The following is a 57671-nucleotide window of genomic DNA, read 5'->3' as shown; positions in this document are numbered from 1 at the left end:
GCAACGCCCGGCGCAAAGGCAATGCTGATGCCCACCAGCCGCGCCTGCATGGCGTCGAGACTGGTGGTTTCGGTGTCGAGGCCGATTGCTTCGGCCATATCGAGCCGCGCCAGCAATTCGGCAAAGGCGGCTTCGGTGGTGATGGCTTGATAATCGAGCGTTTGCGGGGCTTCAGGCAGCGTATTTTTTATTTCAAGCGGCCGCTCGGCTGCCAGCGCAGCTTGTTCGCCGATATCGAGCGTGGCAAACAAATCTTCGCCGTTGCCTTCGCTGATGCGGGTTTCGGCTTCTTTGAGCCAGGTGCGGAAATTCAGGCGCTTGAATTCCACCGCCAATTGGCTCCATTTTGGGCTTTGGCGGTGCAGGCTGTGCAGGCCTTCAGGCAATTCGCCGTGCAAATCGACATCGGTTTTGATGGTAACCAATTCATAAGAGAGCGGCAGGCGCGGCAGCGCGGCTTGCAGATTTTCACCCACTTTGCCTTTGATTTCATCGGCATGCGCCATCACGCCTTGCAGCGAGTCGTAACTTTCCAGCCATTTCACCGCCGTTTTGGGGCCGCATTTTTCCACGCCCGGCACGTTGTCGACTTTATCGCCCATCAGCGCCAGATAATCGATGATTTGGTCGGGGCGCACGCCGAATTTGTGTTTCACGCCTTCAATATCGAGCGTTTCATTTTTCATGGTGTTGACGAGGGTGATGCGTTCGCTCACCAATTGCGCCATGTCTTTATCGCCGGTGGAAATCACCACATTCCAGCCCGCTTCTTCACCGGCTTTGGCCAGCGTGCCAATCACATCATCGGCTTCCACATCGGGCACCACCAGCACCGGCCAGCCCATCAGCCGCACCAACTCGGGCAACATCTCGGCCTGCGGGCGCAAATCATCCGGCATGGGCGGGCGCGTGGCTTTGTAGTCAGGAAACATATCGTGGCGGAAATTTTTGCCTTTGGCATCAAACACGCAGCAGCAATGGTCGTGCTGGTTGTCTGCACGCAGGCGGCGCAGCATGTTCAATACGCCGTAAAGCGCGCCCGTGGGCGTGCCGTCGGGCGCGGTGAGCGGCGCCATGGCGTGATAAGCGCGGTAGAGATAAGATGAGCCGTCGACTAAAAGCAGGGTTTGGGAAGACATAATTCAAGGCCGTCTGAAAGATTCAAGATAGGCTGATTATAAAGGAAATAAGAAAGGCCGTCTGAAAGCTTCAGACGGCCTGATAAGGTGCACACCATCAAGGTTTACGGCTTTTCCACCGCCTCCAGCCCCAACCTTATCCAGCGCAAAGCCCGCTCGTGCCGCGCCTGCGTGGCTTCCCACAGCGTGTCTTGGTCGAGAATCGAATATTCGCCCTCGGCGGTGACGAGGTTTAAATCGCTGTCGTGATCGGCGAGCCATTGTTCGCTTTGATAATAAAGCTGCAAACCCTGCCACAGGGTTTCAGCGGCCTGCCATTGCTGCTGCGCGGCTTCCAGCTGGCGGCAAAGCGCTTGATATTGCTCATATTGCTGCTGCATTTCTTGCGGATGAAACAACATTTCCGACCTCCGGTAAAAAGTAAACAGCCCGATGATAATACAAAAGGCCGTCTGAAAACATAACGCTTTCAGACGGCCTGTGTCGTTAAATATAGTGGAATGCAGAATAAAGCGATACAAGGCAACAAGCCGCAGAGCATACAACAGTACGGCAAGGCGCAGCAACGCCGTAGCGCTTTTTTATGCATTTCACTATATCAATGCACCCAGCGCGAATGCAGTTTGCGGGTGGCAGCATCGAGCAGCCAGCCGAGCGCGCCGATGAGCACAATGGCGGCCATTAATTCGGAATAGGCAAGCCGGTCGCGGGTGTCGAGAATAAAATAGCCCAAGCCTTCGTTTACACCCAACATTTCACAGGGCACGAGCACAATCCACACCACACCGATGGCTAAGCGCAGGCCGGTGAGGATGTGGCCGAACACGGCCGGCAGCATGATTTTAAAAAGCATTTCGCGGCGGGTGGCGGCGAGCGAATGGCCGAGTTGCAGCCATTGGCGGTCGATGGCTTTCACGCCGGTGGCGGTGTTGAGCAGAATCGGCCACACGGCGGCAAAGGCGAGCAGAAAATAAATCGGCGCATCGCCTATGCCCAAAAGCATCACCACCACGGGCATCCACGAGAGCGGTGAAATCATGCGCAAAAATTGAAACGATGTGCCGGTGAGCTTTTCGGCCAGCGCCGATTGGCCGATCAGCAGCCCCAGCGGCACGCCGAAAGCCAGTGCCCACAGCAAGCCCACCGCCACGCGCTTGAGGCTGGCGATAATGTGGCCGGTGAGCTGGTTGTGAATCAGCAAATCCCACAGGCTCTGGAAAGTGGGCACAGGCGCGAGCATATTGGCCAGCGGCATGCGCTCTGCCAAGAGCTGGGTGCCGATTTGCCAGACAATCAGCAAAATCAGTAAGCCGGCGGCGCTGAGGGCGGGGGTTTTCAGGGAAGATGGCATAGGGGTTCCTTGATGTGTGCTGTTTTTTTATAAAGGCCGTCTGAAAGGGTTGGAAGAAGCTTCAGGCGGTTTGTTTTGTTTTTTGGGGTTCGAGGTAGGCAAACCGCAAGTTTGCTTAGCCACAACCGCCATCTCTTCACATCTCTACGCTACACCGCAATCATTTCTTCGCGCGTCCAGCCGTTTAAGCCGAATAATTGCTGGAATTGCCCGGCTTCAACCGCCTGCTTCACAAAGCGCGCATCCACCAAATCTTGCGCCACATGCTGCGGGCTTAATTCATCAAGAAAACGGTTCACACCGGCGATATGGGTTTCTTTGAGCATTTCCACCAGTTTTTCGGTGTAGGAAGGATAGGGATAAGGCTGAAAATCGATGCGGCGCTGGTGCCATTCGGGGTGGCGGATAATGCCGCTTTCGGTGTAGCGCGCCCAGGCTTCGGGCGCGGGGGCGAGCACGTTTTGCAGCACTTTGTCTTCATGCGGGGTGTATTTGTGCGGCCCTTGTTTGGAGAGCATCAGCGCGGTGTCGGCGCGGTGGCCGGCGGCCCAAGCCTGGCCTTCCACCAGCGCGGAAACCACGTTTTGCACCCATTCGGGGCGGCGGGCAATATCGTGCTCCTGCATCAGCGTCACGCAGCAGGCGTGGTCGCGCCACACATCGCCGGAAAAGCGCAGCACCTTACCCACGCCTTTGGCTTCGGCCACGGCGTTGAACGGCTCGGCCACGATAAAGCCGGCAATGGCACGGTTAGCGAGCGCGGCCACCATGTCGGAAGGCGCCATCACGCTCAATTTCACTTCGCCCGCTTGCGGGTTTTTCTCCACCACTTTGAGGCCGTGTTCGCGCAAAATCTTTTGCAGCACCACGTTGTGTATCGAATACCAAAACGGAATCGCCACGGTTTTGCCGCCCAAACCGGCGATGTTGGCAATATCGGGCGCAACCGTGAGCGCGGAGCCGGCCATATGGTTCCACATCACCACTTTAATCGGCGAGGCGCTGCCGTAGCGCGCCCAAATGCTCATCGGCGACAATAAGTGAATCAGGTTGACTTGGCCGCTGAGAAAGGCTTCCACCAGCGAAGCCCAACTGCGAAACAGCACCGGCTTGGCCACATTATTCACACCGTGTTTGGCAAACAGACCTTGCGCGTGCGCCACCAGCAAGGGCGTGGCATCGGTGATCGGCAGATAGCCGATTTTCAGCGGCGCATCGGGATTTTGCTCGGCGCGCTGCCCGCAGGCTTGCAGCAGCGGCAGGCTGCCGGCGGCGGTAAACAGGGCGGCGAGCTTGAGAAATTCACGGCGGCTGGGCATATTTTGAATCCTTGCGTGTGTTGGTTTTGTTTTTACAGGCCGTCTGAAACTGGAAATATTTCCTGCTCAATCAATTGCTTGAACCAGGTTGCTTTTGTGGGCAAAACCCACGCTGCGGCTTTTTGATTGATACAGGCCGTCTGAAAGGATCGTCATCGGTTTGAGTTTGTGGCTTTCAGACGGCCTAAATCACAAATTCCACCGTTTCCACCTGCCGTTTATGGCCGTGGGCATCGCGCAGCGCCTGCAGAATTTCCACGCGCTCGCTGTTCATTTCCAGCAGCGCATCGTGGCGCGGATAAGGCAGGGCAAGCTGCCATTCTCCGATTTGGCGGCCAGGCTTGTTGCCGATTAGGATGGCGCGGTCGGCCAGAATCAGCGCTTCGTCGATATCGTGTGTCACCATCACCGCGCTGGCGTTGTGGCGGCTGATTAGCGTGCGCAGCAAATCCTGCATTTCGGTGCGCGTTACTGCATCGAGTGCGGAAAAAGGCTCGTCGAGCAGCCACACTTCGGGGTTGCGCGCCAGCACGCGCGCCAGCGACACGCGCTGCGCCATACCGCCTGAAAGCTCGGCGGGAAACATCTCGGCCGCGTGCGAGAGCCCCACTTCTTCAATGGCTTCTTCCACCCGCGCCCGGCGCGCGGCGCGCCCCAATTCGGGTTGGCTTTTGAAATCAAGGCCGAAAGAAACATTGTCGCGCACATTGAGCCACGGCAGCAGCACCGCTTGTTGAAACACAAACCCTAAGCGCGGGTGCGGGCGGGTGAGTGTTTTGCCGAATAATTGCACCTCGCCCTTCAAAGGCTTGGCCAGCCCGGCCAACACGCGCAAAAGCGAAGATTTGCCCACGCCGCTGGGGCCCATCAGGCCGATTAGCTCGCCCTCGGCCACATCGAGCGAAAAATCCTGCAAGATAGTGGTGAGGCTGCCTTGGTGGGTGTAGCCCAGGGTGATGTGGCGGGCGGAGAGCAGCGGCATGATGGTTGTCCTGATGAAATGGGTGCAGTTTGGTACTGTAATCAATCTGTGCTCAAAAGAGAAAGAATTTAAATCGCTATGCTAATAATTTTCGGCTATATCGCGCTTGGCGCCGGATGGGCAAGGCTGCGCCCGTGTGTGTTGATTGTCGATAAATTGGATGATGGCCGTATTCATGCCTACATGCGTTTATCATTTATATTTATATTCAAGGCCGTCTGAAAGATAAATGTTTCAGACGGCCTGGATGTTTACCTTCAAAACAAAAAACAAACCTTGGCCGTCTGATACCAATTCAAAAAAGTAAGCTAACAAGGCGGCGAGCCGAAGACAGTACACCTATAGATGCGGCAATTAATTATTGAATATTCACATCCTCTTACCCGCAGCAGAAACCTGTTCCCTCTCCCGTGGGAGAGGGCTAGGGAGAGGGCAACAAGCCAAAGGCTTGTTTGCCGGTATCTGAAAATGTTCAATATTTATTTGCCGAATCAATAGTACGGCTAGGCGAGCCAACGAAGTTAGGTTATTTTTTTGGATTGGTATGAATGCCCGTTTGCGCTGCCGTATGGCGCATATGCCGATTCGGCTATAGAATAAAGGCCGAGCCAATCCAACAGAAAGCCCTGCCATGAGCCTGAGCAAAAAGCTGCCCCACCCGCGCCTACCGGAAGATGTGCGCCGCGAAGTGCACGCGCGCGAGTCGTATCATGTGTTGAAAATCATTTCCGAATTTGTGGAAGCGGGCGAAGAGCTGCGCGCCATTCAGCCGGCGGTGAGCATTTACGGCAGCGCCCGCACGCCGGTAGACCACCCCGATTATCTTTTTACCGAGCGGCTTTCGCGCAAATTGTCGGACGCGGGCTTTTCGGTGATTTCCGGCGGCGGCCCCGGCATTATGGAGGCGGCCAATAAGGGCGCGTTTGCCGGCGCCAGCCCGGCGGTGGGGCTGAATATTGTGTTGCCGCACGAGCAGGGCGCCAACCCTTATCAGGATTTGTCGATTAAATTCCAGCATTTTTTCCCGCGCAAAGTGATGTTTGTGAAGCACGCGGTGGCCTATGTGGTGATGCCCGGCGGCTTCGGCACGCTGGATGAATTGTTTGAAAGCCTCACCCTCGTGCAAACAGGCAAAACGCCGAGCCGGCCGATTATCTTGGTGGGACGCAGCTTTTGGCAGGGCATGATCGATTGGATCGGCGATCAGCTTTTGGAAAGAGGCATGATTTCGCCGTCGGATTTGGATTTAATGCAGATTGTGGATGATGAAGATGAAATTGTGGCGCAGATTTTCGCCCATTTCGAATGCCGCACCGATGATTTGTGCATGAACGGCGATAATCCTTGGGCGCTGGGTTTGTAAGGCCGTCTGAAAAGCGAGATATTGTCACAAAAGGCAAATGCCGTCTGAAACATTTTCAGACGGCATTTGCCTTTTTTCAAACCATCAATAAGATTTATACGGCAGAAATTTGCCCGACATCACGATATTCACGCGGTCGCCCGCCTCGTTGGGCTCGCGTTGGATGTCCATCGAAAAATCAATCGCGCTCATAATGCCGTCGCCGAATTCTTCATGAATCAGCGCTTTCATGGTGGTGCCATACACGCTGATCACTTCGTATAAGCGGTAAATCAGCGGGTCGGTGGGCACGGCGGTGGGCAGGCAGCCTTTATAGGGCACTTGTTGCAGCCATTTTTCGGCATCTTCGCCCAAATCGAAAATATCGGCAATGATTTCGGCCTGCTCGGCATCCAAGGCCATCTGCCCCAAGCAGGCGGCGGTTACCCATTCTTTGCTCAAGCCCACTTGGGCGGCCACTTCTTCCCATTTCAAGCCTTTGGCCACTTTGGCGGCGATAATCATTTCGGTCACTTGGTTGCGGTCGGTAATCATGATGAAGCTCCTTTTGATGATGCACTAGGGGAATAACGGCACACGCCGTGATAAAGTGGATCGATTGGAGTTGGCAAAGCTGCGCGGCGGCGCCGAAATGGTTTATATCGTTGATATTCTTTCTTCAAATCTTTGTTTTAAGATTGAAATTTCATGAAACATCTTTACGGCTGAAAATCATCCACTTTGGCCTGATAGCTTTTGAGCAAGGCCGCCGATTCGGCAAAACGTTGTTGCTCATGCTCATCCAGCGGCACTTCAAACACCCGCACCGCACCTTTGCGGTTGATCACTGCCGGCACACCGATATACACGCCCTCTTGCCCCAATTCGCCCTCCAACAGCGTAGACACGGTCAACACCACGTTTTGGTTGTGCAAAATGGCGTTGGAAATGCGGCTCAAGCCCATGCCGATGCCGTAGCTGGTGGCGCCTTTGGCTTCGATAATGGCATAAGCGGCATCACGCACATGGCTGTGGATATCGTTCATCAACTGCTCACCGTTTTCATGCGCGGCCAAAAGCTTTTTCAGCGGCATACCGGCAATGCTGGCCGCGCTCCAGGCGGCAATCACGCTGTCGCCGTGTTCGCCTATCATATAGGCATCTACGCTCACCGGCGCCACACGGAAAGCCTCGCCCACATAATTGCACAAGCGCGCCGTATCGAGAATGGTGCCCGAACCGATTACACGCGATTTGGGCAGGCCGGAAAATTTCCAAGTGGCATAAGCGAGCACGTCCACCGGGTTGGTGGCCACCAGAAAAATGCCGTCAAAGCCCGAGCCCATCACCGCACCGACAATGCTGTGGAATACCTTCAAATTATTATCAATCAAATCCAGCCGCGTTTCGCCCGGCCGCTGCGGCACACCGGCGCAAATGCACACAATATCGGCATCGGCGCAATCGGCATAATCGCCCAGCTTGATTTGGGTGGGCGTTTGCGCATACAAAATGCCGTCTTGCAAATCGCGCACTTCGCCAAGCGCTTTTTTGCGGTTGAGGTCAATCAACACCATCTCATCGCAATGGCCTTGATTAAACATGGAAAATGCATAGCTGATGCCCACCGCGCCGGTGCCGATAATCACCACTTTATTGCCGACTTTTTTGGTCATAATGCCGCTCCTATTGTGTTTGCAATCAAAATAAACCGCTGATTGGACAATTATATAGCAATTTTTCCATAACACACGGCAACACTGCGTTTCAGACGGCCTGTGTTAAAACCCTATCGCCGGCGCCCTTTATCTGCACGATTGAAAGCCCGGCAAAACGCTTGCATATTGATGCCATGTTTTAAAGCCGCTAGGCCAACGCAAACCAAAATGGCGAACCGGCAAGATTTATTGAAAACTGAAACAACATTGTGCAAACACAGCCGATGGTTGAATATCCTCAATTATTCAAACTTATCCACTTTTCACCCCACCGCAAAATTTAAATTGCGTTAAGGCCGTCTGAAAAGCCGGCCTGCGCGGCGCGGCTTCAGCGCCAATCTGTTAAAATCGGCACCACACATCACAAAAGGCAAATACCATGAATATTCCCGCTATCCGTGCCGCACTTGATGCGGTAGAAATTCCCCACAGCAGCCGCACCATCGGCAGCGAGCAAGCCGTTGAATCGCTCGAAGCACGCCCCGACGGCCTGCACATCAGCCTGCGCTTCGGCTTTCCCACCGCCTTTATCGGCCAAGAGCTGGCCGAACGCGTTCAGACGGCCTTGCACGATTTGAGCGGCCCGCAGCCGCTACATCTGGGTATCGCCACCCACATTGGCACACACAAAGTGCAGCCTGGCGTGGCCACCATCAAAGGCGTGAAAAACATCATCGCCGTGGCCTCGGGCAAAGGCGGCGTGGGCAAATCCACCACCACCGCCAATCTGGCCATGGCCATGGCGCGCATGGGCGCACGCGTGGGCGTGCTCGATGCCGACCTTTACGGCCCCAGCCAGCCCACCATGCTGGGCGTGGCCGACGGCAAGCCGCAACAGGCCGACGGCAAGCTCGTGCCCGTGGTGGCCGAAGGCGGCATTCAGGTGATGTCGATCGGCTTTTTGGTGGATCCCGACCAAGCCGTGGTATGGCGCGGCCCCATGCTCTCGCAGGCTTTGCAGCAGCTGCTGTTTCAAAGCGAATGGGCCGATGTGGATTATCTCTTTATCGATTTGCCGCCCGGCACCGGCGACATCCAGCTCACGCTGTCGCAAAAAATCCCCGTCACCGGCTCGGTGGTGGTCACCACCCCGCAAGACATCGCGCTGATTGATGCCAAAAAAGCAGTGGATATGTTTCAAAAAGTGAATATCCCCATTTTCGGCGTGCTCGAAAATATGTCGGTGCACATTTGCAGCCATTGTGGCCACAGCGAAGCCATCTTCGGCCATGATGGCGGCAAACATCTTGCCGACAAGCTGGGCGTGCCGCTATTGGGGCAGCTGCCCTTAAGCCTGCCCGTGCGTGAAGCCATGGATGCGGGCACGGTCAAGCAGATGCAGGAAGCCCAACCGGCCATCGCCGAAATCTACACCCATGCCGCGTGGGCGCTGGCGCTGGCCGTGGCCGATAAAGGCAAAGATTTCAGCAGCCGCTTTCCGAAAATCGTGGTGGAATAAAAGCAACGGGCTGAAGCATAAAAAAGGCCGTCTGAACAATAAGTTCAGACGGCCTTTTTACAAACGCTTATTTGGCGGCTTCCTTGGCTTTTTCAGCAGCTTCTTTGGCAGCGGCTACGGCATCTTCTGCCACATTTTTAGTGGCATCGGCCGCTTTCTCACCAGCTGCTTTAGTGGCATCAACCGCTTTTTCGCCAGCTTCTTTAGTGGCGTCAACTGCTTTCTCACCGGCTTCTTTAGTGGCATCAGCCGCTTTTGCACCGGCTTCTTTCGCGGCAACAGCAGCAGCATCCACAGCCGAAGCCGCATCCGCTTTTGCATCTTTCACATCAGAAGCCACGGCTTGGGCGGCTTCTTTGGTTTCTTGCTTGGTTTCTTGCGAGCATGCAGCCAACGCAGCCACCATAAAGGCGGCAGTCAGAATTTTTTTCATTGTCGTTCGTCCTTAATTTGATCAAGATTCAGGGTTTGTTTTCATCGCATGTAATGCAGACAAATCCCAAACGCCGCCACTGATGGCAGCAGCGGTAGGAAAATCATAGCATAGCTGCTTTGGCTCGGTTATTTTTTCATCAAAACGGTTGTATTTTGATAAGCAAATTGCCCATTTGAATAAAAATAGCTTGACGCATTTAGCACCTATTCGCTATAATTTTGAGCTTATTGGGTCGTTAGCTCAGCTGGTAGAGCAGCGGACTTTTAATCCGTTGGTCGAAGGTTCGAATCCTTCACGACCCACCAAATAAAAAAACCTGCCTGTGCAAACGGGCAGGTTTTTTGTTTTCTGTAGTACCTGAAAATAATACCCATTCAAAAAAGTAAGCTAACAAGGCGGAAGCCTGCGACAGTACACACGTACGGCAAGGCGAGACAACGAAGTTAGGTTATTTTTTTGGATTGGTATAAGACAATCAGGCGGCTCGCCACAAATAGCACAGGGAGCCAACACAAGGCCGTGAGCTTGCTTTTTAGATTGAACATAAAACGGAATTTGGCATAAGAAAGGCCGTCTGAAAGTTTCAGACGGCCTTTCTTATGCATCGTGCAATGTAGTATAAAGAGTAACAAAGCAGCAATCAATTTACTATTTGAATGAGCACGATTGTACTTTGACAATTGCTTGGATTATGCCAAGCCCTCCGATGCCTGATCTTCCTCTTCCAGCACATCGATGGTGCGCATATGCTGCCAGGCAGCCAATGCCGCGGCATAATGCGCCAGCGGCACCCGCACCTGCAATCGGCAATCGAGCTGCAAATCTTGCTGCACGATTTCAGCCTGATGTTGCTTGGCAATGCGAATGGCATCGTTTAAATAGGGATATTCACAGCGCAACCACAGGCTTTTTTCAATGTTTTTTTCCACCACATCGGCTTGCTGCAAAACCAGAGCGGTAGCGGTTTTATAAGCATGAATCAAGCCCGGCACACCCAAAAGCGTGCCACCGAAATAGCGCACCACCACCACCAACACATCAGTAAGCGCCGCCGAATCAATCTGCCCCAAAATCGGCCGGCCCGCACTGCCGGCCGGCTCGCCATCATCATTGGCGCGAAATTGCAGGCCATCGGTGCCCACGCGGTAAGCATAACACCAATGGCGCGCTTTATGATGGCTTTGTCGCAAAGGCTCAAGCAAGGCTTTTACCTCATCGGCGCGGCGTATCGGATAGGCAAAAGCAATAAAGCGGCTGCCTTTGTCTTTGAATTCAGCGCTGGATGTGCCCGCTACGGTGCGGTAGGTGTCCACGCTCATGCACAGGCTTTTCGGATAATATCCAACAAAGCATCCACATGCGCCGGCTGTGTGTCAAAGCTGCACATCAGCCGCACGGTGCCGCTCTGATCCCAATCATAAAAAGCGAATTGCGCACGCGCTTTATCGGCTACACCCTCGGGCAGGCGGGCAAACACCGCATTGGATTGCACCGGATGCAGCAGTTGCACACCCTCAATCTGCTGCAAACCTTCCGCCAGCTTCACCGCCATTCGGTTGCTGTGGCGGGCATTTTCCAACCATAAATCATGTTCCAATAAGGCAATAAATTGGGCGGAAATAAACCGCATTTTGGAAGCCAATTGCAAATTGATTTTGCGCAAATGTGCCATGCCGGCCACCGCATCCGGCGATAAAGCCACCAAACATTCGCCAAACAGCAAACCGTTTTTGGTGCCACCAAACGAAAGCAAATCCACACCGGCATCGCTGCTGATGCTGCGCAAATCGGTATCCAAATAAGCAGCCGCATTGGCGATGCGGGCACCATCCATGTGCAGCTTCATGCCCAAGCTGTGGGCATAATCGGCAATGGCGCGAATTTCTTCGGCGGTGTAGCATGTGCCGCATTCGGTGGTTTGGCTGATGCTCACCACCAACGGCTGGGCGCGATGCTCGCTGCCAAAGCCCCAAGCTTGCCGAGCAATCAATTCCGGCGTGAGCTTGCCGTCGGGCGCATCGACCAGCCACAATTTCAAACCGCCGGTTATTTGTGGTGCACCGTTTTCATCGGTGTTGAGATGGGCGCTGTTGGCGCAAATCACGGCACCCCAACGCGGCATCATTGCTTGCAAACCCAGCACATTCGCACCGGTGCCGTTAAACACCGGCCAACATTGCGCCTGCTCCCCAAAATGGCTGCGCATGAGCTGTTGCAGTTTTTCGGTATAGATATCATAGCCATAAGCCGCCACATGGCCGCCATTGGCAGCGGCGACGGCAGCCAATATCTGCGGATGCGCACCGGCATAATTATCAGAAGCAAAAGAGAGCACATCGGGGGAATGCAAAGAATTCATGATTATTCCTGTGGTTCAGACGGCCTAATCATAAAAACAGGCAGGTTTTGGCCGTCTGAATAAAAACAGCAAAAACCTTATGCCGCAAAGCATAAAGTTTTTGCCGATGATGAAAACACAAAAGCAAGCTACTTACAGCAGATTATAGGTTTCACGTGAAACATTATGCTTTCAGCGCTGCGGTGAGTTGTGGCACCACTTCAAACAAATCGCCCACCAAACCATAGTCGGCAATATTGAAAATCGGTGCATCGGGATCTTTATTGATGGCCACAATCACTTTGCTGTCTTGCATGCCGGCAGTGTGCTGAATTGCGCCGGAAATGCCCACGGCAATATAAAGCTGCGGTGCCACCACTTTGCCGGTTTGGCCGACCTGCGTGTCGTTGGCGGCATATTCGGCATCAACTGCCGCACGCGAAGCGCCAATGGCAGCACCCAGGCTATCGGCCAGCGGCTCCATAATATTTTTAAATTGCTCGGCGCTGCCCAAAGCACGGCCGCCGGATACCACCACTTTGGCTTGTGTCAGCTCGGGGCGGTCGGATTGAATCAGCTCGCGGCTGATAAAGCGGCTCAAATTTTGTGCTGGCGTGGCAGTCACTTCCACTATCTCGGCATTGCCGCCTTCGGCCGCTGCGGCTTCAAAAGCCGTGGCGCGGAAAGTGAGCACCAATTTATCTTGCTTGCTGCGCAAAGTTTTAAATGCATTGCCGGCATAAATCGGGCGCACAAAGGTTTTTTCATCCACCACTTCGGTGAGATCAGACACTTGTTGCACATCCAACAAAGCCGCCACGCGCGGCAATAGGTTTTTGCCGAAAGCCGTAGCCGTAGCGCCGATGCTTGAATAATCGGCAGCCAGCTGCACCACCAAGGGCGCCAGCTCTTCGGCCAAGCCCGCGGCATAATGCGGCGCTTCTGCCAACAATACTTTGCTCACGCCGCTGATTTTTCGGGCAGCTTCTGCCACTGCACCGGCGGCTTCACCGGCCACCAAAACATGAACATCACCCAATTTGGCTGCCGCGCTAACGGCATGCAGGGTGGCGGGGTTTAATTGCTGATTGTCGTGCTCGGCAATAATCAATACGCTCATTTTGCTCTCCGTCAGATTACTTTGGCTTCGTTTTTCAATTTAGCCACCAATTCGGCCACATCGGCCACTTTCACGCCGGCTTGGCGCGCTTTGGGCTCGGCATATTTCACCACCTCGATGCGCAATGCGGTGTCCACGCCCAAATCGGCCGGCGTGAGCTTCTCCAGCGGCTTTTTCTTGGCCGCCATGATATTGGGCAGCTTCACAAAACGCGGCTCATTCAAGCGCAAATCGGTGCTGATCACCGCCGGCAGCTTCAAAGCCACTTCTTCGATGCCGCCATCAATTTCACGCTGCACCACCACTTCATCACCGGCCAGCACCACTTTGCTGGCAAACGTGGCTTGCGGTGCGTTCAGCAAAGCGGCCAGCATTTGCGCCGTTTGATTGGCATCGTCATCAATGGCCTGTTTGCCCAGCAACAGCAATTGCGGCTGCTCTTTTTCAGCCACGGCTTTAAGCAGCTTGGCCACGGTTAAAGGCTCGAGCACGGCATCGGTTTCCACATGCACGGCGCGGTCTGCGCCCATGGCCAGTGCGGTGCGCAAAGTGTCTTCACATTTTTTCTCACCCAGCGACACCGCCACGATTTCGCTGATTTTGCCGGCTTCTTTCAAACGCACGGCTTCTTCAACCGCAATTTCGTCAAACGGGTTCATCGACATTTTGACATTACCGATATCAACATCCGAGCCATCGGCTTTTACACGGACTTTAACGTTATAGTCCACCACGCGCTTTACCGCGACCAACGCTTTCATGGGTTCTCCTTTAACCGGCATGCCGGAAATAATATGAAGCAGAAATTTTCATCAGTCACCACCAGTTGTTTGATGATGCCTGATGAAAACCGCCGCTTGGTTTCAACGCTTCAGACGGCCTGTATTATACCCGAGCCGGCCGCTATCTTCTTCATGCCTTTACTGTTTTTTAGACTTTTCGTTCTAATCGAATGCTGTTGCAAGCGCTTTAGCCGCTATGCTGTTTTGTAAAGCTTGATAAACTTCATCCACACTCGGAATGCAGCCGGCATTACCGAGATTTTTAGCCCACGCCGATTCCTGCACGCCGGTTTTCAAAGGGTCGGTATCGGTGTAGATACCCACCACAGGTTTATCGAGCGCATTGGCCAAATGCAGTAGGCCGGTGTCCACCCCGGCAATGCCCTCAGCCTTATCCAGCAGCCAAGCTGCTTGCAGCAGGCTTAATTTAGCGCACACCCGCGCAAACGGCAAACGGGCCGCAATCGTTTCAGCGCGCGCTTTTTCAGCCGCATTGCCCCACGGCAAATACACCGGCAGGCCGCTGTGATCATGCAGTTTTTGCAGCAAGGCCAACCAATTTTCAACAGGCCACAATTTGCTGTCGCGGCTGGTGGCATGCAGCGCCACATAATAATGCGCCGGCAAATCCGGCAAGCGCGCGCTTTCCGGCACCACCAAGCCGAAATGTTGCTCATCGGGTAAGGCATAGCCGAATGCTTGCGCAAATAACATGCGGTTGCGCCACACGGCATTCTTGTCTTTGGGCACGGCATAGTTATGGTGATAAGCCAGCGCTGCCCAGCGCTCGCGCGCGCTGCTGCCATCAAGACCTTTCACCGGCGCATGGGCTATTTTGGCAAACAGTGCGCTTTTCACCAAGCCTTGGCTATCGAGCACATCATCAAAATGCTGTTGCTGCAAATCTTGTTTCAGACGGCCTATTTGCCGCCAAGTGGCCGGGCTGAGCAAATCTTTACGCCATTGCCGCCAACGCATTTCATGCACTTGGCGCACAAACGGATGCAATCTGGCGATGTCGGCAAATCCGGCTTCGCACAGCCAATGCAAATTCACATCCGGACGCATGCGTGATAAATCGTCCACAGCCGGCAAGGTGTGGATTAAATCGCCCATGCTCGATAAGCGTACCAACAGCGTTTTCATCGGCTATATCGCTTTCTTACCATGATGTTTCACGTGAAACATATTTAAGAATACTCTGAATAACTTATTGATTTTTAATATATTCAGAAATTTTTGCTGCATTTTCAAGCACAATCGCGCCGTGTGCCATCATTTCGTTCCATGCCGCTTCGGTGGTGTCCGGCGCAATGCCGCGGCAAGCCGCCGCGTTTACAATCACTTGCCAAGCGCCGCCTTTAAGCAATTGCAACACCGTGGTTTTCACACAATAATCCGTGGCCAAGCCGCCCACAATCACGGTTTGCGCCTGCTTGCTGTGCAGCCATTCCAAAAGGCCGGTGGAAAGCTTTTCATCAATATCGTGAAAGCAGGCACCATAAGGGTGAAATTCCGGGTCCACCCCTTTCCACACGCAATAATCGTAGCCCGTTGCCGCGGGCAGCCCATCGAGCAGCTCAAAACCCGGTGTGCCGACAATCGCATGTGGCACCCAAGTGAGATCGGCATTGGGCATGCCGGTGGGCTGCAACATATCCACAGCTTTATCCACAATCCATTTGGCCGACGGGCTATGCGCATCTTTGCTCATCACGCGCAAATCGGCCAGCGCCGCTTGCGCATTAAGCTCGGCAACAATCGTATCACCCTCGGCTACCGGCAATTCTTGCGGGCATAAAGGCGAAAAAGTTTTCTGCGCATCCACATCTATCGACACAATCATGCCGCTTCTCCAAGCATACGAATCCGCTATTATATAGCGAAAAAGCCTTGTTATTCTAGCGTTGCTGCCTTGCATTCAACGCAAAATAAAACGATGTTTTATGCTGCTTTATCAGGCCGTCTGAAGCTTTTCTTTCAGACGGCCTCTCTCTTCGTTAACGTAATAAATATAGTTTGTGTGCAAGCCATAAAATTTGCTGATACGCTTGCCAATCGGCTTACACCGCCCGATTCATTTGTTAAAATAAGCCGCTTCACGCTTATTTTTCAGACGGCCTCTCTATGCAGCACACCCTCACCAGTATTGCCACGGTTCATTCACCCTACCAACAAAAATTCGGCGTGGCGCGGCAGCCCGGGTTGGTGCCGGCTGCCGAAGTATGCATCGAATTGGCCGCAGAATTCAACGCCGACAGCGTGCGCGGCCTTGAAAGCTTTGATTATGTGTGGATACATTTTATTTTTCACGGCGTGCTCGATGAAGGCTGGTCGCCGCTGGTGCGCCCGCCGCGTTTAGGCGGCAAGCAGAAAATGGGCGTGTTTGCCACCCGCAGCCCGCACCGCCCCAATCATTTGGGCTTGTCGCTGCTCAAACTCGAGCGCATCGAATGCGGTAAAACCGTCAAACTTTATTGCAGCGGCGCCGATTTGCTCGACGGCACGCCGGTGGTGGACATCAAACCCTACATCCCGTTTGTGGAAGCCCGGCCAGAAGCCGCGGCCGGCTTTGCCCTCAGCGCGCCCGATTTGTTGCAAGTGGCCTGGCTGCCCGGCACCGATACCGGCTTATCCGCAAACACGCGCGAGCTGATTGCGCAAAGCATCGCGCAAGATCCGCGGCCGGCTTATCAAAATATTCCTGAGCGCGTGTATGTGATGAGCGTGGCCGGTTATGAAATCAAATTTCAAATTGAGGAAAAAGCCGCCACGATAATCGCGGTTGAGCCTCAGGCCGTCTGAAAAACGCCAAACGGCTTGGCGCAGATCTTTTTTTGGCTCGATGCCTTTGCAAAAGACTTTCAATTTATCGTTTAAACCTTATCATTTAAACCGTGTGCATGGTTGAGCCACACACTCTACACGCAATTTGAAATTTCTTATTTCTGTATCCATTTTTCTTTGATTTCACTATAAATAAAAGGCCGTCTGAAAGTTTTCAGACGGCCTTTGCTGATTAATATTATTTATTTATGAAGCGTGTTATATAAAGCGTAAATCTTTGATTAATCAGATTAATTTTGCAAAATAATGCAGGGTGCGCACCAATTGGCAGGTGTATGACATTTCATTATCATACCAAGCCACGGTTTTCACCAATTGCTTGTCGCCCACGGTCATCACGCGGGTTTGGGTGGCGTCAAACAATGAGCCGAATTCCATGCCGATCACGTCTGAAGACACCAATTGCTCTTCGGTGTAGCCGTAAGATTCATTGGCCGCGGCTTTCATGGCTGCGTTGATTTCTTCTTTGGTCACGTTTTTTTCCAACACGGTCACCAGCTCGGTCAGCGAGCCGGTGGCCACGGGCACGCGCTGGGCAGAGCCGTCGAGCTTGCCGTTCAACGCGGGAATCACCAAGCCGATGGCTTTGGCCGCGCCGGTGCTATTGGGCACAATATTTTGCGCGGCGGCACGGGCACGGCGGAAATCGCCTTTGCGGTGCGGTGCGTCAAGCGTGTTTTGGTCGCCGGTGTAGGCATGAATGGTGGTCATCAGGCCTTCCACCACGCCGTATTGTTTTTGCAGCACGGCGGCCATCGGCGCCAGGCAGTTGGTGGTGCAGGAAGCGGCAGAAATCACGGTTTCGCTGCCGTCGAGAATATCTTCGTTCACACCAAACACCACGGTTTTCATGTCGCCGCCGGGGGCGGAAATCACCACTTTGCGGGCGCCGGCTTTGATGTGTTTTTCCGCTTTTTCTTTGGTGGTGAAAAAGCCGGTGCATTCGAGCACCACGTCCACACCCAATTCGCCCCAGGGCAAGGCTTCCGGATCGGCATCGGCAAACACTTTGATTTCTTTGCCGTCCACCACAATGGCGTTGTCTTTCAACTCGGCAGTGCCTTGAAAGCGGCCTTGGGTGGTGTCGTATTTAAACAGGTGCAACAGCATGTCGGCCGGAGTGAGGTCGTTTACCGCCACCACTTCAAGGCCTTCGGTTTTGATGATTTGGCGCAATGCCAAGCGGCCGATGCGGCCGAAACCATTAATCGCAACTTTAATGCTCATATTTTGCTCCTAGAAATATTCAGAAATAACGATAAATTTCAGATGGCTGCTTTTTACCATGAAATAAAATTACTACCTAACACTACTTACTGCAAACAACATAAATCTGATTTAACACAAGCTATGCCTGCCTGTTGAGCTTGCAATGCCGTCTGAAAAGTTTGCCCGACTTTAATTAAATAAGTAAATATATATAAAGATGATATTAGATGAAGCAGGGGCTGTCTTGTGGATAAACCATATTTTACAATTAAAAACAAATGGCTAATTAAGATGAAAGTTTCCGGATAAGCCTGTGTGCGGTTTACGCGCTTTTGGGGATAAAAATCCCATTTTTCCCACGGTATGTGAATAAATCGGGCTTATCCACTTTTGCCGCACACGCTTTCAGACGGCCTTCGAGCTTATCAGATTAATTGGTAAATACTATTAAAAATAATAGGCTGTTGGCGCGGTTTTATCGTATGATACGCACCAACATCAACAAAAATATTCAGAGGAAACAATATGCTGCAACGAACATTGGCCAAATCTGTGCATGTTGCCGGCGTGGGCCTGCATTCGGGCGAACGGGTGGCGCTCACGCTGCATCCGGCCGCGGAAAACAGCGGCATTTCGTTTCGGCGCACCGATTTGAGCGGTGAGAAAGGTGCTGTGATTGCGCTCACGCCTTATTTAATCAACGACACCCGCCTCTCATCCACCGTCGTAACCGAAGCCGGCGTGCGCGTGGGCACCATCGAGCATATTATGTCGGCATTGGCCGCTTATGGCGTGGATAATGCGCTGATTGAATTGAATGCGCCCGAAATCCCGATTATGGACGGCTCGAGCCTGCCGTTTATCTATCTGCTGCAAGATGCCGGCATTGTCGATCAGCAGGCGCAAAAGCGTTTTTTGAAAATTTTGAAAACGGTTGAAGTGAAAGAAGCCGGCAAATGGGTGCGTTTTACGCCTTATAACGGCTTTAAAGTCACCCTCACCATCGAATTCGACCATCCGGTGTTCAACCGCAGCAATCCCACTTTTGAAATCGATTTTGCCGGCAAATCGTATGTGGAAGAAATCGCCCGCGCCCGCACTTTCGGCTTTATGCAGGAAGTGGAGCTGATGAGAGCGCACAATCTGGGCCTCGGCGGCAACCTCAATAATGCCATTGTGATTGACGACACCGATGTGCTCAACCCCGAAGGTTTGCGCTATCCCGATGAATTTGTGCGCCATAAAATTCTCGATGCCATCGGCGATCTTTATATCGTCGGTCACCCGATTATCGGCGCATTCGAAGGCTATAAATCCGGCCACGCCATCAACAACGCCTTGCTGCGCGCGGTGTTGGCAGACGAGAGCGCTTACGAATGGGTGCAATTCGAGCACGAAGAAGATTTGCCCGCCGCTTTTCACGGCTTGCCCGATGTGGCTTGAATGTGATTGAAGCAAGATGAAAAATGCCGTCTGAAAACTTTTCAGACGGCATTTCGTTTACAAACCATCAAACTCAATCGCCCATCACTTTGCCTTCACGCCGCGGATCCGCACCGCCCTGCAAACCCTGCGGCTGAATCACAATGCCTTGCACGCCCGAATTCAAATCGCGCACCTGCACCGGATAGCCCATGCGCTCCAGCGCACCGGCTTTGGCTGCAGCCGGCGTGTTTTCTTCCAATTCGTAAGCGCTGCCGCGGTTGAGCATATTGGGCAGGTCAATCGCCTGCTGGATATCCATGCCCCAATCTAAATGCGCCACCAGCGTTTTGGCCACATAGCCGATGATGCGGCTGCCGCCGGGCGAGCCCACGGCCAGATAAGGCGCGCCGTTTTTCAACACAATGGTCGGCGCCATTGATGAGCGCGGGCGTTTGCCGCCTTCCACGCGGTTGGCCACGGCTTGTCCGTTTTGCTCGGGCTCAAACGAAAAATCGGTAAGCTCGTTGTTGAGCAGATAGCCGTTGGCCATCAGCGTGGAGCCGAAAGCGTTTTCAATCGATGTGGTCATCGACACCACATTGCCCGCCGCATCCACAATCACCAAATGGCTGGTTGAAGGCAGCTCCACCGCGCGGCCGAGAGCCATATTTTGGCTGAAACTGCCCGGCTTGATTTCGGCAGCGGCCGCTTTAGTGGCGGCAATCGCATTCGCACGCTGCTTCAAATAATCGGGCGACAGCATTTGTCGCGCCGGCACGCGCACAAAATCGGGGTCGGCCACATAATAGCCGCGATCGGCAAATGCCACGCGCGAAGCTTCACCCAGCCAGCGCCAGCTGTTGATGTCGTTCGGGTTGCCGCCGCTCAAATTGTGGTGCTGCAAAATGCCGAAAATCTGCCCCAGCGCCAAGCCGCCGGAGCTGGGCGCGCCCATGCCGCAAATTTCGTATTCGCGATAAGCCTGGCACACGGGCGCGCGCTCAATCACGCGGTAGGCTTTAAAATCGGCCATGGCCAGCCTGCCCGGATTATCGGCCGCTGCGGCCACGGTTTTCACCATCTTTTGTGCCGGCGCGCCATGATAAAAAGGCGCGCTGCCCGAGCGGGCAAGCAGGCGCACGCTGCGGGCGAATTCCGGGTTTTTCAACACCGCGCCTGCTGCCAAAGGCCGGCCTTGCGGCAGAAAATAAGCAGCCGTGGCCGGATAGCGGCGCAGATATTGCTCGTTTTGCGCAATCGATGCGGCCATGCGCGGCGACACGGCAAAACCTTGCTCGGCCAAGCGCACAGGGTAATCAAATAAGCCTGCCCACGGCAATTTGCCGTAGCGTTTGTGCACATCTTCCATCAGCTTGGGCACACCGGGCGTGCCCACCGAGCGGCCGCCCACCACCGCCTGCATAAATTCCAGCGGCTTGCCTGCTTTATCGAGAAACAGAGCCGGTGTGGCGGCTTTGGGCGCGGTTTCGCGCGCGTCAAACGTGGTGAGCTTTTTGGCCTGATTATCCCAATACACCAAAAACGCGCCGCCGCCCAAGCCCGATGATTGCGGCTCCACCAAGCTCAAGGTGGTTTGCATGGCAATCATCGCATCAATGGCGCTACCGCCTTGCTTGAGCACTTCATAGCCCGCTTCGGTGGCCAAGGGGTTGGCCGATGCGGCCATAAATTTTTTCGCATGCACCAATTGCTGCGAGGTTAAACCGCTGCCTTGCTCGGGCGCGTGGGTGTCGGGGTTTACCGCCACATCGGCCATGCCGCCGCTGCGGCAGGCGGCCAAAAGCAGGGCAGCCGTTAAAATCCAAGGGGTTTTCATGCGGAATCCTTTTTGTGGTTGGGTTGAATTGCTCAGGCAGATAGATTTGATACAGGCCGTCTGAAGATTTTGCTGTGGCTATCCTTGCTGCATTGCTGTGCACAATAAATGCATTATCCACAAAATTTCAATGCCTGCTATATTTATCCACATTGCTCCACAGCGCTGAAGCCTCAATGCCCCAGCCTTTCAGACGGCCTATTGAATTGTTTTTTATTGCGTTTTCCGATTATCCACAGAAAAAGGGCTGCTTCAATATCAATATCATTTTATTATTTTAAATCTATATGTATTGTTTGGAATCAGCACATTCTTGCGCCAAATCGGCAAATGAAAATATTGTCTTCATAAATCAAGCCCCAAGCAAATCAAACATTGCCGCTAACCTACTGAATAAGGTAAAGTAGAACAGTTAAACTTCACCTAATCGAGGACACGTGATGAAAGGCGACATCGGCGTAATCGGTTTGGCCGTAATGGGTCAAAACCTGATTCTCAACATGAACGACAAAGGGTTTAAAGTCGTTGCTTTCAACCGCACCACTTCAAAAGTGGACGATTTCTTAAACGGCCCCGCTAAAAACACTCATGTTATCGGCGCCCATTCATTGCAAGAATTGGTGGAAAAGCTGGAAAGCCCGCGCAAAATCATGCTGATGGTGCGTGCAGGCGCAGTGGTAGACGAATTTATCGAGCATTTGCTGCCGCTTTTGGATAAAGGCGACATCATTATCGACGGCGGCAATGCCAATTATCCCGATTCCACCCGCCGCACCCGCGAGCTGGCTGAAAAAGGCATCCGTTTTGTGGGCGCCGGTGTGTCGGGCGGGGAAGAGGGCGCGCGCAACGGCCCCTCGATTATGCCCGGCGGCAATGAAGAAGCCTGGCCTTATGTGAAGCCGATTTTGCAGGCGATTGCTGCCAAAACGCCGGCCGGCGAGCCTTGTTGCGATTGGGTGGGCCGTGATGGCGCGGGGCATTTCGTGAAAATGGTGCACAACGGCATCGAATACGGCGATATGCAGCTGATTTGCGAAGCCTACCAATTTATGAAAGACGGTTTGGGGCTGAGCTATGATGAAATGCACGAAATTTTCAAGCTTTGGAACACCACCGAGCTCGACAGCTATCTGATTCAAATCACCACCGATATTTTGGGCTTCAAAGATGAAAACGGCGAGCCTTTGGTGGAAAAAATTCTCGACACCGCCGGCCAAAAAGGCACCGGCAAATGGACCGGCATCAATGCCTTGGATTTGGGCATTCCGCTCACGCTGATTTCCGAAGCCGTGTTTGCCCGCTGCGTGTCGTCGTTTAAAGCGCAGCGCGTGGAAGCGGCCAAATTGTTTGAAAGCCGCATTTCGCCCATCGAAGGCAGCAAAACCGAATGGGTGGAAGCCTTGCGCGAAGCCTTGCTGGCCTCGAAAATTATCTCTTATGCACAAGGCTTTATGCTGATTCGCGAAGCCAGCGAAGTGAACGATTGGGCGCTCAATTACGGCAACACCGCCTTGTTGTGGCGCGAAGGCTGCATCATCCGCAGCGCTTTCTTGGGCAATATCCGCGATGCTTACGAAGCAAACCCCGATTTGGTGTTTCTCGGCGGCGACGATTATTTCCGCAGAATTCTGGAAAACTGCCTGCCTGCCTGGCGCAAAGTGGTGGCCAAATCGATTGAAGCCGGCATTCCGATGCCGTGCATGGCCTCGGCGATTACCTTCCTCGACGGCTACACCAGCGCGCGCCTGCCCGCCAACCTGCTGCAAGCGCAACGCGATTACTTCGGCGCCCACACTTATGAGCGCACCGACAAGCCGCGCGGCGAATTTTTCCACACCAATTGGACCGGCACCGGCGGCGACACCGCTTCCACCACTTACGATGTTTAAACCGGTTTGATTTATTGCAGGCCGTCTGAAAGCTTTCAGACGGCCTGTATTATCTAATTAAGCTATTGTTTTTTTAATTAATAAAATCAAACAAAATATAATAAATAAATTTATAATAATGTATATATCAAAAGGCCGTCTGAAAGTATTTTTCAGACGGCCTTTGGTTGTTTGATAATTATCCACAAAATTATCCACAGGCGTTAGGGTCTGTTCACAATTCATCTCGTGGCAATCTTTTGACTCAAAAACGCGCCTGCCGCGTTGAAAATGCTCGCAAGGTGGCCAACCTTGCTGCGCTTTTCGCCTTGCATCTGCATTTGCAGAAACAAAATCCCCCTCATAAACGAATTGTCAGGACGCCCTAAACCACAATATTCTGCGGCTTGCCGGCAAAAAAGCCATTGATATTGGCCACCAAAATATCAAACAGGCGGTTGCGCGCTTCTTCGCTGCCCCAAGCCATATGCGGGGTAACAATCAGATTGGGCAGGCGCGCGCTGAGCAAAGGATTGCCGTGGCGCGGCGGCTCTTCGGTGAGCACATCAAAGCCTGCGCCGCCAAGCTGCCCATATTTCAGCGCCGCCACCAGCGCCTGCTCGTTTACCAATCCGCCGCGGCCGCAGTTGATCAATATCGCGCCGGCTTTCATTTGCCGCAATTCGGCCTCACCTATCATATCGGCGGTGGCTTCGGTGAGCGGGCAATGCAGCGAAACCACATCGGCGCATTCAATGGCTTCGGAAAAAGCCATATAGCCCTCGCGCACTTCTTCTGCATGTTTGTGTTCGCCAAACACCACCCGCATGCCGAAAGCCTGCGCATAGCCGGCGAGCGTGTTGCCGATGCCGCCGCGCCCGAAAATCACCAGCGTTTTGCCGTTTAAATCGCGCATCGGTGCGCCGAAATGGCAAAACACCGGTGAATTCTGCCACAAGCCGGCCGCCACATCGCGCTGATAAGCCGGCAAATTGCGCATCAGCGCAATCATCAGCATAAACGCATGCTCGGCCACCGATTCATTGCCATAAGCGCGGATATTGCACACCGCCACGCCGGCGGCACGCGCTGCATCGAGATCGACATTGTTCACCCCCGTGGCCGACACCGCAATCAGCTTCAGCTGCGGATTGGCTGCAATCATGCCTGCATCAATCATGATTTTATTGGTAATCACCACATCGGCGCCGGCAATGCAGGCGGCGGTGTCGGCCGATTCAATGCTGCTAAATTCGCGCAGGCTGTGTGCAAAATCAAAGGCAAAAGGGCGGTTTACCAAAGTTTCGCGCTCAAGCACGGCAATTTTTAGGGCGGTCATATTTTACTTTCTATTGAATAATAAAAAAGGATAGTTTTTTACTAAATGTAAATTGGCAGAATCAACTGTACTTTTTATTTGCGATTGATTATCATTTATTTTAATGAAACAGACTAAACAACAACTTGCACAGCGCAGGCTTATTCAGGAGCAAGCATCATGTTGAAAACCATCACTTTTGCCATTTTACATTTCGGCGTTGCCTTCAGCATCGCTTATCTGCTCACCGGCAGCATCGGCATTTCCAGCGCCGTGGCGCTGATCGAGCCGATGGCCAACACCGTGGTGTTTTATTTCCACGAAAAAGCATGGCAGCGCCATGAGCGCAAAAAAGGCATCAAAGCCGCCGCCAAAGCCAAATTTCCGCTGCATCAATGCGTGGGCAATTGAAATGAAATATGTTACCCTGCCCCGGTTTACACCACAACCATAGGGAAACAGCATGAGCCTGATTATTGAAGACATCACCACCGGCCAGGGCAAAGAAGCCGAAAAAGGCAAAGAAATTACCGTGCATTACACAGGCTGGCTGCAAGACGGCACCAAATTTGATTCCAGCCTCGACCGCCGCCAGCCGCTCACCATCGTGCTGGGCGCAGGCCAGGTGATTCAGGGCTGGGACGAAGGTTTCAGCGGCATGAAAGAAGGCGGCAAACGCAAGCTCACCATTCCGCCTGAAATGGGCTACGGCGCGCGCGGCGCCGGCGGTGTGATTCCGCCTAATGCCACTTTGGTGTTTGAAGTGGAATTGCTCAAAGTGTATGAATAAATAAACGCATATTGGGAAAAGGTCGTCTGAACGTCAGCAAACCGGTGCTGTTCAGACGGCCTTTTGCGCCTTCTTTTTTGAATTTGCTATAATCGGTGCATCAATCATCACAGAAAGCACATTATGAGCCTGCCCGCCTGCCCGCAATGCGGTTCCGAATTCACTTATCACGACGGCGTTCAGCTGGTTTGCCCCGAATGTGCGTATGAATGGCAAGAGGGCGAAGCCACCGAAGCCGCTTTGGTGATCAAAGATGCCAACGGCACGCCGCTGGCCGATGGCGACACCGTGGTGTTGGTTAAAGATTTGAAAGTGAAAGGCTCTTCGCAAGTGATCAAGCAGGGCACTAAAGTGAAAGGTATCCGCCTGCAGGAGGGAGATCACGATATTGCCTGCAAAATCGAAGGCAGCGCCATGAATTTGAAATCGGAATTTGTGAAAAAAGCCTGATGATATAAAAAACCAAAGGCCGTCTGAAAACTATTCAGACGGCCTTTGTTTAGAAACCGAAAACTGCCGCCCGTAGGGTGTGTGCCATAGGCACGCACGCGTTTTATTGATTCGGCAATTAAATATTGAACATTTTCAGATGCCGGCAAACAAGCCTTTGGCTTGTTGCCCTCTCCCTAGCCCTCTCCCACGGGAGAGGGAACAGGTTTCTGCTGCGGGCAAGAGGATGTGAATATTCAATAATTAGTTGCCGTATCTATAAGCGGTTTGTGTTGACTTGCTAACGAGAAAAACCGAGGCCGTCTGAAACATTCATTAATGTTTCAGACGGCCTTGTGTTGAATGAAAAACGCGTGCGTGCCTATGGCACACACTCTACAGGAAGGCTGCGCTTTTTAGCGGCGCCATGTGCCGCCATCGAGATAATCCAGCAGCGCCTGTAACATTTCGCGTTGTTCGGCGGCATGGCCGTGGCGGGCTTCAACGTTGATGTAGCCGATGCCGTGGCGGGCGGCATAAACCGAGAGCGAGCCGTCGTCGCGCACGCGATGGTTGTTTTGCAGCATGGCGTTGAAGCCGCGCGATTTGAAATAGACAAACGCGGCTTCATCGGTGGTGTAGAAATAATCATCGGGGCTGTGCGCGGGGTTGATAAACACGGCGGCCGTGTCTTCAGCCAGCGCGCCGCGGGTGTAGCTGCCGATATCGGTGCCGCCGCTGCGGTTGTTGTGCACGGCCACGATAAAGGCGGCGCGGCGCAAGTGATGTTGGAGCAGATAATCGGCAAAACCGGCGATGGTTTCTTGCGCCGCTTCGCTGCGGTTGCCGCCCTGCGCCAAAGTGGCGGTGCGGCCGGCGGCGGTGTAGATGCGGTTGGGGTCGAAGCGGGCGGGCCGGTCTGCCGCTTCAAAATGGATTTGGCGGCGGCCGTCGTGGTTCAACACCAATAAACAGCCTTGCCCCCGCGCCGCCAAAACATCAAGCGTGGCGCGGCGGGCGGTGGCTTCGTTTTCGTGCGGTTGGTAAAACAACACGCCGGCTATCGGCGGCCCTGCGCAATAGCGCTGCACCGCCACATAATGCTTGGCGTCGAGCGCAACGGTTTCGCTCGTTTCGCTATGCGGCAGCGCGGCGGCCGGACTTTGGCAGGCGGCCAAAAGCGGCAGCCAGCAAAAGATTTTGAATGAGTTGGCATTAAACATGGTTGATTATACCAAACACTTGAAACAGGGATTTCTAATACCCATTCGAAAAAAATAACCTAACTGCGTTGTCTCGCCTTGCCGTACTAGATGTACTGTCTTCGGCTCGCCGCCTTGTTATCTTATTTTTCGAATGGGTATAATTGAACATAAGCATCACAGCAAAAGGCCGTCTGAAAATTTTTCAGACGGCCTTTGAACGGATGAATCTTCAGGGCACGATAATATTGAAGATATAAGCGGCCATGTTCACCAGCAACACCACGCCGTAAAGAATATTGGTGCGCCCCTGATTGAGCGAGAGCATCACGATAAACACGGAAAGCCCCAGCAACACCATCGATTTGATGTCCAGCCCCAGCACCAGGTTGATGTCGTAAATCAGGCACACGGCCACCACGGTGGGCACGCTCAAGCCGATACAGGCCAGCGCCGAGCCGAGCGACAGATTGAGGCTGGTTTGCAGATGATTGCGGCTGGCGGCGCGCACAGCGGCCAGCCCCTCCGGCAGCAGCACCACCGCGGCGATAATCACGCCCACTAGCGAAGCCGGTGCGCCGATAGAGGCCACCATGCCTTCCACCGCCGGCGAGAGCGATTTGGCCAGCAACACCACAATCGCCAAGCAAATCAGCAAAAAGCCCAGGCTGGTTAAGGTCACTTTCAGCGAGGGCGGCGCGGCATGATGGTGGCCGTCTTCATCATCATCGGCCAAAAAATAATCGCGGTGGCGCACGGTTTGCACCATGATAAACGCGCTGTAGAGCACCAGCGAAGCAATCGCCACAAAAATCAGCTGGGCATCGTTATAGGTGGGGCCGGGCGTGCTGGTGGTGAAATTGGGCAGCACCAGCGTGAGTACCAAAATCGACACCAACACAATCAGCGCGGTGTTGGCCGATTTTTTGCCGAAAAACTGCTCGCGGTATTTCCAGCCGCCAATCAGCAGGCACAAGCCCAAAATGCCGTTGAGAATCAGCATAATCGCCGCAAAAATGGTGTCGCGGGCGAGATAGGCGGCATTGTCGCCGCCGGCCACCATCAGCGAAATAATCAGCGCCACTTCGATAATAGTGATGGCCACCGCCAAAATAATCGTGCCGAAAGGCTCGCCCACTTTGTGTGCCACCACTTCGGCGTGATACACCGCCGAGAGTACGCTGCCGGCCAGCAATATTGCCGCCACCGCCTCGAGCCAGCCGCTGCCCGATATGCCGATAAAATAAAGCCCCCAAGCCAAAAGCGGCAGAATAAGCGACCACAAGGGCAGCGGGAAGGTTTTTTTCTTTGCCATAGGTGTGTGTTTCCTGATTAATTGAATTTATGGGAATGCAAAAAAGTATACATGAAAGCGATGGAAAAGAAATCAGGCTGCCAAAGGGCAAAATGAAAAATCATGATAAATAGAGGAAAATAGCGCCAATTGGCGCTTTATGGTAGCTATTTACCGTATTAAATAGCGGTGATATCCATTCAAAAAATAAGCTTGCAAGGCGGAAGCCTGCGACAGTACAGACAGTACGGCAAGGCGAGGCAACGCAGTAAGGTTATTTTTTTGGATGGGTATGAAAAAGTTTCAGACGGCCTTTTGCTAAAAGCCGCCCAAGCAATTGCTATGCAGACGCCATTAGGCTTTGCCCGAAATATTCGCCCGCCTGCACGCCGGGCAGGGTGAAGAAATAGCCGCCGCCGAAGGGGCTGATGTATTCTTCCAGCGGCTCGCCGTTGAGCAGGTTTTGCACAAAGATAAAGCCGTCGGCCAGATTGGCTTGGTAGCAGATAAACACAAGCCCCACATCCAATTGGCCGGATTTGGCCAGGCCGCGCGAATAGTCGAAAGGTCGTCTGAACAATTGGTGTTTCTGCATAAATTCGGGGCTGCGCGGGTTGGCTAGGCGCATATGGCTGTCGTGGGGAATGGTTTTGCCTTGCGGGTCGGCGGCGTAGTTGGGGCTGTCGTGTTCGTTTTTCATGCCCAGTAGGGCGCCGCTGTATTTTTCGCGCCCGAAAATGGTTTCTTGCTCTTGCAAGGGAGTACGGTCCCAAAATTCGACAAAATGACGAATCAGGCGCACGGCTTGATAGCTGCCGTTTTTCGCCCAAGCGGGCTCATCGAGGCTGTTGGCGGCGATGCCGGTCCACAATACTTCATCGGCGGTTTGGGGGTTGCTCACATCGGGGTTGCCGCTGCCGTCGCGAAAGCCGAACAGGTTGCGCGCGGCGGCGCCGGGCTCGGTTTTGGGTAAAAAGCCGTCGATGCTCCAGCGGATAATGGCGTATTGGGCGGTGTTTTTCACCAAGTCGCGCAGGGCGTTTTGGCAGGTTTCGGGGGAAAGAGCGCAGATTTGGAGGCTGAAATCGCCGTCGCACCATTCGGCGGCCAGTTTGTCGTTGGGAAAACGCGCCATTTCAATCAGGTGCTTGGGCTTTTTATCGGCCAGCCCGAAACGCGCATCAAACAGGCTGGCGCCCACGGATACGGTGATGGTGAGGCCGTCGGGGCGGAAGGTTTTGCCCAAGAGGCCGCTGCCGGCGGGCGGCAGCTTGGCGTCGCCGTCGGGCAATTCGCCGCCACGGGTAAGGAATTCGATGCGGGCGGTGAGGGTGCGCAATAGGTTTTCAAGTTGGCTCGGCGTTTGTGCGGACACGTCAAACGCGGCCATGATGGCAAACGGCTGGTGCGGGGTGGTGATGCCTTGCTGGTGGGTGCCGTAGCAGGGGTAACTTTCGCGGCTGTGTTGGGCGGCATCGGTTTTTTCATCGGCGCGGCCTTTTTTCTCGCCATAGGCAAAGCCGCCTGCGGCAGCGGCAAGGCCGGCGGCACCGGCGGCGAGCGCGCCTTTGAGCAGGGTGCGTTTGGCGGGTTGGGCGGGGGTGTGGGATTGGGTCATGGTTGGATGTTGGGTTGGGGTTGATGAATCAGGTTTTCAGACGGCCTGAGCTGCTTAGGCCGTCTGAAAGTTTTGTAATGGGCAGGTCGGATTCTTGCATCCGACATTTGTTTGCAAAACAAGCTTGCCGCGTTTGTTTTGGCCTTGGCGGCCAAATGTCGGATTCGAGAATCCGACCTACGGGCTTAGTATAAAAATGCCGGCAAAATCCACTCGTCAGAGTTTTTCAGAGCTTTCTTAACATGACAAAACTTGTTCAGACGGCCTTTATTGTTTAAAAGGCCGTCTGAAAGCCTGTTGTACGGCAAAAGTGTTAATTCAAACCCAGTGTGCCGCGCAGTTGCGCCAAATCTTCGGCCAGCGCGTTAATCGGCGCTTGCAGTGCTTTGCGGTCGGCTTCGGTGAGTTTGTCGTAGGTTTCAAAGCCGTTGGCGGTTTGGTATTTGGCTAGAATATTGTTGACGGTTTTGAAATTGGCATCGGTTTTGTCGAGCAGCGCCTGATTTTTTTCGGCAATCAGCGGGCGGAACAAATCGACAATTTTTTGTGCGCCTTCGATATTGGCTTGGAAGTCGCTCAAATCGGTGTGGCTGTAGCGGTCTTCTTCGCCGCTGATTTTGCTGCCGGCCACTTCTTCCACCAGCACCGCCGCGCCGCCCACCACTTTATTGGGCGGGAACGACAGCACGTCGATTTCTTGTTGCAGGGTTTTCACATCGGCCAGCAATTTGTCGGCAATCTCGTTTACGCCGGCGGTGCTGTTTTCCACCCACAGCGCGTATTCGATGCGGTGAAAGCCGGTGAAGGCCGGGTCTTTGGGGCCTTGTTTGAAATCGTCTTCGCGCGCATCAATGGCCGGATCGAGCTCGTTAAACAGCTCGGCAATCGGCTCGATGCGCTCATAGTGATAGCGGGTGGCGGCAAACAGCGATTTGGCTTTGGCGATATTGCCAGCTTTCACGGCGGCGGTGAATTCGGTGGTTTTGGCCACTAAATCTTTGGCTTCGGCCTGCACATAGGCTTTGTATTCGGCCAAGGGCTGTTCCAGCTTGGCCATATCGGCTTGCGATGCGGTGGCTTTAAAGCCGCTGTCGGTGACGGTGAGCTTGCCGCGCGGGTTGGTGAGCAGGCCGCAGGTCATTTCGTATTCGCCGGGCAACAGCGTTACCGTCATTTTATCGGCCAGGCCGGGGGCGATGTTTTCACGCTCATCTACCACCATCACGCCTTTTAAAATTTCCCATTCAAGTTTGCGCCCGCTGTTGTTTTGAATATTGAACACGGTTTGGCCGCTGGGCACGGTGAGCGCCATCGGCTCACAGGCGGCATCGTTCACGGCAATGCTCACGCTGCCGTCGGTATTGGCCGCAGATGCGCCGGATGCGGTGGCCGGTGTGTCGGCTGCGGGCGGTTGGCAGGCGCTGAGGCCTAAGGCAAGCAAGGCGGATAAGGCAGTGATGCGAAATGTTTTCATGTTGAATCTCAATGGTGGTTAAAAATAATGTTCAGACGGCCTTGATAGGTAAGGATCAATTCAAAAAAATAATATGGCAAGACAATGATTTAGCTTGTTTTCGGGCTTGGATTTAAAGGCTTGGTGCCGCGCAAAAACCAATACAACACCGGCACCAAATACAGCAGCCACACGCCGATTTCGCCCCAAGTGGGGTGGTCGGTATAGCCGAAAAAGCCGCCCAAAAGCACGCCCAGCGGGCTGTCTTCATGCAGGATATGCGCCGAATGAAAGGCAATGCCCTGCAAATGGTTCCACACGCCCGCTTCGTGCAGCGCGCGCAGCGAGCCGGCCAGCAAACCGGCAGCCACCACAATTAAAAACACGCCGGTGTAGCGGAAAAATTTGGCCAAATTCAGCCGCATGCCACCCTGATAAATCAGCGTGCCCATCACCGCCGCTGCGGCCAAGCCCAGCAGCGCGCCCACCGGCATGCGCCAAGAAGGGCTTTGCTCAAACACCGCAATTAAGAAAAATACGCTCTCCAGCCCTTCCCGTGCCACCGCCAAAAACGCCATCCCCACCAGCGCCCAGCCCTGGCCGTTGCCGCGGTTTAACGCCGCCTGCACCGATTGCTGCAGATGCTGCTTCATCGAGCGGGCGGCTTTTTTCATCCACAAAATCATATAGGTAATCATGGCCACCGCCACCAAGCCGATAATGCCCACCACCAGCTCTTGCTGCTTTTGCGGGATTTCGCCGGTTTCTTGATGGATGCCATAGCCCACCGCCAAACACAAGAGCACCGCCAGCGCCACACCCAGCCACACTTTGGGCATCAAATGGCCGTGGCCGGACTGCTTTAAAAAGCCGGCCACAATGCCCACAATCAGCGCGGCTTCAATGCCTTCGCGCAGCATGATTAAAAAAGCGATAAACATGGTTGAGATGCCTAGTATAGGAACGATTGCCAATCTATTCCTATTTAATTAGAAATACAAATTGTTTTTATTTGTGAAAAGCGGTGAAATGATTGCGAAAAGATAAAGAGGCCGTCTGAAAAATATTCAGACGGCCTCATGCCTATTTTAAAAAACAACCTGACAAAATAAAGATGATTTATACCCATTCAAAAAAGTAAGCTAACAAGGCGGAAGCCTGCGACAGTACAGATAGTACGGCAAGGCGAGACAACGAAGTTAGGCTATTTTTTGGATTGGTATTACAACGCTATCGGCGTAGATTGGCTTAGCCGCAGGCGTCACCCCATAAAACCCGGATGGCTTTATAAAATCAATCTGTTGATAAGCAAATGTTGGGTTGCGGCTTTGGCGGTCGCCAGCCCAGCCATTGGTTTGCGGCTTGTTTTCTCGTTAGCTTATTTTTTCAATTGGCGTCAGATGAATCGACAAAACGATATGATGTGCGTTTGCGCACAGGCAGCCGGATATGCGGTTTGGCCGGTTTGGCAGCCGCTTGGGGCGCAGGCAGGATGCCCAGCTCGATTTGCTGCGCTTGGCTCAGAAGATTGCGCCAGTCGCCCTGCCGATACCAATCGGGGCCGTCGAGTTCGAACGGATGCTGGATGCGCTCCGAGCCGTTGCCGCATTGCAAATCGGTGGCGGCACAATATTTGTCGCAGCCCCAGCAGATGCGATCGGGGTTTTTGGGGAAAATAGGAAATTTTTTGGCCATAAATGCGGCTTTGCAATTGATTTCTGCTGCACTTTACGCTTATATTCACTTGTAAACAATATCACTTTTCCATGCTGCGGCTGCTTTTGTGCAAATTTAAAAATATGTGCAAATTTAAAAATAGCCTTTTATTACAGATTGTTGTCTTTACAAAAGCAAACAGTCATCTGATTGTCAAACAGCGCTGACACACTGCCGATATGCTGCCTTGCCCGCACCATTTGCGCTTTATCCGCTCTAACTTTCTCCAACCCCACAGAAGGCGCCGCTTATGTCCCCCAATCTCGAAGGCTCAGGCCGCAAGCTGTTTATTCTCGACACCAATGTGCTGCTGCACGACCCGACCAGCCTGTTTAAATTCAAAGAGCATGATCTTTATATCCCCATCATCACGCTCGAAGAAATGGATGCACACAAAAAAGGCATGTCCGACGTGGCGCGCAATGCCCGCCAGGCCAGCCGCTTTCTCGATGAAATGATTAATGCCGGCCCGCATCTTTTGAGCAGCGGCATTCCGCTTTCCTGCACCGGCCGCAGCGAAGCGCAGGGCAAGCTCGTGCTGCAAACCCACATCGAAGCCGCACCGCTGCCCGAGAGCCTGCCCACTGGCAAGGGCGACAACCAAATTCTCGCCATTGTGAAGGCGCTTTCCGACAAAATCAGCGATTACGATGATGTGGCCTTGGTGTCTAAAGACATCAATATCCGCATCAAAGCGCGCGCGCTCGGGCTGCACGCCGAAGACTACACCAACGATAAAGTGCTGGAAGACAGCGATATCCTTTATAGCGGCTACCGCGAGCTGGCGCCCGATTTTTGGGCAAACAACGGCACCCATCTGAATTCGTGGCAAGAAGCCGGCAGCGTGTTTTACGAAGTGGCCGGCCCCGATATCGACGCTTTGCGCGTAAACGAATTGCTGCTCGACCACAACGAAGCGCAAACCCTGCAAGTGCGCGTAATCGAGCAGCAAGGCGGGCGCGCCACCCTGCAAACCGTGAAAGACTACAGCAATATCCGCCACAACGTGTTCGGCATCACCGCGCGCAACTGGGGGCAGAATTACGCGCTCAATCTTTTGATGAACCCTGAAATCGATTTGGTCACCATTCTCGGCCAGGCCGGCACCGGCAAAACCCTGCTCACCCTAGCCGCCGCACTCAACCAAACGCTCGACCATAAACGCTACAACGAAATCATCATGACCCGCATCACCGTGCCTGTGGGTGAAGACATCGGCTTTCTGCCCGGCAGCGAAGAAGAAAAAATGAACCCGTGGATGGGCGCGCTCGAAGACAACCTCGAAGTGCTCACCGGCCTGGGCAGCGAGGGCGACCCCGAATTCGGCACCTGGGCCAAAAAAGCCACCGCCGATTTAATCCGCGCCCGCATCAAGGTGAAATCGCTCAACTTTATGCGCGGGCGCACGTTTCAGAATAAATTTCTGATTATCGACGAAGCGCAAAACCTCACGCCCAAGCAAATGAAAACCCTGATTACCCGCGCCGGCAACGGCACCAAAGTGGTGTGTTTGGGCAACCTCGCCCAAATCGACACGCCCTATCTCACCGAAGGCAGCAGCGGCCTGGCTTATGTGGTCGACCGCTTTCAGGGCTGGCCGCATTTCGGCCACATCACCTTGCAACAAGGCGAGCGCTCGCGGCTGGCCGATTTCGCGGTGGAAGTGTTGTAATCTTTAAAACGCTCAAAGGCCGTCTGAAAAGCATTGCCGCCTTTCAGACGGCCTTTGGCACGATAAAAGCCCATCCAACGGCATTTGCACCGCGTCCCTACTCAAACGGCGCAAAACCGCGTAAAATATGCCCCAAATCATTGAATAATACCCCATTCAAAAATAAGCCGACAAAGCGGCACAAGGCCACCGGGTTGCTTTTTGAATGGGGTATAAGCAGGCAGTGCACACTGCCTGTCTTTATTTATCGGATACCAAAATGACAAACCAACACACTCCGCAGGCCGAAGAGGCTCAGCTCGACGAAAACCAAATCATTGCTTTGCGCCGTGAAAAACTAAACGAAATCCGCCAACACGGTATCGCCTTTCCCAACCACTTCCAACGCGACAGCTTTGCCGGCGATTTGCAGGCGCAATACGGCGCGCTCGAAAAAGCCGATTTAGATCCGCAGGAAATTCCCGTTAAAGTGGCCGGCCGCATGATGCTCAAACGCGCCATGGGCAAAGCCAGCTTCGCCACCATTCAAGACATGAGCGGCCAAATCCAGCTCTATATCAACAATCAAGGCGTGGGTGAAGAAGCGCATCAAACCTTCAAACATTGGGACATGGGTGACATCATCGCCGCCGAGGGCAGCTTGTTTAAAACCAACCACGGCGAGCTCACCGTGCGCGTGAGCAAGCTGCATCTGCTGTCTAAATCCTTGCGCCCGCTGCCCGACAAACACCACGGCCTCGCCGATCAGGAAACCAAATACCGCCAACGCTATGTGGATCTGATTACCAGCCAGGAATCGCGCGATACCTTTATCAAGCGCAGCCAGATTATCCAAACCGTGCGCCACCATATGGTAAACGAACGCTATCTCGAGGTGGAAACCCCGATGATGCACTCAATTCCCGGCGGTGCCACGGCCAAGCCTTTCGCCACCCACCACAACGCGCTCGATATGCCGCTTTACTTGCGCATTGCGCCCGAGTTGTATTTAAAGCGGCTGGTGGTCGGCGGCTTGGAGCGCGTGTTTGAAATTAACCGCAGCTTCCGCAACGAAGGCATGAGCACCCGCCACAATCCCGAATTCACCATGATGGAATTCTACGAAGCCTTCTGCACCTACCAGCGCATGATGGAAATGACCGAAGGCGTAATCCGTGCCGCCGCCATTGCCGCCTGCGGCAGCGCCAAAATCAGCTACAACGGCCGCGAAGTGGATTTGGAAAGCCCGTTTGAGCGCCTCACCATTCTGGAAGCCATTCAAAAATACAATCCGCAATACACCCACGAGCAGCTGAATGATGAAGCATGGCTGAAGCAGGAAATCGTCAAACACGGCGAAAAAATCCCACCCGCGCCCGGCATCGGCAGCCTGCAACTGGCCTTGTTTGAAGGCTGCGCCGAAGGCAAACTGTGGAACCCCACCTTTATCATCGACTACCCGATTGAAGTATCACCCTTAGCGCGCGCATCCGACAGCAAACCCGGCCTCACCGACCGCTTCGAATTATTCGTGGTCGGTCGCGAGCTGGCCAACGGCTATTCGGAATTGAACGATCCCGAAGACCAGGCCGCCCGCTTCAAAGCGCAAGTGGCGCAAAAAGATGCCGGCGACGACGAAGCCATGCACTACGATGCCGACTACATCCGCGCCATGGAATACGGCCTGCCGCCCACCGGCGGCTGCGGCATCGGGCTGGATCGCTTGGTGATGCTGCTCACCGATGCGCCCAGCATCCGCGATGTGATTTTGTTCCCGCAAATGCGGCCGGAATAAACAGCGGTAAAGCAAAAGGCCGTCTGAAAGTTTTGTTTCAGACGGCCTTTTACTGATTTGCACAAGAGAAAATGTCGGATACAAGTGGGCGTAGGTCGGATTCTCGAATCCGACGCTTGTTCGCAGAACAAGATTTTTCGGGGCTGAGAAAATGTCGGATACAAGTATCCGACCTACAACGTTATTGGCCGTCTGAACAAAAAACATAGATCCGATTGGCTTTGTCAAAATATAAATATAGTGGAATGAATGAAAAACTTATAAAAAAATAAGAAATTTAGCATCGTGTGCAGGGTGTGTGGCGCAGCCACGCACGCGGTTTAAACGGCTTCTGCATATGGCTTGTTACATTCGCCTGTATAAGTTTTTCTTTCCTTCCACTATAAATCGCAATCGTACGCATGATACACAAAGATGATATATTGCACAGTCAACATAGTTATTTAAATTAATTTGCAATTAACTGATTTTATTGCGAATTTAGTTTGAACTTTTTTTGAGAATGCAATAAGCCTGCATCTATGCTTAAGTCATAGATGCAGGCTTTGTTAATTATGGTTAGGCTGCTTGATGCCGCGATTTGTCGTATGGCTGGCCTGTTTTGAAGATATAGTAGGCGAGTTTTGCCAGTTTGCGCATAATGGCCACGATAATCACCATCTTTGGCTTGCCTGATTCTTGCAGATTTTTTACAAATTGCGGAAATGCGCCCATTCTGAACGCTACGAGGGCGGGCATAAATAGCGATTGCTTTAGCTTTTTATGCCCGTATTTGTTTTTTCGTTTCCTGTCCACGCTTGTGCCTGATTGTTCGATTTTTGGGCTTAATCCCGCGAATGAGATGAATTTATTAGCCGTCTGAAATGGTTTTGCCATGAGATGGTGAAGCAGCATTAATGCTGTTTCTTTGCCGATAGCGGGTATTGTTTTGATGTTTTCAAAATGCCGTGTTAAAGCATTTTGTTGCTTAATCAGGCTGTCTAATTCGCTGGCCGTTTGGTCAAGCTTGGCGTCAAGAAAGCAGATTATTGCCTTGTGAGTATCAGCTATAAAATCGTCTTGTGATGCGTGCAGCCTATTTTTTGCCTGTTTTATTTGTTCTTTAAGTTGCAATTGCAAATTTATCAGGCGCTGTAGCTGCCTATCGTGTGGAATGGTATAGGTATTAAGTCTGTCTGAATGGCGCTTAGCATAATCTGCTATTAACGCTGAATCGGCTCTATCCGTCTTGGTGTGGCAAAATACGCTTTTTGCGTATTCTTTTATCTTAAGCGGATTAATGACGTAAACAGGTGCATGGCGGCTCAGGTAATCTGCTGCTTGCTCATAGTAGATTCCCGTTGCTTCCATTGCCACTAAAAATTTACGCACTTTCTTTGTTTTAATCCAGTCTTGCAAGACCCTGCAACCGTTTATGCTGTTCTCTATCTTCAAATAGCTTTTATCTCCTTTTGTCGGATCTAGACAAACGTCTATTGTGTCTTTTGATATATCCAATCCAATTACATTCACGGGCAATTATCCTTATCTATACAGCCTACCGAAGCGGCTTTGATGATATTCAATTTTCGGAGTTGGGTAGGCAATCCGGCATATCTTTGTGGCAACTTTAATGCTGGTTTTGGCCGCTTTACTGCCTAGATTGCCTTGGTTCGGATATGCGCATATCCGAGCCGTCTTTATGGTACATGATTAGGTTTGAAGCGTCTTCAGGTAAGGTTGCTTAGCGTGCCGTGCCACTGGTATTTTTTATCGGTCTGGTATCGCTTCAGTCAGGGTTAAACGCGATTTAAAAGACAATTTGCCCGGGTTGCAAGGGGTATTCATAAAGACGATAAAGCCGTCTTTACAAACCTTCCCCTTGCAACCCGGGCAAATCATCTTTTAAGTCAATCGCAACCCCGACCGATGCGATACCAGACCGATAAAAAAAACAGTGTCACTAAGGTTTGCCCCTCTCTCAGCTCCTCCATCCCGATGAAGCGGGGAAAGTGCAGAACGAGAAAGATTTTATGTTAATGGAAAAATCCCCGGTGACGAACTAATCAACTGAAAATAGAAAGGAAAATTATGATTTAGATTTGAACAATTGGAACCAAAATGCAGCAGGCGGGAAAAGCAAAAATCCCCAAGCTGCAACTTAGGGATTTTGCTTTACCTGCCGAGTTTTTAACCAAGCAGGAGATTTTTAAAATGCAAATTACCTTGAGATTTGGGAAATTGCTTTTTACAGTCAAGATTGACGTTAGAGCTATATTAGCGTTGATTATGCTGTTTAGTCAATAACCCGCCCAGTTTATAAACGGCCACGAACGTGGCCGTTTTTTGCACTGGTAGGTTGAGTAATTTAATCAACTATTAAAATAGAGTATCAAAAACAATCTAATGAATTCAAACATGCCAAAATTAACCAAAGCAATAATGCACATGAAGTGAATATTCAAATCTCGTTCAGACTCATAATCGGTATATCTGATTTTCATTAATTGAGGCCTCCTTTTGCGTAATTGTCGTACATGAGGCTTTGCGGCGATTTCCCGCCCATTACGGCCACTTGGCGGCCTGAGGTGGCATGCGTATCAGCAGGCTGGCTATAGGCCGCCTGAAAGGCTTGACTATCGTCTTTATACGGGTTGAACGGTATACCGTTCTTGACGTATTCGCGGCACATGGCTTCTGTGACTTCGGCAAGCGGCGTGGCTTGATCGCTATAGCAGGTGCAACCGCTTTGGCCGCCGCCAACGCAGGCCGCGATACGCTCATAGGTTTTTACTTGGCGCACGCTGTTGTAAAGCGGCTTGGATTCGGGCTTTTCGGCCAGCGTGGGCACAAACAGCGTGGCGGTCAAATCGCCGCCCATAGAAGCAGATGGGGCCCTATTGGACACCTGCATTTCAGGTATTGATTCGGCTTGCTGGCTTTGTTCTTGTGTCTGTACAACTTCGGGATTAACGCCGCGCTGGTATGAACTATAAACGCCGTAGCCTTTCCAGCCGATAAAACCCAAAATCAGCACAAGCGCCCAGACGGCTTTAGGTATCTTCTGGCGCATACCTTTATGCTGATTGGATGATTTATAATACGGAAACGCTTTTTTAGGCGGCTTGAAGCCTGATGATTCAACGCCTGATACGGCGGCGGGATTGTCTAGGCTGGTAACGCATTTGTACCAACTGTATTGCTTCAGGCCGATGGCTTTACGCTCAATATGTGTATGTTTCGAAACGAGGTTGCGGACAAAAATATCAAGCTGGCTGGGGTGTTGGGTCATCAAGATAACGGTGTGGCCGTGGTGACGCAGCTCAGTCAATTCTTGGATATAGGGCGGCACACCGCGAGCCGCTGCCCGAACGGGATAGGTGTAATGTGCTTCGTCCACGATTAACACCGCGCCTTGCGGTATCACATCACGCAGCGGGGCGGCCTGAATTTGCTCTTCTGTTAGTTCGTGAGCCTTGAACTTTTTGGCGTTTAAGCCGTCAACGTGGCAAAAATAAAGCGGCCTATCTACTTCGGTGCCGTCTTCCAGCGTCATTTTAAATAGATTGTCTTCGTTGTCTAAAATCATGGCGACCACGCGGCTTGTTTTGCCGGTGCCCATGTTGCCTGTGAATAAATAGATCATGATTTACCCCCAGCCGGTACTAGCATAGTTATTTTGTTAATTGTTGTCATAGCGACCTTAAAAGCGAATGCACCAAATATATAGCCCAAACCTTGGCCAAACCCCGAAATTAAAAGGAGATTCAATATATCAACAGGCATAGACTGCATATTTTGAACTATGTAGTCTTTAAAAGTAGTCATTGCAACGGAATAACCAGCATATGTAACAGCGGCAACACCAAACGCAATCAACAACCTTACAACAAGATATTTGAGCGTCAACGCTATAAATGGTATCAAAGCAACAGGCATTATTTATCACTCCTCAATCCGCCAAAGCTTATATAAGCAGCTGCAACAGTAAAAGCCAAAAGGATCATGAAACGGACATTTTCCAAAAAAGAACATAAAGGGGAATAATCAATCCTGAATTCGCGGCCAACAACATGAAAAATTTTAGGTTGAGGACAAACACCGTTTAACGGTAAAAAATTATCTGGCTGCCAAGTCGTATCATTAACTGCTTGAGGTATTTCTATATCATCAAATATAGATTCATCAGGCTCACCCATTAGCTGGCAGGCGAGAATATCGGGGAAAAGGCTACACAAGAAGCCTTCTTGCGGCTTTTCATCAGGCTTATCGTCTGGATTTGGATTAGGGTTTGGATTGGGATTGGGATTTGGGTTAGGTTTTGGCTGGCCGTCTGAACCGGGTGAACCGTCTGAACCGGGCGAACCGTCTGAGCCGGGTGAACCGTCTGAACCGGGCGAACCGTCTGAACCGGGCTGGCCGCCTGTGTTGCTGCCGGGGTTTGAACCGGTGCTACCGCCCGTACTTGGCGCTTGCGGGGAATCGGGTTGCAAATCGGGGCGTGGCACATCGTGAGAGGTGACACGCGTTTCAGGCTGGCCGGCGGCGTTGATGATGGTTGTAAAATTCCAAACGGTTTGTACAACTTGCCCATTGGCGTTTGTGTAGGGCAATGATTGTGCTGTCGTATTGTTGAGGACGGTTACGCCTGCTTCAGATTCGCCGGGGACTTCACCACTTTGATAGGCGGTTGCGTTTACAAATCTATCTGGTGACTGATCGGCCTGAGGGCCGATAATTTCATCAAATTCCGATTGTGTTATTACTTTATCCCTATTTTCCTCTATTCGCCAAATTGCCAAAGCTCTTTCATCACCATTTTTAACAACCTCACAAATACCGGTATAGAGCGAGCCATTAGGCGTGTAATCGTGAAACGCACCGCGAGCAATAGTATGCTTCAGTAAAGATGTAGCTTTATTGCATAGGCCGTCAGCGGCGTATTTATACGAGGTGTAGCCATATTTATAGCTATCTTTTGATATGCCATATCGCGCCATAATAGTTTGTTTATTGTCAGACGCTTCTACGACCATGACGTAGTCTTTTGTTGTGACAAAATCCTTTTTGTCATTATCCCAAACGTAATCTTCTGCCCTCAAAAGTGGCTCAACAAGCGTATAGGCGGTGTAGGCGTTGTAAGCCCAACCAACGGGGCCGGTGCCGACACCCACAGCAGCGCCACCGCCGACACGAGCGAGCTTCAAGAGGTTTGTTAGTACTGTTTTTTTGGGGACTTTTTTATTTATGACAACGGGGACGGTATTGGCGGAACGAACTTTGCGCTCTAAATCACGAATGAACAAATTTCTATCATATTTAGCCGAATACTCTTTAACAAAATTGCCGTCTAAGGTTCTCCAAGTACGAATACCGTTAGCATTGTAATCACCAACGGGATAACCTAATTTACCTGTAGACGGCACGACCTGCAATTCAGCACTAAACGCGACAAAACTAAAGCCGAATAGAATAACGGCCATAATAAAATGCAGTTGAAATTTGACTATCATAATGTTCCGACCAACTGAACCCATTTTCATTAAAATGAATTTTCAAAATAGAACCATCCTCAAAAAAGACGACAACATCATCTAAATAAGTTCTATTCAAATAAAATTGAAAATAGCTTTTTGCGAAGTTAATAAAATAATCTGCATTGACAGGATATTTATCTTTCAAAATAAATAATTCAGACATGCAGATAGCATTAAGCTTTTGATTAAAATATTCTTTAACCGTATCTTGTTTGAATCTTAATTCGTCTTCTGTGATATAAAACATCTTAAATTCTCACTTTCGTTATTGGTTTGTCGAAAGCGTGAATTTAGCATATTTATCAGTCTTTAAAAATCATCATGCCGATGATGACGGGCACGGCAAGGCCTAGCAAAAAGTAGATATCAATCATTTAAGCAGCCTTTTTATGACAATTACAAAGTAGCACGCGGCCATAACGCCAAAGACGAGCCAGCCGATTTCTAAGCCGTTCTTAACGCTTTCGGCAGGATTGCATTCGGGCAGATTTGCTTGGATGATTTGGCCGTTTAGCTGCCACGCAGTGCCGTTGTGTTCGGGCTTTATGATTTGGCCCTCTTGTGTAAGCACAGGTACCACCAAGCCGAAATAGACGTTTTCGGCCTGTTGCTGCTCTAAACATTGATTTCCGACTTGGTAGTACATTTCAGGCCTTCTTAGCGCAAAACACGGCGAACGAGTGAGAAGACGAAAAGAGCAGCAATAGCACCAATTACGAGCCAACCGGCTTCAATACCATCAGATTTTGCGCCTTCAATGGCGGTTTTTGCTTCTTCAGGGATTGCCGCATAGGCTTGCGCAGCCAAGGCGAGCGGAGCGGCCACTACAACAGCCAGTTTTGCGCCGTGGCGCTTTGCTTGATTCATGAATTTCATGATTGTTTTCCTTTAAAAAAATAGATGTTGCGGGCTATGTGAAGGATATCCAAGCCACCCGCCGAGCTTGAAACTGGTTATTTTTCGGCTCTTACAAAAAACGAGAAAATAACAAACTCATTCCCGATTTCTTCCACACCCGCGCTTAATGCGTCTTCTCGCGTGTCGTAATGACCCGCAGATTTAATATTGGGTGTTTGGCCGACATCCCCGAACGGATCAGGATAGAGAAACTCATGTGTTTCCAAATCCTGAACGATGTACTTTTCTTCAAATTGAGACATAAAGCCCCCCCCCTTTTCAGTTAAGACTTGGCAGGCGCTTGAGGCTGAACACTGAAATCACGAAGTACAGGCGATAAGCCTTTGCCCGTTGAAGTCATTTCAACCGTGATTACGACCGCAATGGGAAATTTGAGGTTTTCCAAGCGCTTGAAATTGTCGGAATCGCCAAAGCGCATATTGGCCGCTGTAAAGCCCACTGCATTGCCCGTTTGAGACGGCATTTGCGTGGCAACGAGCACGGTACAGCTATCGATTTTGTTACCGTCGATATCGCCCTTGAATTTCTTTGCACCCAACAAAGTTGCGGGGTATTGGACAATCTGATTTTGTTCAAACATTTCATTTCCTTTCAATTTAGGGAGGGGTTTTCTTAAAACGGTTTTTTGCGGTAATTCTTAAAAGTTGCCAGCGAATACTTATATTTCATATTCTGCCATTTGATACGGGCTATCATTTCCTGATGTTCAAATTCTGCATGTTCAAGCTGCTTTGCTTCCGATGACATTTTCATGTTTTGGCGGGATAGCCAAACTTCATATTCTTCATCCTGCTTATTCAGCTTTGTTTCAAACGGAAGAAGCCGCTCATTGCCTTTAAATTCCGATGACGTTACAAAGCTTAAATATTCATCCATTTCACGAGCTAAATCGGCTTCGGCTGAATTGTGCAAATATTCATCTTGCTTATGATTTAACAGTTCTTCCACGTCAAAGCGTTCAGGCTCAAGCCCTTTTGGATATTTTCCGTCATCATCAGATTTGAGCATTTCCACAATTTGCTTTTCATCTAAGCCGACATCAACCATAAAATTTATCAGACGGCCAACCGCATTTTTGGCATGCTTAATCTTGTGCTCAAAACTCAAATTCAATGTTTTTTCACGCACTGCAATGCGCTTTTCTTGGCTCATATTTTCAAAAGTTGAACAAATGGGAAATGCACCGGAGAAATAGCCACCTTCATCAAGCAGGATATCCAAGGGAATTTCTATATCACCATGATTGAACTGGATTTCAAAACGGCACCATTTGCTATCTTTATCGCCAAGCTGGCGGCCTTTCTCATACACACGCACAAAACGGGCGTTCTTCTTTTTGCCGATATAAAACGTCTTGCCGCTACCGTCTTCCTTGCGCCATGAAGTGCCATACATTTCAGATTTCGGGCGCATATTGTGATTGTCGAAAAAGCCGTTATCGTGATCTAAAAGCGCTTGTTCAGGACTGTATTCACCGCTGAAAAAATCCAATGCCAAATCAACACGGGTTATGCGGGGGCGCAGGGCTGATTTTAAAAATTCGCACAAGCGGCTTTCCCAGCCTTTTTCTGCCAAGTTGCAGCCCAAGCCTTTAAGCTCAATCAAAACGGTGTCACGCTGGCCGCCGTAATGAACTTCACCATAATCGGCTTCATCTGAGCCAAGCCGAAACATCATTTCATAAAACTTGTTTCCCTTTGATTTGCACTTGTGCGAAATGCCGAATCCGAAAATGCGCTTAAGCTCAGCACTCAAGACATACATATATTCATTGTCAGAGACCAACGGGCATTTTGAATATTGCAACAAGGTATCTTCGTGAAAAGTAAAGCTAATCCAGTCAATAAATACGCCGTCTTGCTTGCCTTTGCGCTGTGGTACTTCAATCAAACGGCCTTTCCCGTCTGTGATGAAATGGGAAAAATATTCAATTTGGCTAGCTTGCTCCGTACCCGTGACATTTGGGCTTTTGGCTTGCTCCCCCCCTGTTAGTCTAGGGGGGCGGCCTTGCGCGTCAGCGTCTGCTGCGCGCGCGCAAGCGCGCCCGCCATCAGCCGCCGCCGCCACGGCCTCTTTTTGGACAATTTGCGCACTCATGCTTACACCATCCAAACGCCACCGGCATCCACTTCACCGGTTGCTAAAAATTTTGTGATAATCGGGTCAATTTGCTGATAGTGGTGCAGCCAAATTGTGCACATCAGACGGTTTTGTTTACGAAAAGTCAGCTCGTATTTTTTATTGATTTTGTTGACAATAACGGTTTTGTTATCGGTAGATATGGATTGGATTTGTTCTTTAGTCATGATTTCGCCCCTTCACTTGGCTGGTTAAAGGGGCGATGCGTTAAGATAATTTAAATCTTGTCAAGACCCCTGTTTCATGGGGTGCAATATATAAGGCCGTCTGAAACTTTGGTTTCAGACGGCCTTTTACTGATTTGCACAAGCAGCGCCAAACGGCTCAAGCCTTAATCGCCTTGTCGGCAATATCGCGCCGGTATTGCATGCCGTCGAAATGCACCTTGCCCAGCGCCTGATAGGCTTGCGCTTTGGCCGCGGCCACATCGTCGCCCAAGCCCACCACGCACAACACGCGCCCGCCGTTGGTGAGGATGCGGCCTTCGGCATCGGCCGAGGTGCCGGCGTGAAACACTTTGCCGATTTGGTCGGCTTCATCTAAGCCGCTGATGATGTCGCCTTTGCGCGGCGTGTCGGGATAGCCGGCGGCAGCCAGCACCACGCCCACGGCGGTTTGCGGCAGCCATTGGGCTTCTACGCCGTCAAGCTTGCCCGCGATGCCCGCTTCGAGCAAGTCGGCCAAATCGCTTTCAAGCCGGCTCATAATCGGCTGTGTTTCGGGGTCGCCGAAGCGGCAGTTGAATTCGATGGTGTAAGGCGCGCCTTGGCTGTCTATCATCAGGCCGGCATATAAAAAGCCGCTGAAAGGGTGGCCTTCGGCCTGCATGCCGCGCACGGTGGGCAGAATGATTTCGTTCATCGCGCGCTCATACACCGAGGGCGTCACCACCGGCGCGGGGCTGTAGGCACCCATGCCGCCCGTGTTGGGCCCCAGATCTTGGTCGAGCAGGCGCTTGTGGTCTTGGCTGGTGGCCATCGGCAGCACATTTTCGCCGTCTACCATCACAATAAAGCTGGCCTCTTCTCCTTGCAAAAAGTCTTCAATCACCACGCGCGCGCCGGCGTTGCCCATTTTGTTGCCCAAGAGCATATCGTCGATGGCCGCATGCGCTTCATCTTCGCTGAGCGCCACAATCACGCCTTTGCCCGCGGCCAGCCCATCGGCCTTAATCACAATCGGCGCGCCTTTGGCTGCCACATAATCATGCGCGGCCGCGGCCGATTCAAAGGTTTGGTAGTGCGCGGTGGGAATGCCGTATTTGGCCATAAAGGCTTTGGCGAAATCTTTCGAGCTTTCCAATTGCGCCGCATATTGCGTGGGGCCGAAAATGCGCAGGCCGGCAGCGCGAAAATCGTCTACCACGCCGGCGGCCAGCGGCGCTTCGGGGCCGACCACGGTAAAGGCGATGCCTTCGCGGCGGCAGAAATCCATCAAATCGGCATGTGCGCTCAAGGGCAGGTTGTGCAGCTTGGGCTCGCGCGCAGTGCCCGCGTTGCCGGGCGCCACATACACGGCGGATACTTTGGGCGATTGCGCCAGTTTCCACGCCAGCGCGTGTTCGCGTCCGCCGCTGCCGATAACGAGTAGTTTCATGCCGGATTCCTTATCAAGATAGAGGTTTGCAGCGGGATTATAGCGGATTTCGCCCGCCCGGGCAGCCGCAGCCGCCCGAAAGCTTTCAGACGGCCTTGAAAGCTTTCTTGCGTGAAAACAGGTTTAACGCCAATTCAAACATGATTTACCCAAACAAAGGCCGTCTTAACACATAAAATGGCTATGATGGCAGCCGTTATTCCCTCCAAACCAAACAAGGAAACCGAAATGAAAAAAATCACCGCCATTGCTGCAGCCGCCCTGTTGGGCATCACCGGTGCAGCCGTTGCCGCCGATTCTGCCGCCAATATGCAGCAACCCAAGCAAACGCGCGAATTCAAACGCGGCGAATTGCCGCGCGATTTGCAGGCGCTCAATTTGAGTGCCACACAGAAAACCCGCATTCAGGCCATTTTGCAGGAAGGCCGCCCCGCTCAAACCGAGCTGAGCGAAGCCCAGCGCAATCAAATGCGCGCGCAAGCCCAAGCGCATCGGGCTGCCGAGCAAAGCCTGATTGCCAACAAAACGTTTGACGAAGCCGCCGCCCGCCGCCTGATTGCCGAGCGCGAGCAGGCGCGCGCCCAATCTCAGCAGCGCCATGCCGATTTAGAGATGCAGCAGCTGAAAAAACGCCATGCGATTTTCCAAGTGCTGACACCGGCGCAGCAAAAACAATGGCAAGAGAGCCAAAACAAACGCGCCGAGCGCGGCGATCGCCCGGGCAAACCGCGCCAAATGCCGCAGCAAGAGCGCCAAGCGCCGCAACGCTGAATGGCCGGATAAGCGTGGCGGGTATGCACACGCAGCGCGATTGTGTATCACCCCAAGCCGATTATGGGCAAACAAACAGGCCGTCTGAAACTTTATGTTCAGACGGCCTGTTTGTTTGCGGCAAAATGGTTTTGACTGAATGCGTGCGGCAACGGTTTGTGGCCGCACGCATTCATCTCCGTGCTTGGAATCCGGCTGATTCAAAATCATGCCCAACCGCACCGCCTGATATTCAACGAAGTTGAAAGAACTTCTCTTTTCTTCCCGGCCGTCTGAACCTAAGCTCTAAAATACTTTTTGATAAAGTGTTGACATCAATCAAATTCAAACGTATGTTTCATTCAAACGATTGTTTCAATTTTTTTGAATAATTAGAGCATGAGCACAAACCCGCACGACAGCCAAACCATCACCCGCATTTTGAGCGCCGCCGAAAGCCATTTTGCGCTGCACGGCTTTTTCGCCTCATCGCTGCGGCAGATTATGCGCGAAGCGCAAGTGAACGTGGCCGCCGCGCATTACCATTTCGGCTCGAAAGAAGCGCTTTTTCTGGCGGTGATCCACCGCCGCATTGCGCCCTTTTTAGAAGATGTGCTCACCATGCTGCAAGCGGCCGAATCGCAGCAGCAGGCGCTCACGCCCGAGCACCTTACCGACAGCTTTATCGCTTCGTGCCTGAATTTGGTCAACGCAGCCGACGGCCAGGCCGGCACCACCGCCAAGCTCGTGTCGCGGCTCATGCTTGATGAATACAAAATTTTTCGCGAAGCGTTGGCGCTGGAATTTTCCGAATTATCCGACCGCCTTTATGCCGCTTTTGCCCGCGCACTGCCTGATTTGCCACCCGAAGCCTGCCGCTGGCGCATGCATTTGGCCTTGAGCACGTTGTTTAACGCCTTTGCCGGCAACGATGTGCTCAAAGCGCTGGCACCGGCCAGCACCGTGAATGCCAAAAACGCCGCCCAGGTGGCGCGCCATGTGCGCCCCTTTGTGGTGGCCGGGCTGAAAATGCCTCTTTAACGATTTATCCCTATTCCATGTTTGAACAACATGAAATGCACAACACGGCTCGAAAGGCCGTCTGAAACCTCAGTTGAGAAAACCAAAGGAGAACCGAAATGCTGAGTCTTATCCTGCTGCTTGTTTTGGTGGGCATTGCCGCCTACTTCCGCAGCCCCGCCTGGCTGATTTCGCTGGCCGCCGTTGTCGGCCTGGCGCTCGGCGGCGCTTCGTGGTGGGCGTATATCCCCGTGCTGGTTATTGCAGCAGCCTGCTGCCTGCCGCCTGCGCGCGATTTTATCCTCGGCCGCATTTTCGGCATCTATAAAAAAATCACCCCGGCCATGTCGGAAACCGAAGCCGATGCGATTAATGCCGGCACCGTGTGGTGGGATGGCGAGCTTTTTTCCGGCAAGCCCGATTTCAGCAAGCTCAAAGCTTTCCCCACGCCTTCCTTGAGCGCCGAAGAGCAAGCCTTTATCGACGGGCCGGTGGAAGAATTGTGCAAAATGCTCGACGATTGGAAAATGCTGCACGAAACCAAAGATCTGCCGCCCGAAGCCTGGCAATTCATTAAAGACAGCGGCATCTTGGGCATGATTATCAAAAAAGAATACGGCGGCCTTGAGTTTTCCAACTATGCCCACGCCAAAGTGGTGATGAAAGTGGCCACCCGCGCCGGCAGCGCCGCCGTTACCGTGATGGTGCCCAACTCATTGGGTCCGGGCGAATTGCTGCAACACTACGGCACCGAAGCGCAGAAAAATTATTATCTGCCGCGCTTGGCCAAAGGCTTGGAAATTCCCTGTTTCGCGCTCACCAGCCCGCATGCCGGCTCTGATGCAGGCAGCATTCCCGATTTCGGCGTGGTGTGCAAAGGCAGCTACACCGACCCGACCACCGGCGAACAACACAACGATGTGCTCGGCATCCGCATTTCCTGGGAAAAACGCTGGATTACCCTCGCGCCCGTGGCCACTGTGCTCGGCATGGCATTTAAAATGTACGACCCCGACGGCTTGCTCGGCGATAAAAAAGACATCGGCATCACCTGCGCCCTGATTCCCACCCATCACGAAGGTGTGGAAATCGGCCGTCGCCATTTCCCGGGCGGCAGCGTGTTTATGAACGGCCCGACCTGGGGCAAAGATGTGTTTATCCCGCTCGATTGGATTATCGGCGGCGTGGATTATGCCGGCAAAGGCTGGCAGATGTTGGTGGAATGCCTCTCGGTGGGCCGCTGCATTTCCCTGCCCGCCAACTCGGTGGCTGCCGGCAAAATGTCGAGCTACACCACCGCGCTTTATGCCCGCATCCGCGACCAATTCGGCCTGCCCATCGGCAAATTTGAAGGCGTGGATGAAGCCTTATCGCGCATCGGCATGTATACCTATCAAATGGAAGCCGCCCAAGATTTGGCGCTCACCGCGCTCGACAGCGGCGAAAAACCCAGCGTGATTTCGGCGATTTTGAAATACCACAACACCGAACGCATGCGCAAAACCTTGAATGACGCGATGGATATTCACGGCGGCCGCGCCGTGGTGCTGGGCCCGCGCAACTATCTGGCCGCAGCCTACCAAGCCATTCCCGTGGCCATCACCGTGGAAGGCGCGAATATCCTTACCCGCAGCATGATTATCTTCGGCCAGGGCGCGATTCGCTGCCATCCGTTTGTGCTGAAAGAAATGCGCGCCGCGATGGACAATGATGCCAAAGCCTTCAAAAAAGCATTCGGCGGCCACCTGCACTTCGCCTTCACCAACGCTTTCCGCAGCTTCTGGCTCTCGCTCACCAACGGTGCCTTTACCGCTGCACCCCAAGGCAGCAAAGAAACCGCCCGCTACTACCGCCAAATGACGCGCCTGGCCGCAAACTTTGCGCTGGTGGCCGACATGAGCATGTTCAGCCTCGGCGGCAGCCTCAAGTTTAAAGAGAAGATTTCCGCGCGCTTGGGCGATATTTTGTCCAACCTCTTTATCGCCAGCGCCGTGTTGAAACGCTTTGAAAACCAAGGCAGCCCCAAAGAAGATTTGGCCATTATGCGCTATGCCGTCGAACAAGCCCTGTATGACGCGCAAACCGCACTCGACGGCCTGCTGCGCAACCTGCCGATGCGCCCCTTGGCGTGGGTGCTGCGTGTGCTTGCCATGCCGCTGGGCCACAACATCAGCGCACCGGCCGACAAGCTCGCCAGCCGCGTGGCCGACGACATGATGAAAAACGAAGGCATGCTCGAGCGCCTTTCAAAAGGCATGTTTGTGCCGGATAACGAAGAAGAAGCCATCGGCCTCTTGCCCATTGCCCACGCCGCCGTGATTGCCGCCGAGCCGGTGGAGAAAAAGCTGCGCAACCTTACTCGCAAAGGCAAGCTCGTGCAGCCCTCGCCCGCGCTGCGATTGCAAGAAGCGCTGGACAACGGCGACATCAGCCAGGCCGAGTTTGACCAAGTTACCCGCGCGCGCCAGCTCAAGCGCAACGTGATTATGGTGGATGATTTCGACATGATGCTCAGCCAGCACGATGAAAAACTGCTCGAACGCCACGTTTTCTAAGCGCTGCGCATAAGGTGTTAACATTAAGCAACACTTTTCAGACGGCCGCAAAGCCACAGGCCGTCTGAAAAGCCACAAGAAAAATACCTGCAGTACAAGAGATTCGTTAAAAACAAACAAATTATATAAAGTAATCGTTCTATAAACGGAGAAATTGTTTTATAAAGTAAGTTCGGCTTCACATTACAGGCCGTCTGAAAACTTTTATAAAACTTTAGAGGAGCAACAACATGAAAATCAACACCACCCGCATCAAGCAAAGCGCCCTGATCATCAGCGCCGCGCTCTTGGCACAATCGGCCTGGGCATCCGGCTACCACTTCGGCACGCAATCGGTGAGCAGCCAATCCACGGCCAACTCATCGGCCGCCGAAGCCGCCGACCCTTCCACCCTCTTTTACAACCCCGCCGGCCTCACCAAGCTGGAGGGCACACAAGCCACGATTAACCTGAACATCGTGGCCCCGAACGTGAAATATAAAGATGGCAAAGCCTATTACCCCGACGGCAGCGAAATCACCCGTGCGCCCGACGGCTCGGCCAATGTCGAGCGCGACGGCAAAATCACCGATGATGTGGTGATTGCGCCGCACGGCTATATTTCGCATCAGGTAAACGACAAAGTGTGGCTGGGCTTCGGCATGTATGTGCCTTTCGGCTCGGGCACCGAATATGATGAAAATTCGGTGTTGCGCTACAACCTCAACGAATTGAGCCTGCGCACCATCGCCCTGCAACCCACCGTGGCCTATAAAGTGAACGAGCAGCATTCCGTGGCGCTGGGCGTGGTGGCGCAAAATTCCAAAGCCAAGCTGCGCCAATATGCCAACTTCGGTGCTTTTGCCGGTGCCAACGGCATGGCTGACGGCTATGCCAAAGTACACGGCGATGATTGGGGCTTCGGCTACAACCTCGCCTGGATGTGGGACATCAACGAGCGTGCGCGCGTGGGTGTGAACTACCGCTCCAAAGTAGAACACAACCTCAGCGGCGATGCCGAATGGCATTTGGTAGGCCCGGGCTTTGCCAATCCGGTGTTGGCACCCACCATCCGCGGCGCGGGCTATGCCGAAAAAGAAGATGCTTCGGTGAAAATCACCACCCCCGAATCATTATCTTTGCACGGTATGTATAAAATCGACCCGAAATGGAATGTTTACGGCGATGTGACCTGGACGCGCCACTCGCGCTTCAACCAGGCGCACCTGAAATACGGCAACGCCAAAGTTGTGGCCGACCCCACCACCGGCGGGCAAACCCAAAGCAACGAAACCATCTTAAACCCCAACTGGCGCAACACCTATAAAGTGGCCGTGGGCACGTCTTACCAATACAGCGAGCCTTTGCAATTGCGTTTCGGTGTGGCCTATGACCAATCGCCGGTGAAAAGCGCCGACTACCGCATGAGCACCTTGCCCGACAGCAACCGCATCTGGCTCTCGTTTGGCGCGAAATACGACATCAACAAGCAGCACAGCATCAACGCCGCCTACAGCCATCTGTTTATCCAAAACGCCAGCGCCAATGTAAACGGCTGGTGTGGGGCAGCACAGGCCGGCGCGGGCTCGAAAGCCTGCGTATCGAGCCGCACCAACGGCAGCGCCAACTTCAAGAGCAGCGCCAATATTCTCGGCCTGCAATACACCTACAAGTTTTAACCCCACCTGAAGTTTCAGACGGCCTCCTTAGAAAATAAAGAGGCCGTCTGAAACCCGAAGGCAACAAAAGAGAGAGGATTACCATGACCGCAAAAAACTTCGTCATCCGCAAAGCCGCCGTGCTCGGCGCCGGCGTGATGGGTGCACAGATTGCCGCCCATTTGGCCAACGCCAAAGTGCCGGTGGTGCTGTTTGACCTGCCTGCCAAAGAAGGCCCGAAAAACGGCATCGTCGAAAAAGCCATTGCCGCGCTGAAAAAACAAAAGCCCGCCCCCTTGGCCGGCAAAGATGCCATCAGCTACATCAGCGCTGCCAACTACGACGACGGTTTGGCCGAGCTTGCCGATTGCGATTTGGTGATTGAAGCCGTGGCCGAGCGCCTCGACATCAAAGAGAGCCTCTACAACAAAGTGGCACCGCATTTGGGCGAACACACCATTTTCGCCACCAACACCTCAGGCTTGTCTGTAGAAACCCTGAGCGAAAAATTTCCCGCTGATTTGAAACACCGCTTTTGCGGCGTGCATTTCTTCAACCCGCCGCGCTATATGCACTTGGTGGAGCTGATTCCCACCGCCGCCACCGCGCCCGAATACCTCGACAATCTCGAGCGCTTCCTTGTGAGCACGCTGGGCAAAGGCGTGGTGCGCGCCAAAGACACCCCCAATTTCATCGGCAACCGCATCGGCGTGTTTTCGATGCTGGCCACCATCTACAACACCGAAAAATTCGGTCTGCGTTTTGATGTGGTGGACGATCTCACCGGCCGCCGCTTAGGCCGCGCCAAATCCGCCACCTACCGCACCGCCGACGTGGTGGGCTTGGACACCTTCGCCCATGTGGCCAAAACCATGGAAGACAACCTGCCCAAAGATCCGTGGCACGCGTTTTTCAGCATTCCCGCCTGGTTGCAGGCGCTGATTGCCAACGGCGCGCTCGGCTCGAAAACGAAAGCCGGCATCTTCAAAAAAGAAGGCAAGCGCATCATGATGATCGACCCGGCAACGGGCGAATATGTGGCTTCGAATAAAAAAGCCGACAGCGAAGTCACCGACATTCTGAAAGAAAAAGATTGGGGCAAAAAGCTCGCCGCCCTGCGCGAGAGCCAAAACCCGCAAGCGCAATTTTTGTGGGCGGTGTTGCGCGATTCTTTCCACTATATCGCCGTGCACGCTCAAAGCATCGCCACCACCGCGCGTGACATCGATTTCGCCATCCGCTGGGGCTACGGTTGGGATGAGGGCCCGCTGGAAATCTGGCAGGCCGCCGGCGTGCAGCAAGTGGCCGCGTGGATTCAAGCCGATATCGATGCCGGCCACACCATGAGCAGCGCCGCCTTGCCCGCGTGGCTCAAGGGCGTGGAAGCCTTCCACAATAACGAGGGCAGCCTCAATTTCACCACCGGCAATTACGACCCGCGCTCAGCGCTGGATGTGTATCGCCGCCAAATCCGCCCCGCGCCGCTCTTGGGCGAAACCCTGCCGCTTTTGGGCACCACCGTGTTTGAAACCGACGTGATGCGCGGCTTCACCCTCGACGGCGAAATTTTGGTGATTGAAAACCTCAACAAAATGCGCGCCATCAGCCGCGCCGTGCTCGAAAGCATCAACCAAGCCATTGCCATTGCCGAAAAAGACTTCAAAGCGCTGGTATTTTGGGCGCCCGAAGCGCCGTTTTCCGTGGGCGCGGATTTGAAATCGATGATGCCCGAATTTGCCACCGGCGATTTCGAAGCGATTGAAAGCATGGTGAAGCTGTTTCAAGACACTTCAATGAATTTGCGCTACAGCCAAATCCCCACCGTGTCGGCCGTGCAAGGCTTTGCATTCGGCGGCGGCTGCGAATTTGTGATGCACAGCAATAAAGTGGTGGCCGCGCTTGAGAGCTATGTCGGCCTGGTGGAAGTGGGCGTGGGCCTGATTCCCGCCGGCGGCGGCACCAAAGATTTCGCGCTGCAAGCCGCACGCGCCAGCCAAGGCGATTTGCTGGCGGCCTTGAAAGACCGCTACATGAATCTGGCCATGGCCAAAGTGGCCACCAGCGCCATCGAAGCCAAAGAATTGGGCTTTATGCGCGAGAGCGATGTGGTGGTGTTCAACAGCTACGAATTGCTGCATGTGGCGCTTAACGAAGCCCGCGCCATGGCCGATTCCGGCTTCCGCCCCGACGTGCCTGCTTTGTTCCCCGTGGCCGGCCGCAGCGGTGCCGCTTCGATTCAAGGCCAACTCCTGAATATGAAAGAAGGCGGCTTTATCAGCGAATACGATATGCACATCGGCAGCCAAATCGCCTGGGTGATCACCGGCGGCGACGTCGACCCCGGCACCTTGGTCGATGAGCAATGGCTGCTCGATTTGGAGCGCAAAGTGTTTGTCGATTTGCTGAAAAACGAGAAAACGCTCGAGCGCATCGAAAACATGATGTCCACCGGCAAACCGCTGCGCAACTGATAAACAGGCCGTCTGAAACAAATCAGGCCGTAGGTCGGATGCTCGATCCGACATTTGCCCGCAAGGGCAAAGCAACAACAGCAGGATGTGCGGTGCAAGCCCTGCATTCGGATAATGTGCGCACACCCTGCACCCAACCGCTGAAAAGGCCGTCTGAAAGCCAATCCATATATTTCAGACGGCCACCCAACAGGAGAACACTGTGAAACAATTAAGAGATGCCTACATCGTAGCCGCCACCCGCACCCCCATCGGCAAAGCCCCGCGCGGCATGCTGCGCACCACCCGCCCCGACGACATGCTCGCGCATGTGATCCGCTCGGTGGTGGCTCAAGCCCTCGGCTTCGACCCCGCAGAAATCAACGATGTGGTGGCCGGCTGCGCCTTTCCCGAAGCCGAATCCGGCCTCAACTTCGCCCGCATCGCCGCGCTTTTGGCCGGCCTGCCCGACACCGTGGGCGGCATCACCATCAACCGCTATTGCTCATCCGGCATCAACGCGCTGCAAATCGCCGCCGACCGCATCCGCACCGGCGAAGCCGAAGCCGTGATTGCCGCCGGCAGCGAGAGCATGTCGATGATTCCGATGATGGGCAACAAAGTGTCGCTCAACCCGGAAATTTTCGCCAAAGAAGAAAACCTCGGCATCGCCTACGGCATGGGCTTAACCGCCGAAAAAGTGGCCGAACAATGGAACGTGAGCCGTGAAGACCAAGATGCATTTGCGCTGGAAAGCCACAAACGCGCGCTGGCCGCCATTGAGGCGGGCAAATTCAAAGCCGAAATCAGCCCGATTGAAGCGGTTTACCGCAGCGCCGATTTGGCCGGCCGCGAAGTGAAAGAAATCCGCAAGCTGTGCGACACCGACGAAGGCCCGCGCGCCGACACTTCGCTCGAAGGCCTGGCTCGGCTGCGCCCCGTGTTTGCCGCCAAAGGCAGCGTCACCGCCGGCAATTCCTCGCAAATGTCCGACGGCGCCGGCGCTTTACTGGTGGTGAGCGAAGAAGTGCTCAAGCGCTACAACCTCACCCCCATCGCCCGCTACGAAGGCTTCGCCGTGCGCGGCGTGCCGCCCGAAATCATGGGCATCGGCCCCAAAGAAGCCATTCCGGCCGTGTTGAAATCATCGGGCAAGAGCCTCGCCGATATGAAATGGATCGAGCTCAACGAAGCCTTCGCCGCCCAATCGCTGGCCGTTATCCGCGATTTGGATTTGGACACATCTATCGTCAACCCCAACGGCGGCGCCATTGCACTGGGCCACCCGCTGGGCGCCACCGGTGCCATCCGCGCCGCCACCGCCATCCACGGCCTGCGCGAGCGTGGTGAAAAAGGCTATGCCATGGTGACCATGTGCATCGGCACCGGCATGGGCGCGGCCGGTTTGATTGAAGTGCTGTAACGCATTGCCAAAGTTAAAGGCCGTCTGAAAGCATTTATCCGCTTTCAGACGGCCTTTTTTACCAGCCGAGCGTTTGGCAAAATATTGGCGCTTTGATGATATTGATACAATTGTAGGCGCGGCTCACCACAGCCTGTAGGTCGGATTCTCGAATCCGACACTTGTTCGCAGAACAAGGCACGCACATCGCTTTGGCCGTTGGCCAAACGTCGGATTCAAGAATCCGACCTACGCAGATGGTGCTGCCGAACTGCTTTTATTTTGTAAGGTTATTTTTTAGAATTGGTATTAAAGGCCGGGTGATTGGTAAAATGTTTGCGTGTTGATGGCAATAGCGTATGCATAAAACACAAGGCCGTCTGAAATTTGATGTTCAGACGGCCTCGGTGATAGCATATCGAAATGAACGATTTAAGCGAATTCAAGCTGCCCGCTGCTGCCGCTTCCGATGAAGGCTGGTGTGTGTACCTGCTGCTGTGCCACGGCGGCGCGCTCTATTGCGGCATCAGCAACCGCCCCGACGAGCGCTTTGCCGCACACTGCGCCGGACGAGGCGCCAAATTCACGCGTATGCACAAGCCGCAGGAAATGCGCCTGCTTTATGCCGCCATCAGCCGCAGCGAAGCCGCCCGCATCGAGCCTTTGGTGAAAAAGCTCGCGCCTGAGCAGAAACGGCGGCTGTGGGCGGCGCTGGCAGAGCTTGCCGCACAACACCATGCGCACACAGAGCCGAAGCCGCGTGCAGGCCGGATGCTTGAATCCGACAGCCAATAAACACAACAGTCCTGCACCGGAGCGGGCGGACAAAGGCGGCAAGCCGCAGTTTGCAGCGCCGCTTGTCAAAAGGCCGTCTGAAACCTTTCCCGGAAGCCGCTTTCTTATGTAAATTCAACATCTTCAAGCCATACGCGCGCATTGTGTCCACTGTCGAATCGGCGTACAATTCAGAGCTATTTTCTCGGGCGCAGCACAAAAAAGCTGTTGTCCGCCACACACAGGTTAGCCAATACAAAAATGATGATTTACCCCAAACAATACGATGTAATCGTGGTTGGCGGCGGCCATGCCGGCACCGAAGCCGCGCTCGCCGCTGCGCGCATGGGCGCGCAAACGCTTTTGCTCAGCCACAATATCGAAACCCTCGGCCAAATGTCGTGCAACCCCTCCATCGGCGGCATCGGCAAAGGCCATTTGGTGCGCGAGCTCGATGCGCTCGGCGGCGCGATGGC

At 53.0% G+C, this 57671-nt stretch carries 53 protein-coding genes and 1 tRNA gene (2 of these 54 cut by a window edge); 19 read left to right on the top strand and 35 right to left on the bottom strand.

Annotated features, from left to right (window positions below; all coding sequences use genetic code 11):
* The 5 genes from polA to EV680_RS02125 form a co-directional block, all read right to left on the bottom strand.
* A protein-coding gene (gene polA / locus EV680_RS02145; RefSeq protein ID WP_132952742.1) for a DNA polymerase I crosses the window boundary here: on the bottom strand, positions 1-1139 show its start. It extends 1645 nt beyond the left edge of the window; 1139 of the gene's 2784 nt are visible here — the first part of the coding sequence; the start codon lies at positions 1137-1139; its stop codon lies beyond the left edge, outside the window.
* A gap of 104 nt (positions 1140-1243) precedes the next feature.
* Positions 1244-1540: a DUF4298 domain-containing protein gene (locus EV680_RS02140; protein ID WP_132952739.1), complete on the bottom strand. Its 297-nt coding sequence runs from the start codon at positions 1538-1540 to the stop codon at positions 1244-1246.
* A gap of 197 nt (positions 1541-1737) precedes the next feature.
* The gene (locus EV680_RS02135) at positions 1738-2490 is read right to left on the bottom strand and encodes an ABC transporter permease (RefSeq protein ID WP_132952737.1); all 753 of its coding nucleotides are present in this window, start codon (positions 2488-2490) and stop codon (positions 1738-1740) included.
* 149 nt (positions 2491-2639) lie between these two features.
* Positions 2640-3809: an ABC transporter substrate-binding protein gene (locus EV680_RS02130; protein ID WP_132952735.1), complete on the bottom strand. Its 1170-nt coding sequence runs from the start codon at positions 3807-3809 to the stop codon at positions 2640-2642.
* 184 nt (positions 3810-3993) lie between these two features.
* Positions 3994-4791, bottom strand: a complete 798-nt coding sequence (locus tag EV680_RS02125; RefSeq protein ID WP_132952733.1) for an ABC transporter ATP-binding protein — start codon at positions 4789-4791, stop codon at positions 3994-3996.
* 631 nt (positions 4792-5422) lie between these two features.
* Between EV680_RS02125 and EV680_RS02120 the strand changes: the two genes are divergently transcribed.
* Entirely contained in the window at positions 5423-6154 is a 732-nt protein-coding gene (locus tag EV680_RS02120; protein WP_132952731.1) for an LOG family protein, read from the top strand.
* 84 nt (positions 6155-6238) lie between these two features.
* Here EV680_RS02120 and cynS read toward each other — a convergent pair whose 3' ends face one another.
* Positions 6239-6688 carry a cyanase gene (gene cynS / locus EV680_RS02115; protein WP_132952729.1) on the bottom strand — a complete coding sequence of 150 codons (450 nt, stop codon included), beginning with the start codon at positions 6686-6688 and terminating at the stop codon, positions 6239-6241.
* Between the two features lie 164 nt (positions 6689-6852).
* Entirely contained in the window at positions 6853-7809 is a 957-nt protein-coding gene (locus EV680_RS02110) for an L-lactate dehydrogenase (protein WP_132952727.1), read from the bottom strand.
* A 421-nt stretch (positions 7810-8230) separates the two neighbouring features.
* On the opposite strand from EV680_RS02110, the gene apbC reads away from it, so the two are divergent.
* Complete coding sequence (apbC, locus tag EV680_RS02105) at positions 8231-9310, top strand: iron-sulfur cluster carrier protein ApbC (RefSeq protein WP_132952724.1); 1080 nt, start codon at positions 8231-8233, stop codon at positions 9308-9310.
* A 67-nt stretch (positions 9311-9377) separates the two neighbouring features.
* Here the strand turns inward: apbC and EV680_RS02100 are convergent, their stop codons facing one another.
* Complete coding sequence (locus EV680_RS02100) at positions 9378-9743, bottom strand: lipoprotein (RefSeq protein ID WP_132952722.1); 366 nt, start codon at positions 9741-9743, stop codon at positions 9378-9380.
* Between the two features lie 232 nt (positions 9744-9975).
* On the opposite strand from EV680_RS02100, the gene EV680_RS02095 reads away from it, so the two are divergent.
* Positions 9976-10051, top strand: a tRNA-Lys gene (locus tag EV680_RS02095).
* A 384-nt stretch (positions 10052-10435) separates the two neighbouring features.
* Here the strand turns inward: EV680_RS02095 and EV680_RS02090 are convergent.
* From EV680_RS02090 to EV680_RS02065, 6 genes are all read right to left on the bottom strand, one after another.
* Positions 10436-11065 carry an IMPACT family protein gene (locus tag EV680_RS02090; RefSeq protein WP_132952720.1) on the bottom strand — a complete coding sequence of 210 codons (630 nt, stop codon included), beginning with the start codon at positions 11063-11065 and terminating at the stop codon, positions 10436-10438.
* Positions 11062-12105 carry a threonine aldolase family protein gene (locus EV680_RS02085; RefSeq protein ID WP_132952718.1) on the bottom strand — a complete coding sequence of 348 codons (1044 nt, stop codon included), beginning with the start codon at positions 12103-12105 and terminating at the stop codon, positions 11062-11064. The genes EV680_RS02090 and EV680_RS02085 overlap by 4 nt, the downstream gene beginning before the upstream one ends.
* Positions 12106-12268: 163 nt before the next feature.
* Complete coding sequence (locus EV680_RS02080) at positions 12269-13204, bottom strand: electron transfer flavoprotein subunit alpha/FixB family protein (protein ID WP_132952716.1); 936 nt, start codon at positions 13202-13204, stop codon at positions 12269-12271.
* An 11-nt stretch (positions 13205-13215) separates the two neighbouring features.
* Positions 13216-13965, bottom strand: coding sequence for an electron transfer flavoprotein subunit beta/FixA family protein (locus EV680_RS02075; protein ID WP_132952714.1), 750 nt, complete (start codon positions 13963-13965; stop codon positions 13216-13218).
* 183 nt (positions 13966-14148) lie between these two features.
* A complete protein-coding gene (gene waaC / locus EV680_RS02070) occupies positions 14149-15132 on the bottom strand; it encodes a lipopolysaccharide heptosyltransferase I (RefSeq protein ID WP_132952712.1) in 984 nt (327 codons plus the stop codon).
* Between the two features lie 64 nt (positions 15133-15196).
* Positions 15197-15832 (bottom strand): nicotinamidase, encoded by a 636-nt coding sequence (locus EV680_RS02065; RefSeq protein ID WP_132952710.1) that lies wholly within the window; start codon positions 15830-15832, stop codon positions 15197-15199.
* Between the two features lie 281 nt (positions 15833-16113).
* On the opposite strand from EV680_RS02065, the gene tsaA reads away from it, so the two are divergent.
* Entirely contained in the window at positions 16114-16791 is a 678-nt protein-coding gene (gene tsaA, locus EV680_RS02060) for a tRNA (N6-threonylcarbamoyladenosine(37)-N6)-methyltransferase TrmO (protein ID WP_132952708.1), read from the top strand.
* Between the two features lie 267 nt (positions 16792-17058).
* Here the strand turns inward: tsaA and gap are convergent, their stop codons facing one another.
* Positions 17059-18060 carry a type I glyceraldehyde-3-phosphate dehydrogenase gene (gene gap / locus EV680_RS02055; RefSeq protein ID WP_132952706.1) on the bottom strand — a complete coding sequence of 334 codons (1002 nt, stop codon included), beginning with the start codon at positions 18058-18060 and terminating at the stop codon, positions 17059-17061.
* Positions 18061-18567: 507 nt separating this feature from the next.
* Here gap and lpxC point away from each other — a divergent pair.
* Positions 18568-19485 carry a UDP-3-O-acyl-N-acetylglucosamine deacetylase gene (gene lpxC, locus EV680_RS02050; RefSeq protein ID WP_132952704.1) on the top strand — a complete coding sequence of 306 codons (918 nt, stop codon included), beginning with the start codon at positions 18568-18570 and terminating at the stop codon, positions 19483-19485.
* A 73-nt stretch (positions 19486-19558) separates the two neighbouring features.
* On the opposite strand, the gene ggt is transcribed toward lpxC, so the two are convergent.
* Entirely contained in the window at positions 19559-21304 is a 1746-nt protein-coding gene (gene ggt / locus EV680_RS02045) for a gamma-glutamyltransferase (RefSeq protein ID WP_132952702.1), read from the bottom strand.
* Positions 21305-21744: 440 nt separating this feature from the next.
* On the opposite strand from ggt, the gene gnd reads away from it, so the two are divergent.
* Positions 21745-23193: a decarboxylating NADP(+)-dependent phosphogluconate dehydrogenase gene (gene gnd, locus EV680_RS02040; RefSeq protein ID WP_132952700.1), complete on the top strand. Its 1449-nt coding sequence runs from the start codon at positions 21745-21747 to the stop codon at positions 23191-23193.
* A gap of 364 nt (positions 23194-23557) precedes the next feature.
* On the opposite strand, the gene EV680_RS02035 is transcribed toward gnd, so the two are convergent.
* On the bottom strand, positions 23558-24511 hold the full coding sequence (locus EV680_RS02035) for a D-2-hydroxyacid dehydrogenase (protein ID WP_132952698.1): 954 nt from the start codon (positions 24509-24511) through the stop codon (positions 23558-23560).
* A 159-nt stretch (positions 24512-24670) separates the two neighbouring features.
* On the opposite strand from EV680_RS02035, the gene EV680_RS02030 reads away from it, so the two are divergent.
* From EV680_RS02030 to EV680_RS02020, 3 genes are all read left to right on the top strand, one after another.
* A complete protein-coding gene (locus EV680_RS02030) occupies positions 24671-24901 on the top strand; it encodes a DUF2061 domain-containing protein (protein ID WP_132952696.1) in 231 nt (76 codons plus the stop codon).
* Between the two features lie 52 nt (positions 24902-24953).
* Complete coding sequence (locus EV680_RS02025) at positions 24954-25280, top strand: FKBP-type peptidyl-prolyl cis-trans isomerase (protein ID WP_132952694.1); 327 nt, start codon at positions 24954-24956, stop codon at positions 25278-25280.
* Positions 25281-25403: 123 nt separating this feature from the next.
* The gene (locus EV680_RS02020; protein WP_132952692.1) at positions 25404-25730 is read left to right on the top strand and encodes a zinc ribbon domain-containing protein YjdM; all 327 of its coding nucleotides are present in this window, start codon (positions 25404-25406) and stop codon (positions 25728-25730) included.
* Positions 25731-26125: 395 nt separating this feature from the next.
* Here the strand turns inward: EV680_RS02020 and EV680_RS02015 are convergent, their stop codons facing one another.
* The 6 genes from EV680_RS02015 to EV680_RS01990 form a co-directional block, all read right to left on the bottom strand.
* Positions 26126-26932 carry a hypothetical protein gene (locus EV680_RS02015; RefSeq protein WP_132952690.1) on the bottom strand — a complete coding sequence of 269 codons (807 nt, stop codon included), beginning with the start codon at positions 26930-26932 and terminating at the stop codon, positions 26126-26128.
* A 211-nt stretch (positions 26933-27143) separates the two neighbouring features.
* A complete protein-coding gene (locus EV680_RS02010; RefSeq protein WP_132952688.1) occupies positions 27144-28226 on the bottom strand; it encodes a calcium:cation antiporter in 1083 nt (360 codons plus the stop codon).
* 319 nt (positions 28227-28545) lie between these two features.
* Positions 28546-29823 carry an iron uptake transporter deferrochelatase/peroxidase subunit gene (gene efeB, locus EV680_RS02005; protein WP_132952686.1) on the bottom strand — a complete coding sequence of 426 codons (1278 nt, stop codon included), beginning with the start codon at positions 29821-29823 and terminating at the stop codon, positions 28546-28548.
* A gap of 313 nt (positions 29824-30136) precedes the next feature.
* Positions 30137-31297 carry an iron uptake system protein EfeO gene (gene efeO / locus EV680_RS02000; RefSeq protein WP_132952684.1) on the bottom strand — a complete coding sequence of 387 codons (1161 nt, stop codon included), beginning with the start codon at positions 31295-31297 and terminating at the stop codon, positions 30137-30139.
* An 89-nt stretch (positions 31298-31386) separates the two neighbouring features.
* Positions 31387-32217 carry an iron uptake transporter permease EfeU gene (gene efeU, locus EV680_RS01995; protein WP_132952682.1) on the bottom strand — a complete coding sequence of 277 codons (831 nt, stop codon included), beginning with the start codon at positions 32215-32217 and terminating at the stop codon, positions 31387-31389.
* A 445-nt stretch (positions 32218-32662) separates the two neighbouring features.
* On the bottom strand, positions 32663-32971 hold the full coding sequence (locus EV680_RS01990) for a DUF3079 domain-containing protein (RefSeq protein ID WP_132952680.1): 309 nt from the start codon (positions 32969-32971) through the stop codon (positions 32663-32665).
* A 271-nt stretch (positions 32972-33242) separates the two neighbouring features.
* Between EV680_RS01990 and EV680_RS01985 the strand changes: the two genes are divergently transcribed.
* Positions 33243-34664 (top strand): PhoH family protein, encoded by a 1422-nt coding sequence (locus EV680_RS01985; protein WP_132952678.1) that lies wholly within the window; start codon positions 33243-33245, stop codon positions 34662-34664.
* A gap of 259 nt (positions 34665-34923) precedes the next feature.
* On the top strand, positions 34924-36438 hold the full coding sequence (lysS, locus tag EV680_RS01980; protein WP_132952676.1) for a lysine--tRNA ligase: 1515 nt from the start codon (positions 34924-34926) through the stop codon (positions 36436-36438).
* Between the two features lie 558 nt (positions 36439-36996).
* Here the strand turns inward: lysS and EV680_RS01975 are convergent.
* The 12 genes from EV680_RS01975 to purD all read right to left on the bottom strand — a co-directional run bounded on the left by EV680_RS01975 (position 36997) and on the right by purD (position 46607).
* Complete coding sequence (locus EV680_RS01975) at positions 36997-37950, bottom strand: IS110 family RNA-guided transposase (RefSeq protein WP_132952674.1); 954 nt, start codon at positions 37948-37950, stop codon at positions 36997-36999.
* Between the two features lie 970 nt (positions 37951-38920).
* Positions 38921-40063, bottom strand: a complete 1143-nt coding sequence (locus EV680_RS01965) for a zonular occludens toxin domain-containing protein (RefSeq protein WP_132952670.1) — start codon at positions 40061-40063, stop codon at positions 38921-38923.
* Positions 40060-40356: a DUF2523 domain-containing protein gene (locus EV680_RS01960; protein WP_132952668.1), complete on the bottom strand. Its 297-nt coding sequence runs from the start codon at positions 40354-40356 to the stop codon at positions 40060-40062. The genes EV680_RS01965 and EV680_RS01960 overlap by 4 nt, the downstream gene beginning before the upstream one ends.
* The gene (locus EV680_RS01955; protein ID WP_165870889.1) at positions 40356-41900 is read right to left on the bottom strand and encodes an IgG-binding virulence factor TspB family protein; all 1545 of its coding nucleotides are present in this window, start codon (positions 41898-41900) and stop codon (positions 40356-40358) included. Before EV680_RS01955 ends, EV680_RS01960 begins: the two co-directional genes overlap by 1 nt.
* The gene (locus tag EV680_RS01950; RefSeq protein WP_132952665.1) at positions 41875-42201 is read right to left on the bottom strand and encodes a hypothetical protein; all 327 of its coding nucleotides are present in this window, start codon (positions 42199-42201) and stop codon (positions 41875-41877) included. The genes EV680_RS01955 and EV680_RS01950 overlap by 26 nt, the downstream gene beginning before the upstream one ends.
* Before the next feature lie 123 nt (positions 42202-42324).
* Complete coding sequence (locus EV680_RS01945; protein WP_132952663.1) at positions 42325-42600, bottom strand: hypothetical protein; 276 nt, start codon at positions 42598-42600, stop codon at positions 42325-42327.
* Positions 42601-42611: 11 nt separating this feature from the next.
* Entirely contained in the window at positions 42612-42830 is a 219-nt protein-coding gene (locus tag EV680_RS01940) for a major capsid protein (RefSeq protein ID WP_132952661.1), read from the bottom strand.
* A gap of 77 nt (positions 42831-42907) precedes the next feature.
* Complete coding sequence (locus EV680_RS01935) at positions 42908-43114, bottom strand: hypothetical protein (RefSeq protein WP_132952659.1); 207 nt, start codon at positions 43112-43114, stop codon at positions 42908-42910.
* A 20-nt stretch (positions 43115-43134) separates the two neighbouring features.
* Positions 43135-43452, bottom strand: a complete 318-nt coding sequence (locus tag EV680_RS01930; protein WP_132952657.1) for a hypothetical protein — start codon at positions 43450-43452, stop codon at positions 43135-43137.
* Positions 43453-43484: 32 nt separating this feature from the next.
* The gene (locus EV680_RS01925; protein ID WP_132952655.1) at positions 43485-44969 is read right to left on the bottom strand and encodes a replication initiation factor domain-containing protein; all 1485 of its coding nucleotides are present in this window, start codon (positions 44967-44969) and stop codon (positions 43485-43487) included.
* Between the two features lie 2 nt (positions 44970-44971).
* Complete coding sequence (locus EV680_RS01920; protein ID WP_132952653.1) at positions 44972-45178, bottom strand: hypothetical protein; 207 nt, start codon at positions 45176-45178, stop codon at positions 44972-44974.
* A gap of 157 nt (positions 45179-45335) precedes the next feature.
* Positions 45336-46607: a phosphoribosylamine--glycine ligase gene (gene purD, locus EV680_RS01915; protein WP_132952651.1), complete on the bottom strand. Its 1272-nt coding sequence runs from the start codon at positions 46605-46607 to the stop codon at positions 45336-45338.
* Positions 46608-46835: 228 nt separating this feature from the next.
* On the opposite strand from purD, the gene EV680_RS01910 reads away from it, so the two are divergent.
* The 8 genes from EV680_RS01910 to mnmG all read left to right on the top strand — a co-directional run.
* Positions 46836-47378 carry a Spy/CpxP family protein refolding chaperone gene (locus EV680_RS01910; protein ID WP_165870888.1) on the top strand — a complete coding sequence of 181 codons (543 nt, stop codon included), beginning with the start codon at positions 46836-46838 and terminating at the stop codon, positions 47376-47378.
* 378 nt (positions 47379-47756) lie between these two features.
* Positions 47757-48398: a TetR/AcrR family transcriptional regulator gene (locus EV680_RS01905; RefSeq protein ID WP_132952647.1), complete on the top strand. Its 642-nt coding sequence runs from the start codon at positions 47757-47759 to the stop codon at positions 48396-48398.
* A gap of 98 nt (positions 48399-48496) precedes the next feature.
* On the top strand, positions 48497-50932 hold the full coding sequence (locus EV680_RS01900; protein ID WP_132952644.1) for an acyl-CoA dehydrogenase: 2436 nt from the start codon (positions 48497-48499) through the stop codon (positions 50930-50932).
* 230 nt (positions 50933-51162) lie between these two features.
* The gene (locus EV680_RS01895) at positions 51163-52590 is read left to right on the top strand and encodes an OmpP1/FadL family transporter (protein ID WP_132952642.1); all 1428 of its coding nucleotides are present in this window, start codon (positions 51163-51165) and stop codon (positions 52588-52590) included.
* 83 nt (positions 52591-52673) lie between these two features.
* Positions 52674-55040, top strand: a complete 2367-nt coding sequence (locus EV680_RS01890; RefSeq protein WP_132952640.1) for a 3-hydroxyacyl-CoA dehydrogenase/enoyl-CoA hydratase family protein — start codon at positions 52674-52676, stop codon at positions 55038-55040.
* A 202-nt stretch (positions 55041-55242) separates the two neighbouring features.
* A complete protein-coding gene (locus EV680_RS01885) occupies positions 55243-56442 on the top strand; it encodes an acetyl-CoA C-acyltransferase (protein WP_132952638.1) in 1200 nt (399 codons plus the stop codon).
* A gap of 402 nt (positions 56443-56844) precedes the next feature.
* Entirely contained in the window at positions 56845-57216 is a 372-nt protein-coding gene (locus EV680_RS01880) for a GIY-YIG nuclease family protein (protein ID WP_132952636.1), read from the top strand.
* Between the two features lie 240 nt (positions 57217-57456).
* Positions 57457-57671, top strand: the 5' end (the start) of a protein-coding gene (mnmG, locus tag EV680_RS01875; protein ID WP_424580105.1) for a tRNA uridine-5-carboxymethylaminomethyl(34) synthesis enzyme MnmG. Its footprint extends 1681 nt past the window's final position; only the first 215 of its 1896 coding nucleotides appear in the window; it begins with the start codon at positions 57457-57459; its stop codon lies off the right edge, out of view.

It is taken from the genome of Uruburuella suis, from assembly GCF_004341385.1.
GTDB lineage: Bacteria > Pseudomonadota > Gammaproteobacteria > Burkholderiales > Neisseriaceae > Neisseria > Neisseria suis.
Note: the sequence above shows the minus strand (reverse complement) of the source record. Positions and strands in the feature narration are given on the sequence as shown.

What these genes read in the sequence shown, in the direction of transcription:
- EV680_RS02035 (WP_132952698.1), bottom strand. Translation starts at nt 24,511, where the DNA reads ATGACCGCCCTAAAAATTGCCGTGCTTGAGCGCGAAACTTTGGTAAAC.
- lpxC (WP_132952704.1), top strand. Translation starts at nt 18,568, where the DNA reads ATGCTGCAACGAACATTGGCCAAATCTGTGCATGTTGCCGGCGTGGGC.
- EV680_RS02075 (WP_132952714.1), bottom strand. Translation starts at nt 13,965, where the DNA reads ATGAAAGCGTTGGTCGCGGTAAAGCGCGTGGTGGACTATAACGTTAAA.
- EV680_RS01965 (WP_132952670.1), bottom strand. Translation starts at nt 40,063, where the DNA reads ATGATCTATTTATTCACAGGCAACATGGGCACCGGCAAAACAAGCCGC.
- EV680_RS02110 (WP_132952727.1), bottom strand. Translation starts at nt 7,809, where the DNA reads ATGACCAAAAAAGTCGGCAATAAAGTGGTGATTATCGGCACCGGCGCG.
- EV680_RS02140 (WP_132952739.1), bottom strand. Translation starts at nt 1,540, where the DNA reads ATGTTGTTTCATCCGCAAGAAATGCAGCAGCAATATGAGCAATATCAA.
- lysS (WP_132952676.1), top strand. Translation starts at nt 34,924, where the DNA reads ATGACAAACCAACACACTCCGCAGGCCGAAGAGGCTCAGCTCGACGAA.
- tsaA (WP_132952708.1), top strand. Translation starts at nt 16,114, where the DNA reads ATGCAGCACACCCTCACCAGTATTGCCACGGTTCATTCACCCTACCAA.
- EV680_RS01985 (WP_132952678.1), top strand. Translation starts at nt 33,243, where the DNA reads ATGTCCCCCAATCTCGAAGGCTCAGGCCGCAAGCTGTTTATTCTCGAC.
- EV680_RS02120 (WP_132952731.1), top strand. Translation starts at nt 5,423, where the DNA reads ATGAGCCTGAGCAAAAAGCTGCCCCACCCGCGCCTACCGGAAGATGTG.
- cynS (WP_132952729.1), bottom strand. Translation starts at nt 6,688, where the DNA reads ATGATTACCGACCGCAACCAAGTGACCGAAATGATTATCGCCGCCAAA.
- EV680_RS02065 (WP_132952710.1), bottom strand. Translation starts at nt 15,832, where the DNA reads ATGATTGTGTCGATAGATGTGGATGCGCAGAAAACTTTTTCGCCTTTA.
- EV680_RS01940 (WP_132952661.1), bottom strand. Translation starts at nt 42,830, where the DNA reads ATGAAATTCATGAATCAAGCAAAGCGCCACGGCGCAAAACTGGCTGTT.
- EV680_RS02030 (WP_132952696.1), top strand. Translation starts at nt 24,671, where the DNA reads ATGTTGAAAACCATCACTTTTGCCATTTTACATTTCGGCGTTGCCTTC.
- purD (WP_132952651.1), bottom strand. Translation starts at nt 46,607, where the DNA reads ATGAAACTACTCGTTATCGGCAGCGGCGGACGCGAACACGCGCTGGCG.
- EV680_RS02130 (WP_132952735.1), bottom strand. Translation starts at nt 3,809, where the DNA reads ATGCCCAGCCGCCGTGAATTTCTCAAGCTCGCCGCCCTGTTTACCGCC.
- EV680_RS02085 (WP_132952718.1), bottom strand. Translation starts at nt 12,105, where the DNA reads ATGAATTCTTTGCATTCCCCCGATGTGCTCTCTTTTGCTTCTGATAAT.
- EV680_RS01950 (WP_132952665.1), bottom strand. Translation starts at nt 42,201, where the DNA reads ATGTTTTATATCACAGAAGACGAATTAAGATTCAAACAAGATACGGTT.
- EV680_RS01930 (WP_132952657.1), bottom strand. Translation starts at nt 43,452, where the DNA reads ATGTTTGAACAAAATCAGATTGTCCAATACCCCGCAACTTTGTTGGGT.
- EV680_RS02100 (WP_132952722.1), bottom strand. Translation starts at nt 9,743, where the DNA reads ATGAAAAAAATTCTGACTGCCGCCTTTATGGTGGCTGCGTTGGCTGCA.
- EV680_RS01945 (WP_132952663.1), bottom strand. Translation starts at nt 42,600, where the DNA reads ATGTACTACCAAGTCGGAAATCAATGTTTAGAGCAGCAACAGGCCGAA.
- EV680_RS02135 (WP_132952737.1), bottom strand. Translation starts at nt 2,490, where the DNA reads ATGCCATCTTCCCTGAAAACCCCCGCCCTCAGCGCCGCCGGCTTACTG.
- waaC (WP_132952712.1), bottom strand. Translation starts at nt 15,132, where the DNA reads ATGAAAACGCTGTTGGTACGCTTATCGAGCATGGGCGATTTAATCCAC.
- gap (WP_132952706.1), bottom strand. Translation starts at nt 18,060, where the DNA reads ATGAGCATTAAAGTTGCGATTAATGGTTTCGGCCGCATCGGCCGCTTG.
- EV680_RS01960 (WP_132952668.1), bottom strand. Translation starts at nt 40,356, where the DNA reads ATGCCTGTTGCTTTGATACCATTTATAGCGTTGACGCTCAAATATCTT.
- ggt (WP_132952702.1), bottom strand. Translation starts at nt 21,304, where the DNA reads ATGAAAACCCCTTGGATTTTAACGGCTGCCCTGCTTTTGGCCGCCTGC.
- EV680_RS01955 (WP_165870889.1), bottom strand. Translation starts at nt 41,900, where the DNA reads ATGGCCGTTATTCTATTCGGCTTTAGTTTTGTCGCGTTTAGTGCTGAA.
- EV680_RS01990 (WP_132952680.1), bottom strand. Translation starts at nt 32,971, where the DNA reads ATGGCCAAAAAATTTCCTATTTTCCCCAAAAACCCCGATCGCATCTGC.
- EV680_RS02010 (WP_132952688.1), bottom strand. Translation starts at nt 28,226, where the DNA reads ATGGCAAAGAAAAAAACCTTCCCGCTGCCCTTGTGGTCGCTTATTCTG.
- EV680_RS02125 (WP_132952733.1), bottom strand. Translation starts at nt 4,791, where the DNA reads ATGCCGCTGCTCTCCGCCCGCCACATCACCCTGGGCTACACCCACCAA.
- EV680_RS02025 (WP_132952694.1), top strand. Translation starts at nt 24,954, where the DNA reads ATGAGCCTGATTATTGAAGACATCACCACCGGCCAGGGCAAAGAAGCC.
- EV680_RS01920 (WP_132952653.1), bottom strand. Translation starts at nt 45,178, where the DNA reads ATGACTAAAGAACAAATCCAATCCATATCTACCGATAACAAAACCGTT.
- efeO (WP_132952684.1), bottom strand. Translation starts at nt 31,297, where the DNA reads ATGAAAACATTTCGCATCACTGCCTTATCCGCCTTGCTTGCCTTAGGC.
- efeU (WP_132952682.1), bottom strand. Translation starts at nt 32,217, where the DNA reads ATGTTTATCGCTTTTTTAATCATGCTGCGCGAAGGCATTGAAGCCGCG.
- EV680_RS02090 (WP_132952720.1), bottom strand. Translation starts at nt 11,065, where the DNA reads ATGAGCGTGGACACCTACCGCACCGTAGCGGGCACATCCAGCGCTGAA.
- EV680_RS01895 (WP_132952642.1), top strand. Translation starts at nt 51,163, where the DNA reads ATGAAAATCAACACCACCCGCATCAAGCAAAGCGCCCTGATCATCAGC.
- EV680_RS02015 (WP_132952690.1), bottom strand. Translation starts at nt 26,932, where the DNA reads ATGTTTAATGCCAACTCATTCAAAATCTTTTGCTGGCTGCCGCTTTTG.
- EV680_RS02080 (WP_132952716.1), bottom strand. Translation starts at nt 13,204, where the DNA reads ATGAGCGTATTGATTATTGCCGAGCACGACAATCAGCAATTAAACCCC.
- EV680_RS02020 (WP_132952692.1), top strand. Translation starts at nt 25,404, where the DNA reads ATGAGCCTGCCCGCCTGCCCGCAATGCGGTTCCGAATTCACTTATCAC.
- EV680_RS01905 (WP_132952647.1), top strand. Translation starts at nt 47,757, where the DNA reads ATGAGCACAAACCCGCACGACAGCCAAACCATCACCCGCATTTTGAGC.
- EV680_RS01880 (WP_132952636.1), top strand. Translation starts at nt 56,845, where the DNA reads ATGAACGATTTAAGCGAATTCAAGCTGCCCGCTGCTGCCGCTTCCGAT.
- EV680_RS01900 (WP_132952644.1), top strand. Translation starts at nt 48,497, where the DNA reads ATGCTGAGTCTTATCCTGCTGCTTGTTTTGGTGGGCATTGCCGCCTAC.
- EV680_RS01925 (WP_132952655.1), bottom strand. Translation starts at nt 44,969, where the DNA reads ATGAGTGCGCAAATTGTCCAAAAAGAGGCCGTGGCGGCGGCGGCTGAT.
- gnd (WP_132952700.1), top strand. Translation starts at nt 21,745, where the DNA reads ATGAAAGGCGACATCGGCGTAATCGGTTTGGCCGTAATGGGTCAAAAC.
- efeB (WP_132952686.1), bottom strand. Translation starts at nt 29,823, where the DNA reads ATGACCCAATCCCACACCCCCGCCCAACCCGCCAAACGCACCCTGCTC.
- apbC (WP_132952724.1), top strand. Translation starts at nt 8,231, where the DNA reads ATGAATATTCCCGCTATCCGTGCCGCACTTGATGCGGTAGAAATTCCC.
- EV680_RS01910 (WP_165870888.1), top strand. Translation starts at nt 46,836, where the DNA reads ATGAAAAAAATCACCGCCATTGCTGCAGCCGCCCTGTTGGGCATCACC.
- EV680_RS01890 (WP_132952640.1), top strand. Translation starts at nt 52,674, where the DNA reads ATGACCGCAAAAAACTTCGTCATCCGCAAAGCCGCCGTGCTCGGCGCC.
- EV680_RS01935 (WP_132952659.1), bottom strand. Translation starts at nt 43,114, where the DNA reads ATGTCTCAATTTGAAGAAAAGTACATCGTTCAGGATTTGGAAACACAT.